Origin of the sequence: Paraburkholderia sp. BR14312 (genome assembly GCF_040948675.1) — a bacterium.
In the GTDB taxonomy this organism is placed as follows: domain Bacteria; phylum Pseudomonadota; class Gammaproteobacteria; order Burkholderiales; family Burkholderiaceae; genus Paraburkholderia; species Paraburkholderia nodosa_A.
Genome location: NZ_JBFPKI010000001.1, coordinates 1,196,064 through 1,251,869 on the forward strand (window position 1 = coordinate 1,196,064; position 55,806 = coordinate 1,251,869).

Annotated in this window: 56 protein-coding genes (2 of these 56 running past the window's edge); 20 read left to right on the forward strand and 36 right to left on the reverse strand. The window is 63.8% G+C overall.

The window, feature by feature from the left end; all coding sequences use genetic code 11:
• The 3 genes from AB3X98_RS05390 to AB3X98_RS05400 all read right to left on the reverse strand — a co-directional run.
• Positions 1–378, reverse strand: the 5' end (the start) of a protein-coding gene (locus AB3X98_RS05390; RefSeq protein WP_368604410.1) for a 3-deoxy-D-arabino-heptulosonate 7-phosphate synthase. 1,071 nt of this gene lie to the left of the window's left edge; 378 of the gene's 1,449 nt are visible here — the first part of the coding sequence; its start codon is at positions 376–378; the stop codon falls past the left edge of the window.
• Between the two features lie 65 nt (positions 379–443).
• Positions 444–971, reverse strand: coding sequence for a DUF6496 domain-containing protein (locus AB3X98_RS05395; RefSeq protein ID WP_069266612.1), 528 nt, complete (start codon positions 969–971; stop codon positions 444–446).
• A gap of 66 nt (positions 972–1,037) precedes the next feature.
• Positions 1,038–1,949, reverse strand: a complete 912-nt coding sequence (locus AB3X98_RS05400) for a LysR substrate-binding domain-containing protein (RefSeq protein ID WP_368604409.1) — start codon at positions 1,947–1,949, stop codon at positions 1,038–1,040.
• Positions 1,950–2,070: 121 nt separating this feature from the next.
• Between AB3X98_RS05400 and AB3X98_RS05405 the strand changes: the two genes are divergently transcribed.
• Entirely contained in the window at positions 2,071–3,009 is a 939-nt protein-coding gene (locus AB3X98_RS05405; protein WP_368604408.1) for an alpha/beta hydrolase, read from the forward strand.
• Between the two features lie 7 nt (positions 3,010–3,016).
• On the opposite strand, the gene AB3X98_RS05410 is transcribed toward AB3X98_RS05405, so the two are convergent.
• The 6 genes from AB3X98_RS05410 to AB3X98_RS05435 all read right to left on the reverse strand — a co-directional run bounded on the left by AB3X98_RS05410 (position 3,017) and on the right by AB3X98_RS05435 (position 7,508).
• Complete coding sequence (locus AB3X98_RS05410; RefSeq protein WP_368604407.1) at positions 3,017–4,564, reverse strand: transporter substrate-binding domain-containing protein; 1,548 nt, start codon at positions 4,562–4,564, stop codon at positions 3,017–3,019.
• Between the two features lie 94 nt (positions 4,565–4,658).
• Entirely contained in the window at positions 4,659–5,039 is a 381-nt protein-coding gene (locus AB3X98_RS05415) for a hypothetical protein (protein ID WP_069266608.1), read from the reverse strand.
• 109 nt (positions 5,040–5,148) lie between these two features.
• Positions 5,149–5,550, reverse strand: coding sequence for a hypothetical protein (locus AB3X98_RS05420; protein ID WP_069266716.1), 402 nt, complete (start codon positions 5,548–5,550; stop codon positions 5,149–5,151).
• A gap of 117 nt (positions 5,551–5,667) precedes the next feature.
• A complete protein-coding gene (locus AB3X98_RS05425; protein ID WP_368604406.1) occupies positions 5,668–5,931 on the reverse strand; it encodes a pentapeptide MXKDX repeat protein in 264 nt (87 codons plus the stop codon).
• 105 nt (positions 5,932–6,036) lie between these two features.
• Entirely contained in the window at positions 6,037–6,813 is a 777-nt protein-coding gene (locus AB3X98_RS05430; protein WP_069266606.1) for a molybdopterin-dependent oxidoreductase, read from the reverse strand.
• Positions 6,814–6,869: 56 nt separating this feature from the next.
• Positions 6,870–7,508, reverse strand: coding sequence for a cytochrome b/b6 domain-containing protein (locus tag AB3X98_RS05435; protein WP_342948821.1), 639 nt, complete (start codon positions 7,506–7,508; stop codon positions 6,870–6,872).
• 420 nt (positions 7,509–7,928) lie between these two features.
• Here AB3X98_RS05435 and AB3X98_RS05440 point away from each other — a divergent pair, with 420 nt between their 5' ends.
• Together AB3X98_RS05440 and AB3X98_RS05445 are read left to right on the forward strand one after the other, a co-directional pair.
• A complete protein-coding gene (locus AB3X98_RS05440) occupies positions 7,929–8,474 on the forward strand; it encodes a sigma-70 family RNA polymerase sigma factor (protein WP_368604405.1) in 546 nt (181 codons plus the stop codon).
• On the forward strand, positions 8,471–9,112 hold the full coding sequence (locus tag AB3X98_RS05445; protein WP_069266603.1) for a DUF1109 domain-containing protein: 642 nt from the start codon (positions 8,471–8,473) through the stop codon (positions 9,110–9,112). Before AB3X98_RS05440 ends, AB3X98_RS05445 begins: the two co-directional genes overlap by 4 nt.
• A gap of 33 nt (positions 9,113–9,145) precedes the next feature.
• Here the strand turns inward: AB3X98_RS05445 and AB3X98_RS05450 are convergent, their stop codons facing one another.
• The 14 genes from AB3X98_RS05450 to AB3X98_RS05515 all read right to left on the reverse strand — a co-directional run bounded on the left by AB3X98_RS05450 (position 9,146) and on the right by AB3X98_RS05515 (position 23,879).
• Complete coding sequence (locus AB3X98_RS05450) at positions 9,146–10,453, reverse strand: chloride channel protein (protein WP_368604404.1); 1,308 nt, start codon at positions 10,451–10,453, stop codon at positions 9,146–9,148.
• 128 nt (positions 10,454–10,581) lie between these two features.
• Positions 10,582–11,328 carry a glucose 1-dehydrogenase gene (locus AB3X98_RS05455; protein ID WP_069266601.1) on the reverse strand — a complete coding sequence of 249 codons (747 nt, stop codon included), beginning with the start codon at positions 11,326–11,328 and terminating at the stop codon, positions 10,582–10,584.
• Positions 11,329–11,544: 216 nt separating this feature from the next.
• The gene (locus AB3X98_RS05460; protein WP_368604403.1) at positions 11,545–12,540 is read right to left on the reverse strand and encodes an aldo/keto reductase; all 996 of its coding nucleotides are present in this window, start codon (positions 12,538–12,540) and stop codon (positions 11,545–11,547) included.
• A gap of 218 nt (positions 12,541–12,758) precedes the next feature.
• Complete coding sequence (locus tag AB3X98_RS05465) at positions 12,759–13,571, reverse strand: hypothetical protein (protein WP_342948824.1); 813 nt, start codon at positions 13,569–13,571, stop codon at positions 12,759–12,761.
• A gap of 148 nt (positions 13,572–13,719) precedes the next feature.
• A complete protein-coding gene (locus AB3X98_RS05470) occupies positions 13,720–14,013 on the reverse strand; it encodes a gamma-butyrobetaine hydroxylase-like domain-containing protein (RefSeq protein WP_342948825.1) in 294 nt (97 codons plus the stop codon).
• Positions 14,010–15,005: a HEAT repeat domain-containing protein gene (locus AB3X98_RS05475; RefSeq protein WP_368604401.1), complete on the reverse strand. Its 996-nt coding sequence runs from the start codon at positions 15,003–15,005 to the stop codon at positions 14,010–14,012. The genes AB3X98_RS05470 and AB3X98_RS05475 overlap by 4 nt, the downstream gene beginning before the upstream one ends.
• A 34-nt stretch (positions 15,006–15,039) precedes the next feature.
• Entirely contained in the window at positions 15,040–15,810 is a 771-nt protein-coding gene (locus tag AB3X98_RS05480; protein WP_368604476.1) for an ABC transporter ATP-binding protein, read from the reverse strand.
• 44 nt (positions 15,811–15,854) lie between these two features.
• Positions 15,855–16,715, reverse strand: a complete 861-nt coding sequence (locus tag AB3X98_RS05485) for an ABC transporter permease (protein WP_069266596.1) — start codon at positions 16,713–16,715, stop codon at positions 15,855–15,857.
• A gap of 49 nt (positions 16,716–16,764) precedes the next feature.
• Entirely contained in the window at positions 16,765–18,192 is a 1,428-nt protein-coding gene (locus AB3X98_RS05490; protein WP_368604400.1) for an ABC transporter substrate-binding protein, read from the reverse strand.
• A gap of 46 nt (positions 18,193–18,238) precedes the next feature.
• Complete coding sequence (locus AB3X98_RS05495; protein ID WP_069266595.1) at positions 18,239–18,484, reverse strand: ferredoxin family protein; 246 nt, start codon at positions 18,482–18,484, stop codon at positions 18,239–18,241.
• A gap of 11 nt (positions 18,485–18,495) precedes the next feature.
• On the reverse strand, positions 18,496–20,235 hold the full coding sequence (locus AB3X98_RS05500) for a fumarate reductase/succinate dehydrogenase flavoprotein subunit (protein ID WP_368604399.1): 1,740 nt from the start codon (positions 20,233–20,235) through the stop codon (positions 18,496–18,498).
• Complete coding sequence (locus AB3X98_RS05505; protein WP_069266593.1) at positions 20,232–21,002, reverse strand: GntR family transcriptional regulator; 771 nt, start codon at positions 21,000–21,002, stop codon at positions 20,232–20,234. The genes AB3X98_RS05500 and AB3X98_RS05505 overlap by 4 nt, the downstream gene beginning before the upstream one ends.
• Before the next feature lie 246 nt (positions 21,003–21,248).
• Complete coding sequence (dctA, locus tag AB3X98_RS05510) at positions 21,249–22,607, reverse strand: C4-dicarboxylate transporter DctA (RefSeq protein WP_368604398.1); 1,359 nt, start codon at positions 22,605–22,607, stop codon at positions 21,249–21,251.
• Between the two features lie 105 nt (positions 22,608–22,712).
• A complete protein-coding gene (locus AB3X98_RS05515) occupies positions 22,713–23,879 on the reverse strand; it encodes a mandelate racemase/muconate lactonizing enzyme family protein (RefSeq protein ID WP_368604397.1) in 1,167 nt (388 codons plus the stop codon).
• Between the two features lie 138 nt (positions 23,880–24,017).
• On the opposite strand from AB3X98_RS05515, the gene AB3X98_RS05520 reads away from it, so the two are divergent.
• Together AB3X98_RS05520 and AB3X98_RS05525 are read left to right on the forward strand one after the other, a co-directional pair.
• Positions 24,018–24,947 carry a LysR substrate-binding domain-containing protein gene (locus AB3X98_RS05520; protein WP_069266591.1) on the forward strand — a complete coding sequence of 310 codons (930 nt, stop codon included), beginning with the start codon at positions 24,018–24,020 and terminating at the stop codon, positions 24,945–24,947.
• 134 nt (positions 24,948–25,081) lie between these two features.
• The gene (locus tag AB3X98_RS05525) at positions 25,082–25,984 is read left to right on the forward strand and encodes an NAD(P)-dependent oxidoreductase (protein WP_028207963.1); all 903 of its coding nucleotides are present in this window, start codon (positions 25,082–25,084) and stop codon (positions 25,982–25,984) included.
• A gap of 71 nt (positions 25,985–26,055) precedes the next feature.
• Here the strand turns inward: AB3X98_RS05525 and AB3X98_RS05530 are convergent, their stop codons facing one another.
• The 4 genes from AB3X98_RS05530 to AB3X98_RS05545 all read right to left on the reverse strand — a co-directional run bounded on the left by AB3X98_RS05530 (position 26,056) and on the right by AB3X98_RS05545 (position 30,312).
• The gene (locus tag AB3X98_RS05530) at positions 26,056–27,297 is read right to left on the reverse strand and encodes a cystathionine gamma-synthase family protein (RefSeq protein WP_069266590.1); all 1,242 of its coding nucleotides are present in this window, start codon (positions 27,295–27,297) and stop codon (positions 26,056–26,058) included.
• Positions 27,298–27,393: 96 nt separating this feature from the next.
• Positions 27,394–28,380: a GNAT family N-acetyltransferase gene (locus AB3X98_RS05535; RefSeq protein ID WP_069266589.1), complete on the reverse strand. Its 987-nt coding sequence runs from the start codon at positions 28,378–28,380 to the stop codon at positions 27,394–27,396.
• 111 nt (positions 28,381–28,491) lie between these two features.
• Positions 28,492–29,763 carry a cardiolipin synthase gene (cls, locus tag AB3X98_RS05540; RefSeq protein ID WP_069266588.1) on the reverse strand — a complete coding sequence of 424 codons (1,272 nt, stop codon included), beginning with the start codon at positions 29,761–29,763 and terminating at the stop codon, positions 28,492–28,494.
• Positions 29,764–29,835: 72 nt separating this feature from the next.
• The gene (locus tag AB3X98_RS05545) at positions 29,836–30,312 is read right to left on the reverse strand and encodes a MarR family winged helix-turn-helix transcriptional regulator (RefSeq protein WP_368604396.1); all 477 of its coding nucleotides are present in this window, start codon (positions 30,310–30,312) and stop codon (positions 29,836–29,838) included.
• A 95-nt stretch (positions 30,313–30,407) separates the two neighbouring features.
• On the opposite strand from AB3X98_RS05545, the gene AB3X98_RS05550 reads away from it, so the two are divergent.
• Positions 30,408–30,776, forward strand: coding sequence for an antibiotic biosynthesis monooxygenase (locus AB3X98_RS05550; RefSeq protein ID WP_368604395.1), 369 nt, complete (start codon positions 30,408–30,410; stop codon positions 30,774–30,776).
• Positions 30,777–30,879: 103 nt separating this feature from the next.
• Here AB3X98_RS05550 and AB3X98_RS05555 read toward each other — a convergent pair whose 3' ends face one another.
• The 3 genes from AB3X98_RS05555 to AB3X98_RS05565 all read right to left on the reverse strand — a co-directional run bounded on the left by AB3X98_RS05555 (position 30,880) and on the right by AB3X98_RS05565 (position 33,387).
• On the reverse strand, positions 30,880–31,221 hold the full coding sequence (locus tag AB3X98_RS05555; RefSeq protein WP_069266586.1) for an RcnB family protein: 342 nt from the start codon (positions 31,219–31,221) through the stop codon (positions 30,880–30,882).
• A gap of 65 nt (positions 31,222–31,286) precedes the next feature.
• On the reverse strand, positions 31,287–31,493 hold the full coding sequence (locus AB3X98_RS05560) for a hypothetical protein (RefSeq protein WP_069266585.1): 207 nt from the start codon (positions 31,491–31,493) through the stop codon (positions 31,287–31,289).
• Between the two features lie 352 nt (positions 31,494–31,845).
• Positions 31,846–33,387: a methyl-accepting chemotaxis protein gene (locus tag AB3X98_RS05565; RefSeq protein WP_368604394.1), complete on the reverse strand. Its 1,542-nt coding sequence runs from the start codon at positions 33,385–33,387 to the stop codon at positions 31,846–31,848.
• 520 nt (positions 33,388–33,907) lie between these two features.
• Between AB3X98_RS05565 and AB3X98_RS05570 the strand changes: the two genes are divergently transcribed.
• On the forward strand, positions 33,908–34,363 hold the full coding sequence (locus tag AB3X98_RS05570) for an MEKHLA domain-containing protein (protein ID WP_368604393.1): 456 nt from the start codon (positions 33,908–33,910) through the stop codon (positions 34,361–34,363).
• Positions 34,364–34,391: 28 nt separating this feature from the next.
• Here AB3X98_RS05570 and AB3X98_RS05575 read toward each other — a convergent pair whose 3' ends face one another.
• On the reverse strand, positions 34,392–35,033 hold the full coding sequence (locus AB3X98_RS05575) for a TetR/AcrR family transcriptional regulator (protein WP_069266582.1): 642 nt from the start codon (positions 35,031–35,033) through the stop codon (positions 34,392–34,394).
• A 308-nt stretch (positions 35,034–35,341) separates the two neighbouring features.
• Between AB3X98_RS05575 and AB3X98_RS05580 the strand changes: the two genes are divergently transcribed.
• From AB3X98_RS05580 to AB3X98_RS05600, 5 genes are all read left to right on the forward strand, one after another.
• The gene (locus tag AB3X98_RS05580; protein WP_368604392.1) at positions 35,342–36,550 is read left to right on the forward strand and encodes an efflux RND transporter periplasmic adaptor subunit; all 1,209 of its coding nucleotides are present in this window, start codon (positions 35,342–35,344) and stop codon (positions 36,548–36,550) included.
• A gap of 9 nt (positions 36,551–36,559) precedes the next feature.
• On the forward strand, positions 36,560–39,790 hold the full coding sequence (locus AB3X98_RS05585) for an efflux RND transporter permease subunit (protein ID WP_368604391.1): 3,231 nt from the start codon (positions 36,560–36,562) through the stop codon (positions 39,788–39,790).
• Positions 39,787–41,241 (forward strand): efflux transporter outer membrane subunit, encoded by a 1,455-nt coding sequence (locus AB3X98_RS05590; RefSeq protein WP_368604390.1) that lies wholly within the window; start codon positions 39,787–39,789, stop codon positions 41,239–41,241. The genes AB3X98_RS05585 and AB3X98_RS05590 overlap by 4 nt, the downstream gene beginning before the upstream one ends.
• A gap of 127 nt (positions 41,242–41,368) precedes the next feature.
• A complete protein-coding gene (locus AB3X98_RS05595) occupies positions 41,369–42,691 on the forward strand; it encodes a leucine-rich repeat-containing protein kinase family protein (RefSeq protein ID WP_368604389.1) in 1,323 nt (440 codons plus the stop codon).
• Positions 42,692–42,883: 192 nt separating this feature from the next.
• Complete coding sequence (locus AB3X98_RS05600; protein WP_083245409.1) at positions 42,884–43,873, forward strand: D-alanyl-D-alanine carboxypeptidase family protein; 990 nt, start codon at positions 42,884–42,886, stop codon at positions 43,871–43,873.
• Here the strand turns inward: AB3X98_RS05600 and AB3X98_RS05605 are convergent.
• Positions 43,870–44,658: a helix-turn-helix transcriptional regulator gene (locus AB3X98_RS05605; RefSeq protein ID WP_368604388.1), complete on the reverse strand. Its 789-nt coding sequence runs from the start codon at positions 44,656–44,658 to the stop codon at positions 43,870–43,872. The two genes, AB3X98_RS05600 and AB3X98_RS05605, sit on opposite strands and share 4 nt — an antisense overlap.
• A 112-nt stretch (positions 44,659–44,770) precedes the next feature.
• Here AB3X98_RS05605 and AB3X98_RS05610 point away from each other — a divergent pair, with 112 nt between their 5' ends.
• Positions 44,771–45,850, forward strand: coding sequence for a medium chain dehydrogenase/reductase family protein (locus AB3X98_RS05610; RefSeq protein WP_368604387.1), 1,080 nt, complete (start codon positions 44,771–44,773; stop codon positions 45,848–45,850).
• A gap of 7 nt (positions 45,851–45,857) precedes the next feature.
• Here the strand turns inward: AB3X98_RS05610 and AB3X98_RS05615 are convergent, their stop codons facing one another.
• Entirely contained in the window at positions 45,858–47,024 is a 1,167-nt protein-coding gene (locus AB3X98_RS05615) for a radical SAM protein (protein WP_342948842.1), read from the reverse strand.
• A gap of 204 nt (positions 47,025–47,228) precedes the next feature.
• Between AB3X98_RS05615 and AB3X98_RS05620 the strand changes: the two genes are divergently transcribed.
• On the forward strand, positions 47,229–47,714 hold the full coding sequence (locus AB3X98_RS05620; protein WP_256094883.1) for a VOC family protein: 486 nt from the start codon (positions 47,229–47,231) through the stop codon (positions 47,712–47,714).
• Between the two features lie 45 nt (positions 47,715–47,759).
• On the opposite strand, the gene AB3X98_RS05625 is transcribed toward AB3X98_RS05620, so the two are convergent.
• Complete coding sequence (locus AB3X98_RS05625; RefSeq protein ID WP_368604386.1) at positions 47,760–48,656, reverse strand: substrate-binding domain-containing protein; 897 nt, start codon at positions 48,654–48,656, stop codon at positions 47,760–47,762.
• A 350-nt stretch (positions 48,657–49,006) separates the two neighbouring features.
• On the opposite strand from AB3X98_RS05625, the gene AB3X98_RS05630 reads away from it, so the two are divergent.
• Positions 49,007–49,195, forward strand: a complete 189-nt coding sequence (locus AB3X98_RS05630) for a hypothetical protein (protein WP_254317186.1) — start codon at positions 49,007–49,009, stop codon at positions 49,193–49,195.
• Between the two features lie 124 nt (positions 49,196–49,319).
• The gene (locus AB3X98_RS05635) at positions 49,320–49,496 is read left to right on the forward strand and encodes a hypothetical protein (protein WP_368604385.1); all 177 of its coding nucleotides are present in this window, start codon (positions 49,320–49,322) and stop codon (positions 49,494–49,496) included.
• Between the two features lie 160 nt (positions 49,497–49,656).
• Here AB3X98_RS05635 and AB3X98_RS05640 read toward each other — a convergent pair whose 3' ends face one another.
• Together AB3X98_RS05640 and AB3X98_RS05645 are read right to left on the reverse strand one after the other, a co-directional pair.
• A complete protein-coding gene (locus AB3X98_RS05640; RefSeq protein WP_069266573.1) occupies positions 49,657–49,965 on the reverse strand; it encodes a hypothetical protein in 309 nt (102 codons plus the stop codon).
• An 88-nt stretch (positions 49,966–50,053) separates the two neighbouring features.
• Positions 50,054–50,926 carry a GNAT family N-acetyltransferase gene (locus AB3X98_RS05645; RefSeq protein ID WP_069266572.1) on the reverse strand — a complete coding sequence of 291 codons (873 nt, stop codon included), beginning with the start codon at positions 50,924–50,926 and terminating at the stop codon, positions 50,054–50,056.
• Between the two features lie 239 nt (positions 50,927–51,165).
• Between AB3X98_RS05645 and AB3X98_RS05650 the strand changes: the two genes are divergently transcribed.
• The 4 genes from AB3X98_RS05650 to AB3X98_RS05665 form a co-directional block, all read left to right on the forward strand.
• Positions 51,166–52,656 (forward strand): aldehyde dehydrogenase, encoded by a 1,491-nt coding sequence (locus AB3X98_RS05650; protein WP_368604384.1) that lies wholly within the window; start codon positions 51,166–51,168, stop codon positions 52,654–52,656.
• Positions 52,657–52,906: 250 nt separating this feature from the next.
• Positions 52,907–53,575, forward strand: coding sequence for a haloacid dehalogenase type II (locus tag AB3X98_RS05655; RefSeq protein ID WP_069266570.1), 669 nt, complete (start codon positions 52,907–52,909; stop codon positions 53,573–53,575).
• 25 nt (positions 53,576–53,600) lie between these two features.
• A complete protein-coding gene (locus tag AB3X98_RS05660; RefSeq protein ID WP_368604383.1) occupies positions 53,601–54,875 on the forward strand; it encodes an NAD(P)/FAD-dependent oxidoreductase in 1,275 nt (424 codons plus the stop codon).
• A 70-nt stretch (positions 54,876–54,945) separates the two neighbouring features.
• Positions 54,946–55,806: the 5' portion of an ABC transporter substrate-binding protein gene (locus AB3X98_RS05665; protein WP_069266568.1), read on the forward strand. It continues 756 nt past the right edge of the window; only the first 861 of its 1,617 coding nucleotides appear in the window; it begins with the start codon at positions 54,946–54,948; its stop codon lies beyond the right edge, outside the window.

A 55,806-nucleotide genomic window follows, 5' to 3' on the forward strand; every position in this document is an offset into this window, starting at 1 on the left:
TGGATGCGCGATCGCATTGACCGCAGCATGGATCTGCCGGCGGTCCTGATCGGCCTGGGCGGAAAGCGACGCAAATTCGCGTACGCGGGGCGCGCGGTGCCGCAGCACCATCGCCTGAAATGCCCGGTCTCCGGAATCGGCGTGCATCGCCTCCGTGATCATGGCCGCGAGCGCGTCGATGAAACGCGGCTTCAGCGTCGCGTCGGGTGCTCCGCCATGTGCGATGGCTTCACGCGCCTGTTCGATGACGCGTGCGAGAGCCGTCGCCGGATTGGCGTGACGAAGCGGCAGCGCCGAAGCCGCGGGCTCTTGCGGCAAGCGATAGCGGCGTGGGACGTCGCGAAGGATCTGTTCGAGCAGCAGAGCGGGTGAGGACATCGGCGATTGTGCAGCACGCGCGTGCGGGGCGATGAGGAAGATAGTCTCATAACCCCGCGCTACCGCTAGTGGCGGGTGTGCTGCGCCCGCGCGGCGCGTGTCTTCGCCGCCTTTTTTGCCGCGGCGGAACGGCCCGCTGCGCCCTTCGTCTGCGCAGCCTTTTTCGCGGCCGCCGACCGGCTGGCCGCGGGGCGGCGCGCCGCCGCGGTCTTCGCCTGTTTCGACGCGGCTTGTGGCGATGCGCCCTCCCGGCTCTCGCCCTTGAGCACTTGCGTCGTCGTGCGCGAGCGTTTGGCCTTCGATTCCGTGCTCGCGCGGCCCGTTTTCTCGCCGCGGCCCGCCGCGCTATCCTTTGCGGCCTTCTTGCGCGTCGCCTCGCTGGTTTTGCCTGGCGCCGGCGGTTTCAGGTCCACACCGGCGCGCCGCGCCTTCGAGAGGCCGATCGCGACAGCCTGCTTCGCGGAACGCACGCCATGCTTGCCTTCGCGCACGCGATCGAACTCCTCCTTCACGAACTCGCCGGCCTGGGTACTGGCAGATTTGCCTGCGCGCTTGTCTGCGCGCGCACGCTCGATCGTTTTCTTCTCGGGCATTTTGGCTCTCCTTAATGAGTGACCCACTTATCGCAGCAAGCACCGTTCCGCACAGGCGCAAAGCCATCAGGCCGCAACGAAAGCCGGCCGCGGAGCAGCCGCGAGGATTTCGGCAACGAAGTCGAGAAACACGCGAGTCTTGTTCGGCAGCCGCCTGCCCGATGGATGCACGCCGTGGACGGGCAACGGCGGCGGCGCGAAATCTTCCAGCACGCTGACGACCTCGCCGCTCGCCATCTCCGCTGCGAAGAGCCAGGCCGGCGCCTGAACCAGGCCCATATGGGCCAGAACGGCAGCGCGAATCTGCTCCGCGTCGCCGGTGCGGAAATTGCCGGACGGAACCTGCAGGCCCGGCCCTTCGACGTTGCCGAAACGCCATGCCCGCGGCTCGTGCAGGGGCGCGAAAACCACACAGGCATGCCGTTCGATCTCTTGTGGCCGCTCCGGGCGCCCATGCTTTTCGAGGTATTGCGGTGTCGCGACGACAACGACCGGACTCGAGGCCAGATGCCTCGAAATCATTGAGGAATCGGCAAGCGGTCCGCTTTTGACCGAAAGATCGAAACCTTCCTCGACGAGATTGACGACTCGCTCCGTTGCGGAAAGGTCCACGTGCACCTGCGGATAGCGGGAGAAAAACACCGGCAGGTGCGGCACGACATACAGCCGGCCAAAGACCGGTGGCACGGTGACGCGGATCAGCCCGCTCGGAGACAGCTGGCCGTGCCCGACGGAGGACTCGAGATCGGCGAAGTCGCCAATGATGCGCAAGCCCGCTTCATAGACCGTTTGACCGGTCTCGGTGAGTGTCATGCTGCGCGACGTGCGCCGCACCAGTTGCGCGCCGAGGTGACGCTCGAGCGACGCGATCTGCTTGCTGACCGCAGGTTGACCCACGCCGATGTCGCGGGCCGCCGCGGCGAAACTCCCGCTTTCGACGATGCGGATGAAAAGTTTGAGCGCGTCGAGCCGGTCCATTTTCCCTTCCCCAAAACTTCCTGACTGGAATGGATTCTATTCCATCTGACCGTCTTCCATGCCCTGAGTGGAATCGATATCGTCATGCCCATCGACAACGCATTCACGCAACGAAGGAGCCATGATGAGCATCGGACAACGCACAAACCTGACCGAAGTGCGGCACAGCCTGAGCGAAGACGACCGCGAGGCGGCGAGGGCCTCGATCGAGCGCACGCAGCGGCTTTTCGACGAATTCGAAGGAACGATGCGCGAGGCGTACGACGCCATGACCGCGCAGACGCCGGTCGCGGACGGCGTCGGCATGGAGAGCATCGCGAACGCGGACGCAACAGGGTGGTGGATTCGGCCGCGCGCCGCGCCTGCCCATCGCGCGATCCTGTTCCTGCACGGCGGGGCCTTTGTGCTCGGCTCTGCATCGGGCTATCGCGGTTTCGCAAGCCAGATCGCGGTGCGCGCCGGTGTCGATACCTTCGTGCTCGACTATCCGCTTGCGCCCGAGCATCCGTTTCCCGCGGCGCACGATGCCGTGCTCGCCGCGCTGCGATGGCTGGCGAACGGCGGCATACGCGAAGTCTCGCTGGTCGGCGACTCCGCGGGCGGCGCCCTTGCACTGGCGGCTCTGGGTGTGGAGGAACCGCGCACGTTGAACATTGCGAGCGTGGCCGCTTTCTCGCCGTGGGTCGATCTGGCGTTGACAGGGCCGTCGTTCAAGAGCGATGCGACCCGGGATGCCGTTCTGACGCGGCCGGTGCTCGCCAATGCCGCCGCAGCGTATCTTGGGGCTGGCGATCCCACGGATGGACGCGCGTCGCCACTGCATGCCATTCCCGGGCGCCTGCCGCCCATCGCGCTCCAGGTGGGCACGGACGAGTTGCTATTCGACGACGCGCGACGTTACGCGGCGGCTGCAGCGGAGCAGGGCGCAACGGTGCGACTGGAAATCTACGAAGGACTGCACCACGTGTTCCAGCGATCCACGCACGAGCTGTCGAGTGCGCGGTATGCGCTGGATGAAGTCGCGAGATTCATCTCGCGGTGCTGGACGCCTGACGCGTAAGTCTGCCTCAGCCCTGCTTGCGCGCCTGCCCGATGGCGCGTTCGCGTGCCGCCTGCGCTTGTTGTACGAGCCGGTAGGCGGCGTAGTACTTGTAGATATTGCGCACGTAAGTGGTCGTCTCGATCCCGATCTTCTCGCCGACCACGATCTCGACGTTGTTGAACCACTTGTCGGGCGAGAGCCCTCGGGCGGCCGCCTCCTTGCGCATCTTCGCGATCCTGGCCGGACCCGCGTTGTAGCTCGCAAACGCGAACAGGGCGCGGTCCGAGTCGGAAAAGTGCGCATCCGGGAAGTAGCGGGACATCAGGAGGTCCAGGTATTTCGCGCCGGCGTGGATGTTCGATTCTGTCACGCGGATGTCACCGACGGCCAGCTCCTTGCCGGTCGCCGGCATGAGCTGCATGATGCCGATCGCGCCAACGTGGCTGCGGGCGCTCTGGTCGAGCTGCGATTCCTGGAACCCTTGCGCGGCAAGCATCAATGGATCGAAGCGATATTGCGCGCCGTACTTCTCGAAGAGACCGACCGTTTGCGTGAAGCGCTTCAGTTCGGCGTCCTCCGTATTGCTGGTGATCTGCTTGACGCGCTGCAGTTCCTGCTGCAGACGCACTTCCGCCACGCTCTGCTGTTTCACGTAGCCAACGTAGAAGTCGGTGATGGCCTGCTGGAGTTTCGGACTCTGCTTGCGGATCGCCCAGCCGATATAGCCGGCGTCACGCACGGCCATGTCGTCATGCACCACGATGCCCGGCAGCACCTGCGCCCAGAATTTCGCCTTCCAGTCGTCGACGACGAGAATCTGGACCAGCCCGACATTGAGCATCTCCATGGCGTCCTCGTCCTCGAGCGCATCGGGCAGCAATACCAGCTTTATCGGCGGTTTGCCTTCTTTTTTGAAGCGCGCGTTCAGGGCGGTCAGACTCTCGAAGTAGCTGCTGCTCGCACGCACGTGCACGGTCTTGCCGCTCAGGTCGTCGAGTTTGGTGAGCGCGGGCGACTTCGGACCGGTGACGACCAGCTCGCGAACCGGCTTGCGGTCGCGCGGCGCGACGAAGTCGACCTGCTTGAGCCGCGTTTCGGTGACGGTCAGATTGCCGGCGGCAATGTCCCCTTTCCCGGCCAGCAGAGCGGGAAGGAGCTGGTCGCGCGTCGTCGGGATGATCACGAGCGTCAAGGGACGCTTGCCGAGGCTGCTCCGGTACGTCTTGTTCAGGTAACGCTCGAAGTCGCGCATGAGCCCGGCGGTCAGCCCTCGCTCATGACCGAGCTCGTTGAAGTAGAGGGTCCTGCTGTATGGCACCAGCACGCGGATCAGCCTGCGGTCGAGCATGGCATCGAAATCGCCGAACTTCGGCTGAATGGCGAGGTTGAGCCGGCGCGTGGCGGTGGGGGTGGGGGCCGCAGGGGGCGATGGCGCACTGGCTGGTGCAGCCGTCGCGGCCTGTGGCGCCGCGGCTTGCGCAGGCGTTCCCTGGGCAGCGAGGCAGCCTGTCGGCCGGTTGGCAATACTCGTCCCGAAAGCCAGGATGATCAGCAACGTATGAACAATGCGCATGGTGCCAGGGCCGAGTGTGACGCGCCCTCCCATCATGTCACAACCGCACGATCTGGCTATGGGCCCATGGTCCTATAGCGAAAACGAACAGCCGCTACTTTGGCGATGTCATGACGTCACAGCCGCCGTGCGTGCCAGCGCCTTTCAGGGTGAGCGTAAGCCGGCTGCCCCGGTTCGCCGTGATGATCTGCCCATAGCTCACCGTGGGAATGAACTGGATATCCGGCGCGACCGCTACAGGGGGATTCCTTGCGCCGTCGACGGTCAAGTCGAGTTCCACGGTGACCGTGTCGATTGCGACGCCCATATCCTGCTTGCGCTCGGCCTGTTCCTTCCTGAAATTGCACAGGCCCGTGAGGACCTGCTCGAGGGCGGTCGGAATATCGACCGGCTTGCCCGGTGGGATGGGCGGCGTGTTGCAGCCGACGATCGTGAATGGCAAAGCGCAAAGGACCACGTATCGGCAGGCGCGCATTGGGTTCCCCTTCGATGAGCCAAAGGACGGCTTTGTCGAAGGGTGCCATGCGTGGATGCGCAGTCAATCGGACCTATGGCCTATGCGGAAGCCCGCTTCGCCTCGTGAATCATCCGGTCAGGCGCGTCCATAGCGTTCGTATGCGGCGCGCGCGCTCGTCAAACAGATACGACGCTGCGAGCGCGATCAGGCCAGCGACGACCCCCGTCGCAATGTGTTCGAGAACATGAATGCGATAGTGGCTCGTGTGTGCGTAGGCATCGCCGATGATGGTCAGGCAGCCTACCAGCAGCGCGTTGCCATAGCGATTCGCGTACCACTTCGTTGCTGGCGTGAAGGTGAGAAGCACCGCCAGCGCGCCGGTGAACAGTCCTGTTTTGAATGCAATGGTCCAATGGGGCAGGCTCATGATGTTGCCCCAGCTCCCCGGCATGCAGGTCATGCATGCGCTGGTTGGCTGCCAGAAGCGCTGAATGAACAATTTCAGGCGGCGTTGCCATTCGCTTCCCATCACGTACTCCCAGTGCAGGGTGTGCGGCCCCGCGGAAATCGTGCATCGCTTGCGCATTGTGCTGGGGCGCACGCGATGCGCTCCTGGCAAGCGACGCCGGGAGCGCGTTACGACGGTTCAGTGCGCCATGGCGCCCGACGCCGGATGATCCATGCCCATGGCGTCGGGCTTCATCGGCTTTTTCATCTGATCATGGCTCATCGCGCCGCCTTTGCTCATTGTATCGTGCGCCATGGTGCCTTTGCCCATGGCGTCCTTCTGCATCGAGTCCTTCGACATGGCGTCGTTCGACATCGCGCCGCTTGCCTGCGCGAATGCTCCCGCGCTCATGCTCAACAGGGCGGCCGAGATGGCGATGGCTGCGAATCGGATCGTGTTCATTTGCATTGCTCCTTGCTGGGTGGAAAAAAACGTTGCCCCTTTTGCGGGCGGAAGTGAAACAGAACCGTCGCATGAAGTGGCGTATCAGGCGGCGGCCGGAAGACGTCACGAACCGCCGAACCAGTTGTAGCCCTGGTCGACCCAGTAGCCGCCTGGATACGTATTCGTGACGAAAATCTCGACGATGTGCTTGGGGTTCTTGTAGCCGAGCTTCGTCGGCATGCGCAGCTTCATCGGATAGCCATATTTCGCCGGCAGGCGCTCGCCGTCGTAGTCGAAAGCGAGCAAGGTTTGCGGATGCAGCGCCGTGGCCATGTCGATGCTTTCGTAGTAGTTGTCGGCGCAGCGAAAGCCCACGTATTGCGCGGTGAGATCCGCATCGACCCGGCGCAGGAAATGCGCGAATGGCGTGCCGCCCCAGCGGCCTATCGCGCTCCAGCCTTCGACACAGATGTGCCGTGTGATCTGCTCGGCGTGCGGCAGCGCGTACAACTCGGGCAGCGTCCAGACGCGCTGGCCCTTGACGAGCCCGCTGAGCCTGAGCCGATAGTCGTCGCCATCGACCACAGGCGCTTCGCTTTCGCTATAGAACGCGTTGAAGGGGAAGGGGCGCGTGATCTGGGCTTCGCTGTACGTGGGTGCGAGCCCGGTCGGGTCGAACAGCCATGCCTGCACGCGATCGTTGAGCCGGGAAACGGCGGTGAGGAACGTGTTGACCGAGGCGTCGTCGGTAATCGTGCAGCCTGTCAGCAGCGAGAGGCCGCCGAGCGTGAGCATGCGCTTGCCGAACAGGCGCCGTGACGGCATGTCGAGTTCGCGCCGTGCATCGGCAAGAATCGCTGCGCGGTCGATTGCGATGATCTTGCGGTCGGTCGTGTTCATCTGGAATCCTTATCGATATCGAAGGACGATGATTCAAACAGGATTGGGCGGCGCGTTCAGCGTCCGCGCAGCATGGTGAGCAGCGAGCGCGGCACGAGCGCGACCATCGTCACGTGAACGAGCACGAACGCCGCAAGCACGGACATCGCGCAAAAGTGCACGACGCGCGCGCGGTCGTATCCGCCCATCGACTCGCGCAGCAGCGGAAACTGCACCGACTTCCAGATCGCAAGGCCCGACAGCACGAGGACGACGAGATCGGCGATCGCAATCAGGTAGGCGAGTTTCTGCACGGCGTTGTACTGGCTTAGGTCAGCGTGAGAAAGTCGGCCCATGAGCGCGGCGCGCAGATCGTGCAGCACGGCGCGCGGGCTCAGCGGGAAGAACTTCGTGCGCCAGCGGCCGGTGGCGAGATTCATGGCGAGATAGACGAGGCCGTTGAAAAACAGCAGCCACATTGCCGCGAAATGCCATTGCAGTGCGCCGCCGAGCCAGCCGCCGAGCGTGATCGAGGTGGGAATGACGAAGCCCGCGAACACGGGAGACGCATCGTAAATGCGCCAGCCGGAGAACATCATGACGAGCGCCGCAAGCGCGTTGAGCCAATGCGTGACGCGCAGCCAGAGCGGCTGGATGGCGCGTGGGCGGCGCACGCTGGCTTCGAGTGCGGGCGATTCACCGATCGACGTGTGCATGGCGATTCCTCGTTAGCGCAGAGTTGACAGTGAATTCGCTGTGGCGCGCGCGCCGGTTACAGCGCGTCGGGAAAAAATCGCGAGACCGGGGGGCGGCTAAAAATAAGTCGCCGAGGCTGTAACCCAACTGGCGCGGCGAACGAACTACCCGCAACGGGCGCACGCGCTCGCGCCAAGCGAAAGAGGCACAAGGTGGGTTTGACTAGCACATGGGCGACGATGACGGAAGGGGCGACGCCCGGCGCGCGCGCCGGGGCAGCGCATGCCGTTGCGGGGAGCGAAGCGTTCGGCTACGCTCACGCGAACGGGTGCGAATATGGCGGTGCTCGTAATAATTTTGAAAGCTCTCCTTCGCAAGACCAGGCGAGCGCCATGCCCGCAAGCCCGCTAACCTACCGTCGCGATCATCCAGGACGACCTTTGCACACCGCGGATACCCGTCTCAAAGCGCTTTTCGTCAGCGGCCTGGAAGGCGACGCGCAAGCGTATCGCGACTTCCTCGAGGAACTCACGCGCCATTTGCGCGGCTACCTGCGCCGGCGCATCCCGCAGTTGCGCGACGACGTCGAGGACCTCGTACAGGAGATCCTGCTGGCGGTCCACAACGCGCGTCACACATGGCGCCCCGACGAACCGCTCACGGCCTGGGTGCACGCGATCGCCCGCTACAAGCTGATGGACTTTTTCCGCTCGCGCGCACGCCGCGACGTGCTCAACGATCCGCTCGAAGATCACACCGATCTCTTCGCCGCGCCCGACGACGAACCCGCGCAGGCGCGCCGAGATATCGGCAAGCTGCTCGAGCAATTGCCCGACAAGCAGCGCCTGCCTATCGTCCACGTGAAGCTCGAAGGGCTTTCGGTCGTGGAGACGGCGAAGCTCACGGGGCTCTCCGAATCGGCGGTCAAGGTGGGCATTCATCGCGGTTTGAAGGCGCTTGCCACGCGCATCAGGGGAGCGCGATGAAAACCGACGATCTGATCAACCTGCTCGCCGCCGGCGATGCGCGCGTGGACCGCAAAGCTGTGCTGCGCCGCTTCGCGCGGGCGCTGGCGCTCGGTTTTGCGGGCTCGGTCGTGCTGATGAGCGTGGTGTTCGGCGTGCGGCACGATCTCATGAGTGTCATGCACACGCCGATCTTCTGGGCGAAGCTCGCGTTCCCGTTGTGTGTCGCGGCCGCCGCCGCGCTCGCGGTCAGCCGCCTCGGGCGGCCGGGCCGGCGCGGCGGCTACGCGTGGGCGCTGGTCGCGCTGCCGTTCGTCGCCGTGCTGGCGGGCGCGTGGCTCGCACTGGGCGACGCGGCGCCCGCGCAACGCATACCGCTCGTGATGGGCCTCACATGGCGCACGTGCCCGTTCAATATCGTGCTGCTTTCGGTGCCGACGTTTGTGGCCGTCTTCTGGGCCGTGCGCGGTCTCGCGCCCACCCGCCTGCGCGCAGCGGGCGCGGCAGCCGGGCTCTTTGCGAGCGCGCTCGCGACCATTGCGTATTGCCTCCATTGCCCGGAGATGAGCCCGGCGTTCTGGAGCGTCTGGTATGTGATCGGCATGTTGCTGCCCGCCGGCATTGGCGCGTGGCTGGGGCCGCGGTTGCTGCGCTGGTAACGGCGCGTGAGGATCGACGCGCGTGAGTGCGCGTCACTGCTTCAGGAAGCGTTGCGCCAGGGCTTCGTACAGTGGCGGCGCGAACAGCTTCGAGACCTGGCTCGACACGAGCGCCGTTGCCATCAACGAGATCACGAGCGCGTGCCCGTCGATCATTTCGATGACGATGACGAACGCCGTGATCGGGCTCTGCGTGACGGCGGCCAGATAGCCGACCATGCCGAGCGCGATCAGCATTGGCAGCTGCATCTGCGCGAACACCATGTGCAGTGCATTGCCGATGCCGGCGCCGATCGCCAGCGACGGCGCAAAAAGGCCGCCCGGCGTGCCCGGCAGGTACGAGCCCACCATCGAGGCCATTTTCAGCACGGGATAGGCGACGCCGAGCTGTGAATGACCCTCGAGCATGCCGCGCGCTTGCGCATAGCCGCTGCCGAACAGATTGCCGCCGCTCGCCACGCCAATCACGGCGATGAATAAACCGCACACGGCGCCGAACGTCACGGGCCGTTCCTTTCGGAGAGCGAACAAACGGGCCGGCATCCATCGTTCGGTGTTGAGCAGCAGCCAGCAGAACACGCCGCCTGCGAGGCCGGTGATCACGCCGACGAGGATGACGGCGACCGCGAGCAGATCGGGCATATGACTGCCGATGGCGATCGTGCCGAAATAGACATAGTTGCCTTGCAGCGCGAGTGAGACGACGCCGGAAAAGATGATCGCCGTGATGATCACGCCGCTGGTTTTCGCCTCGAAGCTGCGCGTGAGTTCCTCGATGGCGAAGACCACGCCCGCGAGCGGTGCATTAAATGCGGCAGAAAGGCCCGCGGCGGACCCAGCGAGCGCGAGCTTGTATTCGAGGCCGACGCCGTACATGCTGCGCAGTCGCGCCGGGTAGAAACGCCGGAGGCTGTACATGAGCGCCGCGCCCACGTGGATGGTCGGCCCTTCGCGGCCAATCGTGAATCCGCCGACAATGGCGAGAAACGACAGGGCGATCTTGCCGATCAGGATGCGCAGCGTGAGCAGGCGCGGGCCGAATTTGCGCACGTCGTGCAGCGTTGCGATGACTTGCGGGATGCCGCTGCCCTCCGAACCCGGAAACCAGCGGCGCGTGGCCCATACGCAGAACGCACCGATGGCCGGCGTGATGACGAGTGGCAGCCACCGGTTGTGGCCTGTCATCTGCACAAAGAGCGAGTAACCGAAGTCGACGAGCCGCGCGTACATGACCGCGACCAGTCCCGTCGCGATGGCGCCGAGCCAGAACACGCCGAAATACAGCCAACGCCGCCGGCTGCGCAGAATCGTGCGGCTGTCTACAAGGTCGGAAACTCGCATGAGGCGGCTTGGCCAAACTCCTCTTTCCGAAGCGTTGCCGGTCGTGCCGCCACCCGGGCGGCACGACCGATCTTCAGGAGATTAGCACGCACGCGTTTTTTCGCGCCAGCCAGTTTCACCCACCTGCCTTAGCGCAGGCCCCCGCTGGCGACGATATGCTCGCCGGTCAACCATTTGGCGTCGTCCGATGCGAGGAACACGACGGCCGAGGCGATATCGTCCGGCTGACCGATGCGTCCGAGCGGCGTCTGGCTGACCGTCTGGCTTTCGAAATCCGATCCGATGACGCCGATCGCGTGTGCGCCTTCTGTCTCGATGATGCCGGGATTGATCGCATTCACGCGGATCTTGCGCGGTCCCAGTTCGCGTGCCAGCACGCCCGTGATCGCATCCACCGCGCCCTTCGTGCCGCTATAGACAGCCGTTCCCGGTGGCGTGACCGTCGTCACGACCGAACTCACGTTCACGATGCTCGCACCCTCGCCAAGATGCTTCACGGCCGCCTGCGTGGTGAGCAGCACGCCGAGCACGTTGATGTCGAACTGCTTGCGGTATTGCGCCTCCGTGAACTCTTCGATTGGCGCGAACTCGTAGACGCCCGAGTTGTTGACAAGGATGTCGAGGCGACCGTAAGTTTCGACGGCCGTGCTGATGATGCCTTGTGCGTCGGACGCCTTCGACACGTCGCCGCCGACGGAAACCGCCTTGCCGCCCGCGGCCGTAATCGCGCTCACGACCGCATCGGCGCCCGCCTTGCTGCTCGCGTAGTTCACGACCACCGAAGCGCCTTCGGCCGCGAGGGCCTTGGCGATCGCAGCGCCAATGCCTTTCGACGCGCCCGTGACGACTGCCACCTTGCCTGCAAGTTTGCCCATCATGTTCTCCTTACCGTATGTCGCAGCATCGAATGGAACCGGCGTCCTGGCTTGAATGAAGCCATCGGCCGGCGACTATTGCGAATCTAAAGGTCCGCGCCGCCGCGATAAAGCGGCCTGGCGCGAATTGACTGGCAGGATCAGCCGAACAATCGGGGCGGAGCAAAATCGGGTAAGCGGGCGCAGAAATTCCTGCGGCCTCGACCGCAAGGGCTTTTACCAGCGCTGGTGGACGTGCGGCGCTATATAGTGTTCGTAAACGTCCCGCACGCGTTGCATCGCCGCGTCGGAGAGCGGCGCGAGGTTTGCCGCCGAGACGTTCGACGCCGCCTGGGCCGCGTTCTTGCTGCCCGGAATGATGACGGAGACAGCGTCTTCCATGAGTATCCAGCGCAGGGCGAGCTGTGCCATCGAGGCGTCCACGGGTACCAGGCCGCGCAGTTCATCGACCGCCTTCAAGGCGACGTCGTACGGCACGCCCGAGAACGTTTCGCCTACGTCGAATGCCTCGCCATGACGATTGAACGCACGGTGGTCGTCTGCCGCAAAAACGGAATCCGCGGACAATTTGCCGGTGAGCATGCCGCTCGCGAGCGGCACTCGCGCGATGACCGCAACATTCTTCTTTAGCGCCTCGCGGAAAAACAGGGCGGCAGGCCGTTGGCGGAACATGTTGTAGATGATCTGCACCGAGACCACATTGGGATATTCGATCGCCTTCAGCGCTTCCTCCACCTTTTCGACCGAAACGCCGTAAAAGCGGATTTTGCCGGCGGCGACGAAGCTGTCCATCGCGTCGAATACCTCGGGGCGGTAGTAGACCTCCGTCGGCGGGCAGTGCAATTGCACGAGGTCGAGCGTGTCGACACCCAGGTTCGAAAGACTCCGGTCGATGAAGCCTTCGAGTTCGCGCTGGTTCAGATAGCCGCTGGTCACATGCGGATCGAGCCGGCGTCCGAGTTTCGTCGCCACGATCGGGCACTGGCCGCCGCGTTCGCGCAGCACGTCCCGGATAATGCGCTCCGAGCGGCCGTCGCCGTAGACGTCGGCGGTGTCGATGAACGTGACGCCGTTATCGAGCGCGGCGTTCAGCGCGGCTCTGGCGTCGTCTTCGCCGACGCTTCCCCACGAGCCGCCGATTGCCCATGCACCAAAGCCGATCTCGGACACGTTCCAGCCGGTCCGCCCAAATTTTCTCTTCGAAAGCGTCATTTGCGTGCTCCTCCTGTGGTTCGCGCAGTTGTCTGGCAGGCCTTTCAACGGCCTCTGCGCCCGTAGTGTAGCTGGCTGTCAGGAGCAGGTATCCAAGGCGCTGGAACTCAGGGCCACAATCGTGGGAAACCGCGTGTTCACCGCATCGATCGATTCTCAACGGTCCGAATAATCGAGGGGCGGGGCCGACGATCGCGCGCGCCGTCACTGCCTCGACTTCAAATCGGTTTTTCGATCGCTGCCTGGCCGTGCGGCGTCAGCGTTTGTTGCCCGTCCTTGTCGAAGCCGCTATAGGTCCAGTCCAGTTTGCCGGAAGTGGTGGCGACCGAGCGGGTCAGGCCGATGCCGTACTGAGTCAGATACGTTCGACGCGTCTTGTTCTGGACGATACCGTCCTTCGTCTGTTCGCAGTCCAGGTCGATCGCTTTGCCGGTGAACGCCGCATTGAACTGGGAAGCCGGATAGTAGCGGCTCGTGTGACAGGTCCACGTGAGCGCCCGGAAGTTGACGATCTGAACCGTCGTGCCGAACTTGAACGTCGTGGTATAGGTTTCGTCTTCCTGCGGCGCGTTGAACGCGAACTGATTGTTGTCGGCGTCGTGCGCGACGAAGGGGATGAACGCCGCCGTCTGCGCGTAGTTCGCCGTTTCCTCTTTCAGGCTGTAAATGTTGAGGTAAGAGAGGCTGAACGTTGCGGCGGCGGGCACACCATTCGCCGAGCTTTCATACACCTGCTGGACCATGCCCGTATCTTGTGCGTTGATCAGCACAGTCTTGAAGTCGCGCTCGATCCCCACCGTGCCAACATGGCCCGTTACCTTGCCGAGCACCGTCAAGACCTTGAAGGGCAGCACGTGCGTGCCCGGTGCCGGCATTTTCTCGCGAACGCTCGTGGGCAAGGAATCCACGGCAAAGTGCGCCGCGAGATAGCCGGGCTTGTCGTTGGCCATATCCTTGACCGGCACGAACTGAACACAACCTGACAATAGCGCAGCGGATGTGAAGGAAGTGCCGACGAGCAGGCGGGTCATTCTGTTTCGCATCTTTTTCTTCGATTCTTTGTCAACGGATCGGGCGCCCGTCAAACGAGCACGGCATGGCATGCTTATCGGCGCGATGCGAGCGTTCTTTAATCGAAGATCGAAGCGAGGCGGGTGGCTGCCAGCTTCAGGGCGCAAGCTAGCGGTCTTCGCCGCGCCCAAGCTGCTCGAGGTAGGTCCATGGATAGATGCCGCGTGCATGGCCGTCGCTGAACGCGAGCTGCACGCCGTAGCCCATCGGCTCGATGCCGATCAGCATCACATCCGCAGCGGCCGCGGGCGCGGCGCCGTCGAGCCGCACGCGCCGGCAGGCTGCGCACGGGCACGCCGCGCGCAGCCGGGCGTGCTTCACACGTTGTGTCTCGCCTGCCGGCCAGCGGAGCGTGAGCGCTCGCGCGACGGCGTCGTTGCGAACCTCGAGCGGCGTTTTCATGGCGCTGCGCCCGCGATCTGGCCGATAGCGATGCGCACGGCCTTGCGCACCTCGGGATCGCGGTCCTGCAGCGCGCTTTGCAGCGCGGGCAAAGACTCGCGCGTGCCCAGTTCGCCGAGCGTGAGCGCCGCTTCCTTGCGCAAGTTGCTGATCGAATGCGTGAGCAGCGTGGCGACGGCGGTGGCCGCTTGCGCATCGCGTAGCTGTCCGAGTGCGCGGGCCGCGCGCAGCCGGACCTGCCAGTAGGCGTCACCGAGCGCTTCGACAAGCGGTGCGAGTGCCGTTGCGGCACGCAGCTTGCCGAGCGTCGTCGCGGCTTCTTCGCGCACCTGCCAGGCGTCGTCGCGCAACGCCGTGAGCAGCGCGTCGAGCGTGGCCTGATCGTCCGGCGATGCGAAGCCGAGCGCGCCAACGGCGGCGCGGCGGACGTCGGGGTGCGCGTCGCCGGCGCCGAGCGCGGCGAGCGCCTTCAGCGCGCGTTCCTCCTTCAGCCAGCCGAGCACGGCGACGGCCTCGAGCCGCACGTCGGCCTCAGTGTCCGCAAGCGCATGCAGCGCGGGCTCGAAGGCATCCGCAAAGCGGAGTTCGCGCAGGCCGCGCAGCGCCGCGCGGCGCACGAACGGTTCGGGCCGCGCGGCCCACCGGCGCAGCACGTGGCCCGACGACTGCGCCTTCAATTCCGAAAGACTTTGCGCCGCGGCTTCGCGCACGTCGTCGTCGGTGTCGAGCAATGCTGCGCAGAGCGCTTCGACGACGTCGTCGTCTTCCCACGCGGCCAGCACGGCGGCGGCTTCGCGGCGCACGTCTGGAGCGGGATCGTCGCGCAGCGTGGCCACGAACGCGGGCAGCAGCGCTTCATCTTCGAGATCGGCGAGTTCGAAGAGCGCGATGCGGCGCACGGCGGGATCGGCGTCGGCGAGGCGCGCGAGCAGGGCGCTCGCTTCGGCGCTCGGGTGCTGCGGGTTCGGCAAGGTGGGAGCGGAAACGGTCATGGGAAGGGCAGTGATCTGGTGGGCGCTTGAGGGACTACGCCGCTTCGCGCAGCAACGCGAGGCAGCGGCGCTTGATGTCGATGAAGCCGGCTTCGGTCGTGCTCTCGTCGCTGCGCGGCCGCGCGAGCGGCACTGTGATATCGGCGACGAGGCGCGCGGGTCGTTGCGAGAGCATCAGGATGCGGTCGCCGAGAAACAGCGCTTCGTCGATGTCGTGCGTGACGAACACGACGGTCGTGCGTATCTGCGTCCAGATGTCGAGCAAAAGCGTTTGCATCATGCGGCGCGTTTGGGCGTCGAGTGCGCCGAAGGGCTCGTCCATCAACAAAATGCGCGGACGGTTGATCAGCACGCGCGCGATTTCCACACGCTGCTGCATGCCGCCCGACAGCTGCGCGGGATAGTGCGACTCGAATCCCGCGAGCCCCACCAGCGCGAGCAGTTCGGCCGCTTCGCGCCGACGCTCACTGGCGCCAACGCCCTTCATCTTCAGGCCGAAGGCCACGTTGTCGATCACACGCTTCCAGGGAAACAGCGTGTGCTGCTGGAATACGAGGCCGCGCTCCGGATGCGGGCGCTCGACCGCGAGACCGTCGACGGCGATTTCGCCCTGCGTGGACGGGACGTGCCCCGCGATGGCGCCGAGCAGCGTGGACTTTCCGCAGCCGGACGGCCCAAGCACGCACACGAACTCGCCGGGTGCGATCTCGACGTTCAGTGAGTCGAGCGCGGCGAAGCGCGCGTGCGGCGGCCCGACCTCCACGGTCAGCGAACGCACGTTGATGTGCCCCGCCGCGTGGGACACCGGCGCCCTGGCGCGGGCTTCAGGATGGACGGCGGCAGGCGTGTTCACTGGCGCGCTCCCCGCAGGCGGTACCACGGCGTCAGTGCGGTGCCGATGCGTTTGACGAGGAGGCTGCTGCCCATGCCGAGCACGCCGATCAGGGCCATGCCGACCACGATATCCGCGTAGTTCTGAAGCGTATAGGATTCCCAGGTGAAATAGCCTATGCCGTACTGCCCGGCGATCATTTCCGCGGTTACGAGGCAGAACCATGCGGTGCCCATGCCGATGGAAAGACCCGTGAAGATCGCAGGCGCGGCACCCGGCAACACCACTTCTGTATAGAGCGACAGCGAGCCGGTACCGAGACCCCGCGCGGTGGCGACGAGGCGGGGGTCGACGGCCTCCACGCCGTGGATCGTGTTCAGCAGGATCGGGAACAGCGCACCGATGAACGTGATGAACATCATGCTCAGTTCCGAAGAGGGAAACATCAGGATCGCGAGCGGAATCCACGCGACCGCCGGGATTGGCCGCAGCACTTCGAGCGGCGGCAGGAGCACATCTTCGAGTGCGCGATAGCGGCCGATCGCGAGTCCGAGCCCGACGCCGACCAGGGCCGCCGCGCAGAAGCCGGCCAGCACGCGCGTCAGACTCGCGGCGAGATGCATCGGCAGCTTCGGCGAATGGAGCAGCGCCCATAGCGCGGGAATGGCGTCGGCGGGCGAAGGGACATTCGCGAACGTGACGATGCCAAGCGAGAGCCGGAAATGAACGGCCAACTGCCAGGCAGCCACGAACAGCACGATCGAGCCGGCGCGCCATGCGCGGCGGCGTATCGGTGCGCTGCGCGCTGCGGCTGCAGTCAGTGCCGGTTCCCGGACGGCCTGGCGTTGCCGGGCTGCGAGGTCAAGCGTGGCAGACATGCGGACTCCTCATAAATGGCAAGTGAGCGGGCGGACAGAGCGCGACGCGTTAGCGCGAAGCGAGGGCCTGCTGGGCGCCCGTTTTTGCAGCGGCATAGTCGACGACCGCGCCCGACGTGTGCTGTGCATAGGCATCCGCGCCTGTCTTCTGCAGGAACGCGGTGACGTCGCCATGCGCGTCGCGTACGTACCAGGCGTCGGAAGCGAAGAGCTTCTGTCCGCTGTCGTGGTCCTGCACGTAGACCGCGCGCACCTTGCTGCCGGACTGTTCGAGTTTCGCGAGCGCTGCGAACCCTTCCGCCGCGTTCGCATAGTTGCGCACGTGTGCCTCGTTGGCGACCCACACCTGTGTGACCGCGAGGAAATCACGAATGGGCTTGCCGGTCAGCGCGTCGTTCGCGGCGAGCGGCTGCCGAGCGTAGTTTTTCAGCGCGGCGTCATAGTCGAGTGCCGACTCCTTGAACGCCTCGCGGATGTAGCGGTCGTCGATGAAGGTGTTCGCATCGAGATTGACATCCGTTTTCTTGAGCAGCTTCAGCGTGTCGATGGCAGTCGCCACGGCCTGGCGGTACTCCGGCTTCCAGGTGAGATCGCGCGTTTGCAGGCCGAGCGGTCCATGATAGAGATAGTCGACGGGCGCCTCGATGCCCGTCACCTTCTCGATCAGCAAACTATATTTTTCGGGATCTTCCGCAATCAGGCGGTTCGCTTCGATTGCCGCGCGCAGATAGGCGACCACCACTTCCGGGTACTTCTGCGCATAAGCGGCATCGACGAGCGCGCCGTGAAAGGTGGGCGCACGGCTTTGGGCGCCGTCGTAGATCTTGCGAGCGATGCCGCGGTACGGGAACAGGTCGGCGAACGGCACGAAGTCGGCGTGGGCGTCGATCTTGCCCGCCTTGAGGGCGCTCCCTGCCACTTCCGGCGCTTGCGTGATGATGTTCACGTCGGTATCCGGGTTCCAGCCTTGCGCTTTGATTGCGCGCAGCAGCATGCCGTGCGACGTCGAGGCGAACGGTACCGAGATCGTCTTGCCCTTGAGGTCGGCAATCGAATGCAGCGGCGAGTTGACGGGCACGACGATGCCGTTGCCGCTGCCATCGGTGCTGCCTTCGAGCACGGTGATGAAGAGGCTCTTTCGGCCCGCTTTCTGGAACGCCGCGCCATTGAGCGAACCCGGGAAATCCGCCATGGCGCCGAAGTCGAGCTTGCCGGCCACCATTTCGTTCGTGAGCGGCGCGCCGGAAGTGAAGTCCTTCCACTGCACGTCGTAGGTGACGTTCGCGTATTTGCCGGTGTGGGGCAGATACTTGTCGAGCAAGTGCAATTCGCGGATCAGGAGGCCACCCGTCGCGCAGTTGATAGTGGTGTCCTGGGTGCCGATCGCGACGCGAATCGTCTCGGCGTGTACGGTGATCGCGGCGCTCAGCAGTAGCGGGGCGGCGAAAAGGCGAAGAATCCGTTGGCGTGTTTTCATGATCTGTTTGGCGAGCAATACGGGTACCGTCGTGGGGTGACAGCGGTTAGCGCAACAGGTACGGAATGTCGACCTTGACTGCGCCGGTCGGGCAGTCGCGTTCGCAGGGCATGCAATACCAGCATTCGTCGAATTGCATATAGGCCTTACCCTTGCTCACATCGATTGCGAGCAGGTCGAGCGGGCACACATCCACGCAAACCGTGCAGCCTTTGTCGGCGATGCAGCGGTCTTCGTCGATCGTGACGGGCGCACTGCTGCGCTGGAAGATTTCGTGCGGCGTATAGGACATATTCGGATTCCCTAGTGTTCGGCGACGAGTTCCGCGGATTCGCGAATGCGTAGCTGATCGTAAGCGCCTCGATCCGCTTGCGCGAGCGGGATGATGTACGGCTCGACCGCGCGCTTTTCGCTCGTCATGCTGCCGGAAGCGTCCTTGCGCAGGTGCGTATGGCAGAACCAATCGGCGTCGTTGCGCTGCGGGTAATCGACCCGGTGGTGATACAGGCCCCAGCGGCTTTCGGTGCGGAACAGTGAGGCGCGCGCCGCCATTTCCGCGCAGTCGCGAATGGCGCGCACCTCGGCGGCGCGCATCAATTCGTGCGCATTGTTGGCCTTGATCGCTTCGATGTCTTCGGCGATCTCGTCGAAGCGCTGCAGGCCGATCTCCATCTTGCGCGTGACCTTGGGCGGCTGAAGATAGTCGTTCACCATGCGGCGCAGCTTGTATTCGACCTGGGCCGGTGCGAGTCCGTTTTCGCGTTCGAGCGGCGCGTAGATCCGTGCGCGTTCAGCGGCGATCTGGGCTTCGTCGAGGCTCGCATGCTCGCGGCCCTCCACGTATTCGGCCGCGTTGGCGCCCGCGAACCAGCCGTAGGTGAATGCGCCTAGCATGTAGTTGTGGGGCACGGCCGCCATGTCGCCTGCTGCATAGAGTCCGGGTACGGTCGTCTCCGCGCGCGCATTCACATAGACACCCGACGCGCTATGCCCGCTGCAAAAGCCGATCTCGGAAATATGCATCTCGACCATCTGGTGACGGTAGTCCGTGCCGCGGCCCGCGTGGAACCGGCCGCGGCTCGGGCGCTCGTTGGTGTGCAGGATCTGCTCGATGGTCTGGATCGTTTCCTCGGCAAGATGGTCGAGCTTCAGGAACACGGGGCCGTTTCCGCTCTGCAGCTCCTGGTAGAACTCCCACATCATCTGGCCGCTCCAGTAGTCGCATTCGATGAAGCGCTCGCCCTTGCCGTTCGCGGTGAAGCCGCCGAGCGGCCCGGTGACATATGCACAAGCCGGTCCGTTGTAGTCCTTAATAAGTGGATTGATTTGAAAGCATTCCAGATTCGCGAGGGCAGCGCCCGCGTGGTACGCCATGGCGTAGCCGTCACCCGCGTTGGTCGGATTCTCGTAAGTGCCCATCAGGTAGCCGGAGGAGGGCAGACCGAGGCGCCCCGCCGCGCCGCAGCACAGGATCACGGCTTTCGCGCGCACTACGTGGAACTGCGCCGTGCGGCAGTCGAAGCCGAGCACGCCGCTTACGCGGCCCTGCGAATCGGTCATGAGCCGCGTGGCGACGATGCGGTTCGTGATCTCGATGCGCGCCCGTTTGAGCTGCCGGTAGAGGATCTTTTTCACGTCGTGTCCTTCGGGCATGGGCAATACGTAAGCGCCCATGTGATGGACCTTCTTCACGGCATAGTCGCCGTTGCCGTCTTTTTCGAACTTCACGCCCCAGCGGTCGAGCTGCTCGATGGTCGTGAAGCTGTGTCGCGCATACGCATAGACGGCCTCCTGGTCGATAATGCCATCGTTGGCGACGGTGATTTCGCGCGTGTACTGCTCGGGTGTGGCGTGGCCGGGAATGATGGCGTTGTTCAAGCCGTCCATGCCCATCGAGATTGCGCCGCTGCGCTTGACATTGGCTTTTTCAAGCAGCAGCACCTTGAGCGCCGGGTTGCGTTCCTTGGCCTTGATTGCAGCCATTGGGCCGGCCGTGCCGCCGCCGACGACCACGATGTCGTATTCGAGCACTTCGGTATTCATAGCGCTTTCCTTCCCCTTGCACGGGTTTTTTGGCGGTCGACGCGCAGCCGGTACTGGAAGGCGTCGCCGCGGAAATACAGGTATTCGTAGTCGATGGGATTGCCGGATGCGTCGTGCGTCAGGCGTTCGATCCGCAGAACGGGGCTGCCGTCTTCCACGCGCAGGGCGCGGGCGATGTCGTCATCGGCGAGAATCGCGTCGATTGACACATCGGCATGACCGAGCGGCACGCCGCAGTCGTTCTCGAGAATCAGGAAAATGTCGCGCGTGGCGAGGTCGGCGTTGGCGAGCCGCTTGCCGAGCGCTTCCGGCACCCACGTGAGTTCTAGCGAAACCGGTTCGCGGTTGAGCATGCGCACGCGATGGATTTCCGCGACCGGCGCGCCTTCCAGAAGATTGAGCCGTTGCGCGACGTGGCGATCGGCCTTGATGATCCTGAAGCTGCGCAACTGGTTGACAATTTCGTAGCCCATCGACGACATCGCTTCCGCGAAGCCTTGCAGCGAGGTTACGTTCTGGAATGCCTTGGGCCTGGAGACGAACGTGCCCTTGCCGTGCAGCCTGAAGACCAGGCCTTCCTTTTGCAGATCGCCTAGCGCCTGGCGCACGGTGATGCGGCTGACGCCGAACAGGGCGCATAGCTCGTGTTCGGAGGGCATCTGGCTGTGCGGCGCATAGGTGCCGTTCAGGATGCGCTCTCGGAGCGTGTCCTTGATCTGGACGTAGAGCGGCTGGGGGGATAGCGCCACCAGATTTGTTCGGGGCATGGTTCGCTTGTCATAACAAGATGGATCTGCAGTCTAGTCAGGGTTCCATCTGCGACAAACTAACGAATTCTGATATGTATTTCTTTGGTGTCTGGTTTGGGTTTGCTTTGTTGTGGTTTTTTGGTGCTATCGCGGAGGGGTTGTGGTTTTTGGCGCTTTGGCTTTTTCTTGTGTTCGCGTCGGTGAACCTTACAGGGGCAACCCAGGCATACCGACGCGAAAACAAGGCACCGCAAAGTACTCATTTCACAGATGGTTTTCTACCAGCCCCCTCGAGCCAGAAACCGGCTCGCCGCTGGGCAAAGACAAATCGCCAGCGCCCGACGCGTCCCCACCCCCAATCTCCCCATTCAAAACCGCCCGAGCCCGCGCAACATCCATCGCCCCTTCCCACCTGGCGACCACGATCGTGGCCACGCCATTCCCAATCAAATTGGTCACCGCCCGAGCTTCATTGAGAAACCGATCCACCCCCAACAGCAGCACCAGCCCGGAAACCGGAATCTTATGCATCGAAGCAAGCGTAGCAGCGAGCGCAACAAACCCCGCTCCGGCCACACCAGCAGAACCCTTCGAAGTCAGCAGCAAAACGCTCAGCACGACAAGTTGATCGAACAGCGTGAGATGAATGTTCATCGCCTGGGCCACGAAGAGGGCCGCCATCGTGAGATAGATCGCCGTGCCGTCCGCGTTGAACGTATAGCCGGTCGGCAACACCATGCCGACAACAGGCCGCGAACAGCCGAGGTTCTCCATCTTGACGAGCATCTGCGGCAGCACGGCCTCGGTCGACGCCGTGCCGAACGTGATCAGGATTTCGTCGCGGATATAGCGGAGATACTTCCACAGCGAAAATCCGCAAACGCGCATGACGAGCCCGAGCACCACCACGACGAAGACAATCGACGTCACGTACAGGCAAAGCATCAGCTCGCCAAACGACGCCAGCGTGCCGAGCCCGTACTTCGCGATGGTGAACGCCATGCCGCCAAACGCGCCCACGGGCGCGACATACATGACGATCCGCACGACGCCGAACATGCCCTGCAAGAACATGTCGAGCATATCGACGAGCGGTGCGGTACGCGGGCCGAGCTTCGCCAGCGCAATGGCGAACAGCACCGAGAAAAAGATGATCGGCAAAATTTCGCCGTTCGCAAACGCGCCGACGATGCTGTTCGGCACGATGCTCATGAGGAACCCGAGCGCCGTGTGGTCGTGGGCCGCGTGCGCGTAGCTGGCGATCGCCGAGCTGTCGAGGTGCGCCGGATCGATGTTCATGCCGCTGCCCGGCTTGATCACGTTCACGACGACGAGGCCTACGAGAAGCGCAATGGTCGACGCCACCTCGAAGTAGAGCAGCGCCTTCACGCCTACGCGGCCGGCTTCGTGCAGGTCGTTCATCCGGGCAATGCCCACGACGACCGAAGCGAAGATGATCGGCGCGAGCGCCATGCGGATCAGCTTGATGAAGAGGTCGCCAAGCGGTTTGAGATCGGCTCCGATATCCGGATAGAAGTGGCCGACGAGAATGCCCGCCAGGATACCGATCAAGACTTGTATGTAGAGCTTCGAAAGATACTTTTTGAGTTTCGAGGGCCGCATGTCTGTCTCCTGAGCATGGCGCCATGCAGGTAATTTCGGGCGACCGCCAACCGCCATGCGTGCAGCGGTTGTGTTTCCGGTCGCGCTCTTTTCTTCGCTTCGGCGTCAGGCCGCGATCTTCTGCATTTCCGCAAACAGATCGGCCTTGCCCTCGAAGCCGATGCCGGGCAGGTCGGGCATCGTGATGTAGCCGTTGTCGACCTTCACGCCATCGGGGAAGCCGCCATAAGGCTGGAACAGATCGGGATACGACTCGTTGCCGCCAAGCCCGAGGCCCGCCGCGATGTTGAGCGACATCTGATGGCCGCCGTGCGGAATGCAGCGGCTCGCGGACCAGCCGTGCTGATGCAGCATCTCCAGCGTGCGCAGATATTCGACGAGGCCGTAGCTCAACGCGCAGTCGAACTGCAGCCAGTCGCGGTCGGGACGCATGCCGCCGTAGCGGATGAGGTTGCGCGCGTCCTGCATCGAGAACAGATCCTCGCCGGTCGCCATCGGTTTGTCGTAGTAGTTGCGCAGCGTGGCCTGCAATTCGAAGTCGAGCGGATCGCCCGGCTCCTCGTACCAGAACAGATCGTATTGCGAGAGCGCTTTCGCGTACTGGATCGCGGTGTCCAGATCGAAACGGCCATTGGCGTCGACGGCAAGCTTCTGGCCGTCGCCCAGCACGCTCAGGATCGAATCGATGCGGCGCAGGTCCTCGTCGAGCGACGCGCCGCCAATCTTCTTCTTCACGACCGTGTAGCCGCGGTCGATATAGCTGCGCATTTCGTCTTTGAGCTTGTTGTGGTCCTGGCCTGGGTAGTAGTAGCCGCCCGCCGCATAGACGAAGATCTTGCGGTCGGGTTGGCCATTGCCGTAGCGCTCGGCGAGCAGCTGGAAGAGCGGCTTGCCTTCGATCTTCGCCACGGCGTCCCATACCGCCATGTCGATCGTGCCGATCGCCACCGAGCGCTCGCCATGGCCGCCCGGCTTTTCGTTGGTGAACATCGTCGCCCAGATCTTGTGCGGGTCGAGGTTGTCGCCCGCGTCGTTCGCGAGCGAGGCGGGATCGGCTTCGAGAATGCGCGGGATGAAGCGCTCGCGCATCAGCGTGCCCTGGCCATAGCGGCCATTCGAGTTGAAGCCATAGCCGATGACGGGCTTGCCGTCGCGGATCACGTCGGTGACCACGGCGACGAGGCTGAGCGTCATCTTGCTGAAGTCGATATAGGCGTTGCGGATCGAGGAACTGATCGGCACGGTTTTTTCGCGGATTTCAACGATTCTCACGGGTGTCTCCTGGTGGCACGGCCAGCATGCGCGGTCGTTCTCGCGGTCGTTCGCGATTCGCTGGCTGTGGGAGACGCTAGGTTATGCGCCCGGATCGGCTCTATGATTCACTTGTTTTCACATCTTTATTAACTCACGGTGAAGAATGACCTGACCTCCTACCTGGCGTTTTTCGTTCTGCTCGGGCGTTACGGAAACCTTTCAAGCGTTGCGCGCGACATGGACATCACGCCGCCGGCGGCGACCAAACGGCTCGCGCAGCTCGAGGCGCGCCTGGGCGTGCGCCTGGTCAACCGGACCACCCGCAGCGTGAGCCTGACCGCCGAAGGCGAGACCTTTCTGCACTACGCGACGCGCATTCTTGCCGAAGTGCAGGAAATGGAAGATGTCGTGTCGTCGAGCCGCTCCGTCACGCGCGGCTTGCTGCGTGTGAACGCGACGCTCGGCTTCGGGCGCACGACGATCGCACCGCTCGTTTCGGAGTTCGCGCGGCGGCATCCGCATGTCGAAGTGCAGCTCGATGTCACCGACCGGCCGATCGACCTCGTCGAAAGCGGCGTGGATCTGGCGATCCGTTTTGGCGAGCTGCCCGACAAGCGGCTCATTGCGCGGCGCATCATGACGAACCGCCGCTTGCTGTGCGCCTCGCCGCGCTATCTGGAGACGCAGGGCACGCCCGCAACGCTGGGCGATCTCGCCAACCATCAATGCATCGTGCATCGACAGAACGACAACGCCTACGGCATATGGCGGCTCGAGCGCGATGGCGAGGCGCATGCGGTGAAGGTGCACGGCATGCTGTCGAGCAACGACGGCGATATCGTGCTCGGCTGGGCGCTCGACGGGCACGGCATTCTGCTGCGCTCGGAGTGGGACCTGGCGAAGTATCTGGAAAGCGGCCGGCTGCGCGTCGTGCTGCCCGAGTTCGTGCAGCCGCTGGCCGATTTGTTCGTGTACTACCCGAACAAGCGCAATCAGTCGGCGCGTGCGCGTGCGTTCATCGATTTTCTGGCGGAGCGGTTCAACCGGCAGCCTGCGGTGGCCGCGCCCGCGCAATCGGGCGCATAACGATTTTGTCTGCGTCCCCCGCAGACAATCCATCCGGCTGGAAAGGTAGCGGTGGTCATTACAGCCGGCCGATGTTTGCGGTAACGTGCGCGTTTGCAGAGGCGGGAACGACGCCACGAAAAGGAGAGAGACAGATGACAAAGCGAGTGATAGTGACCGGCGGTAGCGGCCTTGCCGGCAAATGGGTGGTCGAGAACCTGGTCGCGCACGGCTACGAAGTGTTGAATCTGGACCGTGTGCCCATGCCGAAGCGCACGGCGCGCACGCTGATCACGGACATCACCGACGCGGGCCAGGTTTTCAACGCGATCGCCTCGACCACGGCGCCAGTGGAATTCGCCGACGACCTGGAGCCGAAACCCATCGACGCGATCGTTCACTTCGCGGCGATTCCTCGCATCATGTTGACGACCGATAACGAGGTCTACCGCATCAATGTGATGGGGACTTACAACATTCTCGACGCCGCTGCGAAACTAGGGGTCCGCAAGGTGATCCTCGCCTCGAGCGAGACGACTTACGGTGTGGTGTTCGCCCACCGGCATCGCGATCCCGCGTACTTTCCGCTGGACGAGAACTATCCGGTGGACCCGATGGACAGCTACGCCACCTCGAAAGTGGTCAACGAAGTGACCGCGAAGGCATTCCAGGCGCGCACCGGGTCGGACATCTACTGTTTTCGCATCGGCAACGTGCTCGATCCCGAGGATTACGCGAAGTTCTCCACGTGGCTCAAGGATCCCGCGCTGCGCAAGCGTATTGCGTGGAGCTACATCGACGGGCGAGATCTCGCCAACGCGTGCCGGCTCGCCATCGAAACGGACGGCCTCGGCTTCGAGATCATGAACGTCGCGGCGGACGACGTGTCGTCCGACTTGCCGACCCAGACGTTGCTGGATCGCTACTATCCGGGCGTGCCGGTCAAGAAGGCCCTCGGCGAGTTCGAGACGCTGCTCAGCAACGAGAAGCTCAAACGCTTGCTTGGCTGGCAGCAGCAGCACTACTGGCGCGACGAGGCAAAACGCTTCAATCCGTAAGCGGCATCAGCGTCGAAAACGCGCAGGGCCAGCGAGTGCTGGCCCTGTTCACGACATCGACGCTCCCGGCGTTATGCTGCCAGCTTGAGCGCTTGCGAGAAGTCTGCAATCAGGTCGTCGATATCTTCGATGCCCGCCGAAAGCCGCAGCATGCCGTCGGAGATGCCCATCGCCTTGCGCGTTTCTGCGCCGGCTTCGAAAAAGATCGTCGGCGCGACGGGGATGATGAGCGTGCGCGTGTCGCCGAGGCCGGTCGCCTTGATCGGCAGTTCGAGCGCGTTGACGACGTCGATCATGCGTTCCGCGTTGAGCAGTTCGAACGAGAGCAGCCATGACGCGCCCTTGAAAAGCGCATGGGCAACCTCGTATTGCGGATGGCTCTTCAAGCCCGGATAGAACACCTTGCCGATGGCTTCGTGGCCTTCGAGAAACTGTGCGAGCGCGAGCGCATTGTCGCTGCTTTGCTTCACGCGCAGGGCGAGCGTTTCCGCGCCCATGGCGATGGCGTGCGCCTGCTCGGACGACAATGACGCGCCCATGTCTCGCAGGCCCTTCTTGCGGATCTGCAGGAGCCCCTGATCTTTCGGTGCCGAACGCCGATAGTCGTCGGCGATGTTCGGATACGTGCTCCAGTCGAACAGGCCCGTATCGGTCACCGCGCCGCCGAGCGCGGCGCCATGGCCCGCGATGGTCTTCGTCAACGAATTGATGACGAGGCTCGCGCCGACCGCCTTCGGCTGGAACAAGGCGGGCGAGGTAATCGTGTTGTCGACGACGTAGACGATGCCGCGCTCGCGGCACAGCTCGCCGATGCCTTGCAGGTCGGGAATCTGCGTGCCCGGATTCGCGATGGTTTCGACGAACACCATGCGCGTATTCGGCTGGATGGCGTTCTTCACGTTTTCGGCGTCGCTGGCGTCGACGGTCGTGACTTCCACGCCGAGCGTGCGCAACGTGCCGAACAGGCTGTTGGTGTTGCCGAACACATAGCGGCTCGACACGAGATGATCGCCCGCACGCAGCAGCGTGAGGAAGGTCGCCGTGATCGCGGCCATGCCGGTGCTGAAACAGACTGTGCCGGTGCCGCCTTCCAGGCTCGTGATCTTGCGCTCGAGAGCCGCCGTCGTGGGAGTGCCTTGCCGCGCGTAGTTGAAACCCCCTTTCTTCGTGCCCTGAAATACGCCGATCAGGTCCTCGACGCGCTCGAAACCGTATTGCACGGACGTATGAATCGGCTGGCGCACGCCGCCGTGCTCGGTGCCCGCGATCCTGTCGCCGTGAACGATGCCAGTGGTGAAGCCTTGCTTGCTCATTCTCACTCCGTTTCTCAAGTCGATTGCGTTTGGCACATTATCGCCTGTAACGCGTGTTGCCGGCAGGTGGGACGCACCGAACCAATCGGTCGGGCGCTAACGCAGTTCGGACTCCGACGGTTCCAGCACGCTGCGCAGCTTGCCGAGCAGCCAGTTGACCAACGCGTTGTTGTGCCGGTAGTGATTCCAGGTGGGAATCTGGCGGGCGCCGAGGATGCGTTTGAACTCATAGGACGTCGCGCCCAGCTCGATTTCCTCGAAACCTTCGCGAATGCCGAATTCGACCGTGCGAATGAACATGGCGAAGTACAAGCCGTACTCCTGGCTCCTGGCGTAGTCGAGCCCGATATAGCGGTTGACGAGGTGCCTTCCCTTGCCGATCAACTGGGTGAAGCCAATCAACTCGTCGTCCAGAAAGTACAGCAGATAATGGCTAAGGCTGCGGGTATTGGCGAAGTACTCCGGCGTGAGCTTCTCGAACTTCAACTCGGCTTTCTGCCAGGTGTTCAGATACAACTCATACACTCTGGCGACGAGGTGATCGGGCAGACCCGCGCATTCTTCATAGCGCAGTGCGGCGGCCTTTTTCAGCTTACGCTTGAGCAGGTTCCTGCGGTCGCTCTTCATGGCCTGGTAGTAGTCCGGGCCGATCGACAGCACCGGCACGGGCAGGCCTTTTGCCGCCACGAAGCCGCGCAGCGGCAAGTCCTCGGTGAAACCCTTGTACGCGAGCAGGCTCCCTTTCTTCGCAAGCGCCGTGCTGATGGCCGCGAGCGTCTCCTGCGAGACTTCGCCCTGGATGCGGCCGGCATCGACGGTCGGATGCCCGATGCAGGCCAGCTTGAAGCGGATCCAGCTCAGGCTTTGCTTCAGCCAGCCGCTGGGAAGGAGGGTGTTGAGCCGGAAATCCATCACGAAGTAGGGCGCCACGGTAACGAGCGCGCTGTCCCGGTACACGGCGAAATAACCGAAGCTGAAATCATCCAGCCGGGCCGTCTGAAAGGCCTGGTAAAACTCCGCTCCCTCCGGCTCGTCGCGCAGAAACCCCTCGGGCGGATTGGCCAGATCCTCGATATGCAGCATGGATTGCGGTCCCTTTTTTCTGTTTGCTTTGTCGACAGCCCAATGTCGGGCACCGATTGTCGGCGATCTTCGCTTTCTTGTCGATTGGCGGCGCGGCGCTCGCGGCAGGCGTCACAACTGCGAATCGAGGAGGGCGGCTGCGTGTTCGAGCAGCTTTTCCCGTAACGACCGGCGGCGCCAGTCTTCGAGCGTGATGCGTTTGGCGAGGGCAGCGTCGGCATCGAAAATGGCCGTCTGCTGGCGCGCGAAATCGCGGTCGTAGATGTTGAGATTGGCCTCGTCGTTGAGCTTGAACGAGCGGCTGTCGAAGTTGGTCGAGCCGACCGATACCAGATATTCGTCGACGACGATCAGCTTGCAGTGGAACATCGTCGGCTGATACTCGTACATCTCCACGCCGGCCGCGAGCAGGTCGCCCCAGCACGCACGCGAGGCCTCGCGCACCGTGTGAGTATCGATGCGCTTGCCCGGCGTGATGATGCGCACCTTCACGCCGCGCTTCGCCGCCTCGACGATCGCGTTGATCGTCAGCTTGTCCGGCACGAAGTACGCCGTCGACAAATGGATGGAGCGCGCCGCGGCGGTGATCGCCATGAGGTACATCAACTCCATGTCGTCGCTGCCGCCCGAGGGCGAACTGCTGAACACGTGCGCGAGGCCGTTGCCCGCGGCGTCGATCGCGGGAAAGTACTGCGGGCCGTGCAGCACATTGCCCGTCGACTTGACCCAGTTGTCCATGAAGACCGCCTGCATCTGTCCGACCGCCGGGCCTTCAATGCGAAAGTGCGTATCGCGCCAGTGCTTTTCGTCCTGCGCATGGCCGGTCCATTCGTCGGCGATGCCTACGCCGCCCGTAAAACCGATGCGTCCGTCGATCACCAGCAACTTGCGGTGCGTGCGGTCGTTCATGCGGCCGAGGCCCGTCCAGTGCGGCTTGTGATACAGGACGAGCTGGACGCCCGCCTCGCGCAGCATGCGTTGATAACGCTTGTCCATTTTGGACGAGCCGACCCAGTCGAGCAGCACGTGCACGGCGATGCCCGCGCGCGCCTTGTCGGACAGCGCGCGGGCGACTTCTTCGCCAATCGCGCCGGACCAGTAAATGAAGGTCTCGAAGGTAATGGTGTGCTGCGCCGCGCGGATGCCGGCCAGCATCGACGGAAAGATCTCGTCGCCGTTCACGAGCACCTCGAAGCGATTGCCTCCCACGACGGGCGGCCCGAGCAGCAGCCCCATCGAGCGGATGAACTGCGGACTGTCGCTCGCGTAAAGCCGGTCGATCTTGTGCTCGATCTTCTTTTCGCCGCTCGTGAGGTTCGCGATCACCAGGATGACGACGAGCGTCACCGCGACCGTCACGACAATGAGGGCAATGGTCGACATGCGTGGGCCTCGCCTCGCGGATGGTAACGATGCCCTGCTGTAGCACATTGCATGCGCAAGCAGCGCTGTCGATCAATCCGGCTCGTCGGCTCCGGCCATTTGGTCCAGATTCGCCTGCAATTTCGTGATGACGCGGTGCAAGGTCTTGATTTCGCTGGCGGTCACGCCAGCGGAGAGCTGGTTGATCCAGGGGGCCTGAAGACGCATGGCCGCTTCGAAAGCTTGCCGGCCCTCGTCGGTCAAAACGACAAGCTGCGCGCGGCGGTGGTGAGGGTTGGCCTCGAAGCGGACCAGACCGTCGTTGGCCAGGTCATTCACGATTCGTTGCACGTTTTGCCGATTGGCCCCCAGATCGCGGGCAATCCAGGCCACCGGCTGCGGCCGTTGCGCGGCCCTGATGGCGCCGAGCATTTGCCAGCGTGCGCTCGTGAGGCCGAGGCCCTCGACCAGGCGGTCGCCCGAAGTGAGCAGTCCGCTATTGAGCCGGAAGAGATCGAGCATGATGCCCGACAGGAGTTCGCCGACCGGTGTTCTCGCGAGTTCGCGCATATGGCACCCTATTTCTAAGTTGACATCATCATGTCAATTTACTATATATTTGCGATGACCGGTTGACATCATGCTTTTAGACTCTGGAGTGCACCATGCTGCAATTGCGACCGCTTGATCCTTCTTTCCCGATCGAACGTCAACTTGCCGTTGACGCCGAGCCCGTTGTGCTCGTGAACGTTTTCACACTGGATCTGGCCGATGAGGCGAAGTTTCTGGAGGCCTGGCAGGAAGACGCTGCGCTCATGAAGCAGCAAGCCGGCTTTATTTCAACGCAACTCCACCGGGCGATCGGAGAGCAACCGGCTTATATGAATTACGCAGTGTGGGAATCCACGGCGCATTTTCGGGCGGCATTCTCTGCGCCGGCGTTCCGGTCGAGTCTGGCCGCTTATCCTTCCTCGGTGATCGCGTCGCCGCATATCTTCCAGAAAGTTGCCGTGCCGGGGATTTGCGAGAGTTAGTTGTTTTGCCGTCGTTGCGGCTCGATTTCAGTCGCTGCTGGTTGCCGGCCCTTGGCCGCGTTGCGGCGAAGAGCAGGCATATCGTGGAAAGACAACGGCATGATCAATGGCTGCCGGCGGTCAGAACCGTCGAGATCACGCCGGTCGCGCTGGCAACGAGCACGTAGTCGCCGGCTACGCCGACCCAGTGGTAGCCACGCGGGGGCGCTTTCAGGCCATGCTGATTCCAGTTTTCGACCACGAAAATCCGATCACGGTATTCAGGCGGCAGGCGGTCGCCACGATGCCAGTCGCGATGCGGAATCGCACCGACCGGACGGTTGGCTCGTTCGATCGACGTAGGCGGCGGGTTGCCAGGCCGGTGTTCGGGCTGCGATGCGAACGCGGTGCCTGTCGTGGCGAGCAGGGCGGCAATAATGAAGAGTGTCGTGACTTTCGCTTTCATGGTGAATGCTCCAAATAGCGTTCAAGAAAAGAGGAAGTGAGATGAATTTTACTTAGGAATGTTGATCACTCACTAACGGATTCACTTCCACCGGATTCGCTGGCGCGACGCTCCTCATCGGCGAAGCGGTTCGACGTGCGCTTCTTGACGAGAGATTCGCCATGCGGGACAGCGCTCGGCGCTGGCAAGCGGGCCATGGCCATGAACGGCGCCATCATGAGGAGGCCGGCGATCGCGAACGTGGCGTTGAGTCGGTTGATGTACGAGTTCATGGTTTTCTCCAGGGCAAGGAAGTAAAGGATGACTAAGTTATCGATGGATTGACTCGAGCTTCGAGGGAAGCCTCGGGAAGACTGCGTCCGAATCCAAAGCTTGCATCAAGTTTACATTTCGTAAGATTTGCTTTCAAGCAATGGGAGCGAAGTTTCAGTGCGGCGTATCGCCTCACAAAATTGGAGCGCGAACCCGGCGGCGGTGGTTGCCCGAGCCGCAAGGCGCGCCGCGGCCGGGCGTGCCAGTCAATTACGGCCAGTCTGCGTTGCACAGACCAGCCGGGGTTGCAGGCTCAGAGCGGGAGGACGCGGCGCTTATGTCCCCCAGGGCGCGCGCGGCAATCGCTCGAAGTCAGGCAATGGCGCCTTCCCTGAGCCTGAACGCGGACACGGTCTCGCGAAGCGCGTGTGCCTGCTCAGCCAGCGCATACGTCGCGGCCGAAGCCTCCTCCACGAGCGCCGCGTTCTGCTGCGTGACCTCGTCCATTTGCGTGACGGCGATGTTCACCTGCTCGATGCCCGTCGACTGTTCGCGCGACGCCGTCGAAATCTCCTGCACGGTGCCGGAAACCCGCTGCACGGCTTCGACGATCTCGTCGATGATGTGACCGGCGTCGGCCACCTGGAACGATCCGCTTTCGACGTGTACTTTCGACTGCTCGATGAGCGCCTTGATCTCGCGCGCCGCGCTCGCGCTGCGCTGCGCGAGCGTGCGAACCTCGCCCGCGACAACGGCGAAACCGCGGCCTTGCTCGCCCGCACGCGCCGCTTCGACGGCGGCGTTGAGCGCAAGGATGTTGGTCTGGAACGCGATGCCGTCGATCAAGCCGATGATCTCGCCGACCTTGCTCGAACTGTCCGCGATAGATTGCATCGTGCCGACCACGCCTCGCATCACCGTGCCGCCGCGCGCCGCGGTCTGCGCCGCCGTTCCCGCGAGCGAACTGACGTGCTCCGCGTTCTGCGCGTTCATGCGTACGATCGACGTCAGCTCCTCCATGCTCGCGGCCGTTTCTTCAAGCGATGCAGCCTGCTCTTCGGTGCGCGAGGAAAGATTCTGGTTACCCGAGGCAATCTGCGCGCTCGCCGTTGCCACGCCCTCGGCGTTGGCGCGAACTTCGCTCACCACGCGTGCGAGGCTCGTCTGCATTTTCGAAAGCGCCGTGAGCAGTTCCGCGGTCTCGTCGTCGCCATGTGCATGCAGATCGGTCGACAGGTCGCCGTCGGCGACCTCGCGCGCAAAGTCCACGGCACGGCCCAGCGGGCTCGTGACAGTACGGCTGAACAGCACGCCGCCCGCCAGCGCGAGCAGGAACGCGGCCACCATCAGCACGGCGCTCACGATGGTGGCGTGCGCGGCCTGCACCGCCGCCTGGGCGGCCACTTGCGCGTTGGTGGCGGCAATGATCTGTGCGGCGCGGTCGAGCAGTTGGGCGGGCGCGCGATCGACGCCGGCGACCACGGTATCGCCCGCAACAGGATCGGCGCCGGCCGCCTTGAACGCCTCGAAGCCCTTGCGGTACCCCTGGCCCATCGCCTCATGCGCCTCGGCGAACTGCGCGACGAGCGTGTGCGCTTCGCCTTCGGGCAGCTTCGTTTCGAGCCCGGCGGCGAGATCGTTCACGGTGCGCTCGCGCTTCTGAAACGCGCTCCAGTAACGATCGAGTTTTTGCGGGTCCTTGCCACGCAGGAGTGTGTCTTTCCACTCCTGCACCTGCAGCTTGAACTCGACGAGCGTGGCCGACACCATGCGCTCGTTCGCGGCGGCGTCCTGCACGGTGGTGCGGTAGGTATCGATCGCCTGGTTGAGCGTGTGGATGCCGTAGAACGCACCCGCCGACATGAGGGTGAGCGACGCGGCGAAGGCGAGGGGAATCTTGCGGCTGAGTTTCATGGGGTTCGAATGGCTAAAAATGCAAGGCGCATGACGCGCCGACTTCCCTATTACGGCTCAAGTCTGCTGTTCTTGAGTTTTTGCGGATTACGCCGTCTTTCGTCATACGTAAGCCGTTGCGAACACCATGCGCGTGCGGCGCGGCGAATTAGAGATCGGCCTCTCCTTCAAACGCTTCGAATCGAGCCTCGGCTGTCTGGCGTGACGAGATACCGTTGAGGCGAGGGACGGTGAAGCGACGGATGCAGCGACACCCAGCTTCTCGCACTTTCCAGCGCTTCGATCTGACCGGTCTGCGAATTGCGCCGATACACGAGGCCGCTTCGGCCACTGAGGTCGATGGCCTTTACCACTTCACCCGAAGCAAGCCGGATTCGGGTGCAAGTGCAGATAGACATCGTGGATGTCCGTAGTTGGCGCATCGAGACGGCCGATCGTGAGGCAGGGCGCGGGTTTTTACAAGCGGTTATAGAATTGCGCAACGCGCAAGCAACCCCTCGACTCGAAGGAGCCAGTCTGAATGTCGCCGAACACGGATACCGAATTATTTCGCCTTCTCGCGAACAGCTATCGCCGCCTGTTGGGCGTCGCGCTCGTGCCCGAAGGCATGGGCGACACAGAGGGCGCGGCCTGGCTCTACGAACGCGCGCCGTTCGGCTTGCTTGCGCACGGCACGCAGGCGGACCCCGTATTCATGTATGGCAATCGTCGCGCGCAAGCGATCTTCGGCTACGACTGGGACGAAATCACGGCGCTGCCTTCGCGTCTTTCCGCGCAGGCGCCCGAGCGTAGCGAGCGGCAGGCATTTCTCGATTCGGTGACGCGCGAAGGCTTCGTGAAAGACTATCGCGGCATCCGCATTACGAAGTCGGGGCAGCGCTTCTGGATCGAGCGCGCGACCGTATGGCAACTGATCGACGAAACGGGTGTGCTGCACGGGCAGGCTGCGATGATTCCGCATGTTGCGCCTTGCTGATGCGGGCTTGCGCTCGCGAATCCCGCCATCATTTTGCGTTCTGCGGACCCTTGCGGTTCGCTTGCGGCGCTGTCACGGCATAGCCCGCGAGAAATACATCGATTGCCCGGTTCACGACCTCCAGCAATTTCGCGCGCGAGGCCTTGACCTCATAGCCTAGCGTCGCGATTTCGACCAACTCGGCTTCGAGAAGCGCCAGTAGATGTCGCGCCGCGACGCCTGGATCGCACGGCCGGATTGTGCCCGCCTCGATCGCGCTCGCCAGAAAGTCACGCACGTGCATCAAGCCCCGTTTTGGACCCGATTCATACAAGGCTCGGCCCACGTTCGACCGGTCGACCTCCTGGTAGCACAGGCGGCGTGTTGCGAGAAAAGAGGGCTGCAGCACGGCCGTCAGGAAGTGGACCCCAAACGCGACGAGCGACTCGCCCAGCGGCATTTCGAGCGTCAGTTGACTGAACGCATGCCGGATTTCCCTTCCGGCGCGGCTCGTCATTGTTTCAGCAAATAACGCCTCTTTCGACTCGAAATAGCTATACAGCGTCGCCTTCGACGCGCCCGAACGAGCCGCGATTTGCGTCATCGACGCCTGCTCGAAGCCGACGTCCCGGAACACTGCCAGCGCGGCTTCGATGATGGATTGACGCTTTTCTTCGGTCTTCTTTCTCATCGGGTCTCCCTTCCTCACTTGTTCTCGGGCCTGGGACGCGAGCGTCCACGCCAATACCCTCGTCCGTCATGGAATGAAACATTCGTTGCCGGGTAAGGCGATTGACAGTCATCGATCGTTCCATTATAAACCATACCGTTCAGTTTAGTTATGTGACCGGGACATTAATTCAGGGTTCGAAGTTGATGCGCAACGGGGCATCAGCCTTTCCGGGCTGCAAGACTTCAACCGCTTAGTACTACGAGTCAATGGCTTTGCGCCTTGCCTTGTTCTGGCAGGGCGCGTCAACGCACGATTCGATGGAATATATGCCACAACAGATTCATGCAAGAGAGGGATGGAACAGGAAGGGCCAACGCCTCGGCGCGGCGCTTTTCTGCTCGACCGCCATATTGATCGCCGGCTGTCAACGTCACGACGCCGGGATACCCGCTAACCCCGCCAGCCAGAGCGTCGAAGTCGGCGTCAAGACGCTCGCGCCGCAGCGCATCGTGATGACGGCCGAGCTTTCGGGCCGCCTTTCGTCTCTCAAGGTCTCGGATGTGCGGCCGCAAATCGGCGGCATCGTGCAGAAGCGGTTCTTCGTCGAGGGTTCGGACGTGAAGGCGGGGCAGGTGCTCTACCAGATCGATCCGGCCACCTACCAGGCGACGTACGATCAGGCGCGCGGCACGCTCGCGAAGGCCGAGGCAACGCTCGCTTCCGCGAAGACGAAAGCCGATCGCTACGCCCAGCTCGTGAAGATCAACGCGGTCAGCGCACAGGACAACGACGATGCGATCGCGGCCGTTCGCGAGGACGAGGCCGATGTGATCGCGGATCGCGCATCGCTCGAGTCGGCGCGTATCAATCTCGGCTACACGCGGATCACGGCGCCCATTTCGGGCCGCATCGGCGCTTCGTCGGTGACCGAAGGCGCGCTCGTGACTTCAGAGCAGACCACGGCGCTCGCCACCATTCAGGCATACGACGAGATGTACCTCGACGTCACGCGTTCGAGCGCCGACTGGCTGCGCTTGCGCAAGGCGTTTGCCTCGGGGCGGCTCAAGCGTTCGGGCACGGGCGCGGCGGTGCAGCTCGTGATGGAGGACGGCACGCAGTACGCACACGCTGGCGTGCTGCAGTTTTCGGGCATCACCGTTGACGCGACAACGGGCTCGGTGACGGTGCGCATGGTCTTCCCGAACCCGGACGGCGAACTGCTGCCCGGCATGTTCGTGCGCGCGCAGCTCGACGAGGGCGAGAGCACGAACGCGCTGCTCGTTCCGCAACTCGCGGTCACGCGCGCTTCGGACGGCAGCGCGAGCGTATGGGTCGTCGATGCGACCGGACACGCGAAGCAGGTTGCGGTACACGCGGACAGTGCCTATGCAGACCAGTGGATCGTCACGAGCGGATTGCAAGCCGGCGATCGGGTGATCGTGAGCGGACTGCAAAAGGTGCAGGCCGGCGTGGCGGTTCACGTGGCCGCGGATTCGGCCACCGCAGCCGCGGCTGCGTCTGCTGCGAAGTCGTAAGGAGGGCGCATGGCAGGTTTCTTCATTCAGCGCCCGATCCTCGCGTGGGTCGTTGCGATCGTCATCATGTTGATCGGCGCTGCGGCGACCACCACGTTGCCGATCGAGCAATATCCGACCATCGCGCCGCCTTCGGTGCAGGTCACGGCAACCTATCCGGGCGCTTCCGCCGACACGGTCGCGAAGACCGTCACGCAGGTGATCGAGCAGAAGCTTTCCGGCATCGATAACCTGCTGTACATGTCGTCGACGAGCAGCGGCGCGGGGCAGGCGACCATCAACCTGACGTTCAGGCCCGGCACCAACCCGGACATCGCGCAGGTGCAGGTCCAGAACAAGGTGACCCAGGCCACCGCCTCGCTGCCGGAGACGGTGCAGGAGCAGGGCGTGCAAGTGGCGAAGGCGTCGAGCGACTTTCTGATGATCGTCGCGCTCTCGTCGCCGGGCGGCACGCTCGATTCGATCGACCTCGGCAATGTCATCGCCACGCAGATCGAGGACCCGCTTACCCAGATCAACGGTGTGGGCGACGTCACGCTCTTTGGCGCGCAGCACGCCATGCGGATCTGGCTCGATCCCGTGAAGCTGCGCAGCTTCGGCGTCACTGCGTCCGACGTGACGACAGCGGTCACCAATCAGAACGTGCAGCTTTCCGTCGGCGAACTCGGCGGCGCGCCTGCTACGGACTCCCAGGCGATCAATGCGACGATCTCGGCGTCGAGCCTGATGACGACTGCCGACCAGTTCGGCGACATTCTGCTGCGCGTGAACAGCGACGGCTCGAAGGTTCGCCTGAAGGACGTCGCGCGCGTCGAGGTGGGCGGCGATTCATACGATACGTCCTCGCGGCTCGACGGCAAGCCGGCGGCCGCGCTGGCCGTCAAGCTCTCGACGGGTGCGAACGCCATGGCGGTTGCGAAGGCCGTGCGCGCGAAGCTCGTAGAGCTGCAGCCGCAATTGCCCAAAGACGTGGCGATTGCGTATCCGTACGACTCCACGCCGTTCGTGAAGATATCGATCGAGGAGGTCATGAAGACGCTCTTCGAAGCGGTGATCCTCGTGTTCCTCGTGATGTATCTGTTCCTGCAGAACCTGCGTGCGACGCTGATTCCGACGATCGTCGTGCCGGTTGCGCTGCTCGGCACGCTGGGCGTGATGTCGGCGATCGGCTTCTCGATCAACGTGCTCTCGATGTTCGCGATGGTGCTCGCGATCGGCCTGCTGGTGGACGACGCGATCGTCGTCGTCGAGAACGTCGAGCGCATCATGGCCGAGGAAAAGCTCGACGCGAAGGCGGCCACGAAGAAAGCGATGAGCCAGATCACCGGCGCGCTCGTAGGCGTGACGACGGTGCTGACCGCCGTCTTCATCCCGATGGCCTTCTTTTCCGGCTCGACCGGCGCGATTTATCGCCAGTTCTCTGTCACTATCGTTTCGGCGATGGTGCTTTCGGTGCTGCTCGCCATGACGCTCACGCCCGCACTCTGCGCGAGCCTGCTGAACCCGTCGGCCGTCGAACATGCGCAGAGCCGCGGCTTGCTCGGCGCGTTCAATCGCTTCTTCACGAAGAGCAACGCGCGCTACAGCACCACGCTTGCGCGCGTGGTGGCCAGGCCCGCGCGCTGGATGCTCGGCTATGCACTCATTGCGGGCGTGGTCGGCATTCTGTACGTGACGCTGCCTTCGTCGTATCTTCCGGAGGAAGATCAGGGCTCGATCATGGTGTCGATTTCGGCGCCGGTCGGCACGCCTTCTTCGAAGACGCTTCAGACCGTGGCAGCCGTCGAGCAATACTTTCTGAAGCAGCCCGCGGTAACGCACGTGATGGCCGTGAACGGTTTCAGCTTCAACGGGCAAGGGCAGAACAATGCGCTGGCGTTCGTGCAGTTGAAGGACTGGAGCCAGCGCGGGTCGAACGATAGCGCGCAGGCGGTGATCAATCGCGCGAACGCGGTCTTCGCGGGCAATCGCGATGCGCAGATCTTCGTGATGAACGAGCCCGCGATTCATGGTCTCGGCACGCAAAGCGGCCTCGACTTCGAGATCGAGGACCGCGCGGGCCAGGGGCATGACAAGCTGCTGAAGGCGCGCAACCAGTTTCTTGCGCTGGCCGCGAAGGAACCGTCGCTCGCCATGACGCGCTCGGCCGGCCTCGAAGATACGCCGCAGCTCTACGTCGATATCGACCGCGAGAGGGCGAGTGCGTTCGGGCTGTCGATCGCCGATGTCGACACGACGATTTCCACCGCGTTCGGCTCCGCGTACGTGAACAACTACATCGATACCGGGCGGATCCAGAAGGTCTACGTGCAGGCGGACGCACCGTACCGGATGATGCCGGACGACATCGGGCAATGGTATGTGCGCGCGGATTCGTCGTCGTCGAGTACTTCGTCATCCTCGAGTTCGTCGTCGAGTTCGACTTCGGCTTCAACGTCTACAACGTCCACGACGTCCACGACGACGTCGGGCTACGACGGCCAGATGGTGCCGTTCTCCGCATTCGCCACCACGCGCTGGACGTTCGGGCCGCCGCAGATCGAGCGCTACAACCGCGAACTGGCGATGCAGATGAGCGCACAGCCCGCGCCCGGTGTGAGCACCGGCCAGGCAATGGCCGCGGTCGAAAATCTCGCGAGGCAGTTGCCCACCGGATTCGGCATCGAGTGGACGGGGCAGTCGTATCAGGAAGTGCTTGCCGGTTCGCAGGCCACGTATCTGTATGCGATTTCGCTGATCGTGGTGTTCCTGTGCCTCGCGGGGCTGTACGAGAGCTGGTCGGTGCCGCTCGCGGTCATTCTCGTGGTGCCGATCGGCGTGCTTGGCGCGTTGCTGGGCGCGCATTTGCGCGGGCTGTCGAACGACGTCTATTTCAAGGTCGGGCTGCTGACGACAATCGGCCTCGCAACGAAGAACGCGATTCTGATCGTCGAATTCGCGAAGGACCTCCAGGAGCAGGGCCGTGGGCTCGTCGAGGCCACGCTCGAGGCGGCGCACCAGCGCTTGCGGCCGATCCTGATGACATCGCTGGCGTTCGTGTTCGGCGTGCTGCCGCTCGTGATCAGCACCGGCGCGGGCTCGGCCGCGCGCCATGCGATCGGAACCGGCGTCGCCGGCGGGATGATCGCGGCGACGGCGCTCGCCATCTTCTTCGTGCCCGTGTTTTTCATCGTCGTGCGCCGGCTGTTCAAGGAGCATGGCGACGGCGAAGCCGTGCAGCACGCAAAGGACCAGGAATGAAATTGAAGCTTCTGTCCGTGCTCTGTGCGGCAGCATTGAGTGCGTGTTCTCTCGACCCGGTTTATCAACGGCCCGCTGCGCCGGTCGCCACCGCCTGGCCAACGGGCGCCGCGTACGCTACGGGTGCATCGGCGGCTACGCCCTCAACATCACCTGCGGCGCCGAACGCGGCCGACGTCGGCTGGCGCGATTACTTCAAGGACCCGCGCCTGCAGGAACTGATCGCGCTCGCACTCGACCACAACCGGGACCTGCGTGTCGCGGCGCTGCAGGTGGCCGAGTACGAGGCGCAGTACCGCATCACGCGCGCGGAGCTGGCGCCGACGATCGACGCCGGCGGCTCGCTCACGAACACGCGCACCGACGGCGCGGTGAGCCACTCGAATACCGTTTCCGTCGGCACGACGTCGTGGGAAATCGACTTTTTTGGGCGGATCCGCAGCCTCAAGCGCCAGGCGCTCGAGAACTATCTGTCGACGCAGGCCTCGCGCACGAGCACGCAGCTTTCGCTCGTGGCCGATGTCGCGACCGACTATCTGCAATTGCTCTCCGATGAGACCTTGCTGAAGGTTTCGACCGACACCGCCGCGGCCGACCAGAACACCTACGACCTCACGGTGAGCATGATGAAGATCGGCAGCGCGTCGCTTCAGGACGTGCGCGAGGCGCAGACGTCGCTTGCGAGCGCACGCGCGAGCGTGGCGTCATACACGCGCGCGGTCGCGCAGGACCGCAACAATCTGATCGCCGAAATCGGCTGTCCGTTGCCCGACGACTTCGCCACGGGGCCTACTCTGCTCGAGAGCGACGCGATGTTCGCGGACGTCGATGCGGGCATCCCGTCCGACTTGCTCGCGCGACGGCCCGATATCATCGAGGCGGAACATACGCTCAAGGCGGCGAACGCGAACATCGGCGCCGCGCGCGCGGCGTTCTTTCCCAAGATCGAGCTGACGGCGAGCGCCGGCACGGCTAGCACGAGCCTCTCGCAGTTGTTCAAGGCGAGCACGGGCGCGTGGACGTTCGCGCCGACGATCACGATGCCGATCTTCGATTACGGCAGCAACAAGGCGTCGCTCGACGTTGCGAAGATCGAGAAGGATATCGACGTGGCCGACTACGAAAAGGCGATTCAGACGGCGTTCAAGGAAGTGTCGAACGCACTGGCGGGGCGCGCGACCTATGTCGATCAGGTCGCGGCGGACCGCGACTACGTGAAATCGGCGCAGGATTACTACGACCTCGCGCAGGCGCGCTACAAGACCGGCACCGACAGCTTCCTGACCGTGCTCACCGCGCAGCGCACGCTCTATACGGCACAGGAGCAACTCGTCACCGACGAGCTGGCGAAGCTCTCGAATCAGGTCACGCTGTACAAGGTGCTGGGCGGTGGCTGGTCCGCGTCGAGCGTGCCTGAGCAGGCTGCCGCAAGCGACCCGGCGCATTCCTGAAGCATGCAGTCGGAAATGCGGCCCAGGATGCAGTCCAGGCGAGTCACCCGCTAGAATTGCGATGGTCGGCGCTGCGTTGTGCAGCGGCGCTTGCGATTTCCTTGCCATTACTCGATTCAATTCACGCGTGAAGACCGCTACTCTCGAACAACTGCGTGACGGGCAACTCGCCGGCGCACGACAGCTCAAGCTCGCTTGCGGGTTGACCGAATTTCCGCGCGAAATCTTCGATCTCGCCGACACCCTCGAGGTGCTCGACCTCTCGGGCAATGCGCTCACGTCGCTGCCGGACGACCTGCCGAGGCTGCGCCGTCTGCGCATACTGTTCGCTTCGAACAACCCGTTCACCGAGTTGCCGCCTGTACTCGGCGACTGCGAATCGCTGAGCATGATCGGCTTCAAGGCGAACCGCATCCGCCGCGTTACGGGGCGCGCGCTGCCGCCGCAATTGCGCTGGCTGATCCTGACCGATAACGACATCGACGCGCTGCCGCCCGAAATCGGCGAACGTCCGAATCTGCAGAAGCTGATGCTTGCCGGCAACCGGCTGCGCTCGTTGCCCGAGACGATGGCCGCGTGCAGCCGGCTCGAGTTGCTGCGGATTTCGGCGAACCGGCTCGACGCCTTGCCCGACTGGCTGTTGCGCCTGCCGCGCCTGGCGTGGCTCGCCTACGCCGGCAATCCGCTGAACGTGGTGCGCGAGCAGGTGGCGCTGGCCGATTCGCCGGTGCCCGATATCGACTGGCATACGCTCGCACTCGGACAAACGCTCGGCGAAGGCGCATCGGGCGTGACGCATCGCGCGACGCGTCTCCTGCGCGACGGGCATCCGGTGGAGGCGGTGGCCGTCAAGCTGTTCAAGGGCGCGGTGACGAGCGACGGTTTGCCGGAGCTCGAAATGGCCGCGTGCCTGCAAGCCGGGCCGCACCCGAACCTCATCCCGGTGCTCGGCAAGATCACGGGGCATCCGCTGGGCGAGCACGGCCTCGTGATGGAACTGATCCCTCCGTCGTTCGTCAATCTCGCCGGGCCGCCGAGCCTCGACTCGTGTACGCGGGACGTCTACGCAGCCGATGTTCTGTTCGACAGGCCGGTTGCGTTGCAGATCGCACGCGGGATCGCGTCGGCGGCGCGGCATCTGCATGGGCGCGGGATCATGCACGGCGATCTCTATGCGCACAACATCCTGCACGACGGCTCAGGGCACGTATTGCTCGGCGACTTCGGCGCGGCGTCCTTTCACGATATCGACGATCGCGCACAGTCCCAGGCGCTCGAGCGCATCGAGGTGCGTGCGTTCGGCTGTCTGCTGGAAGAACTCGCGCAACGTCTGGCCGCAGAGGCTAATGAACGCGACGCCGGCTTCGATGCGCTGATTGCAGACTGTTTCGCCGAGCAGGTCGACAGGCGGCCTTCGTTCGATGAGATCGTCGAACGGCTGTCTGCCTGACGCCATGAAACGGGCGGTTTCGCTGACGCCCGAGGAATTTTCGCAAGCCGCTAAATACTCGGCGTGAAGGGCAAGAATTCTGTCCTCTTTCCCACACTCATTCGTGCAACGAGCAACTACAGTTGAATCGTTGGGGATCAGTTGCACGTTGGACCCGCCATCGCCTGATTGCCGTCCCAGGGTGTGAACGCCATGAAAAAATTCCTCAGCGCGCTATTGCTCGCTTCGGCGCCGTTCGTCGCGTGGAGCGAGACGCCATTCCTCCATTCACACAGCGCGATCGTGTATGACGTCGCGCGCCACGAAGTCCTGCTCGAAAAGAACGCCGACGAGGCCCAGCCGATCGCGTCGCTCACCAAGCTGATGACGGCGATGGTCGTGCTGGACAGCGCCCAGCCGTTGGGTGACACGGTGACCGTCGACAACGACGACATCGATCGGCTCAAGCATACGGGGTCCCGCATCCCTATCGGTGCGTCGCTCGAGCGAGGAGAAATGCTGCGTCTTGCGCTCATGGCGTCGGAGAACCGCGCTGCATCCGCGCTTTCGCATGCGTTCCCGGGCGGCCAGGCGGCGTTCATCCGGCAGATGAATGAAAAGGCGCGCGCGCTGAATATGGCCAGTACGCACTTCGACGATCCAACCGGGCTCTCGCCCGAGAATCTCTCGACGGCGCGCGATGTCGTGAAGATGGCGGACGCCGCGGCGCGCTATCCGTTGATCAGCGAATACACGACGCTTCCCCGTTACGAAGAGGCGATCGGCACGAGGACGCGGTTCTATCACAACACCGACCCGATAGTGAGCTCAGCCGACTGGGACGTGCTGGTCGCAAAGACAGGCTATATCCGCGAGGCGGGGCGCTGCATCGTGGTCGATGCGAACATGCCGAACGGGCAGGTCATGATTGCGCTGCTCGGCTCGCGAACCTCGTGGGGACGCTCTGCCGATCTCGTCACGATACGGCGATGGCTGAACGGCGACGACACGCCGGTCGTGGAACCGCGCTATTACGCAAGCGCCCGTGCGCATCATCACTATTCGATGCTCGCGCGCTCGCACGGCGTCAGGGTGCGGCTCGCATCGTACCCGAGCGCCCCGACGTCCGGTGCGCACCGGCAGAGCGTCAAACACCATGCCGGCAAGCGGGCGCACCATACGCTGGTTGCCGCGCTAGGCTAGACGGCATTCGTGTCGACCGGCGTATAAATCGCGAGTTTCAGCGCCGGATCGTCGTTCGCCTGAAACGTTGCGTACTCGTAGCGCTGCGTACCGTGCTTCGCGTGCGCCAGGACCTTCTGGCCCGATGCGCCGCTGCGCACGTCGTGCGCACTCCACCACCTCACGAATTCCTCGCTGCCTGAACGCAGGCGCTCGACCAGTTCGACGAACGCCGGGTCGCCTGCATGGAGGTCGTGGCTCGTGCGAAACAGCGCGATCATGCGGCGCGCTTCATCGGGCCAGCCCGCGCCAAAGAGCCGCCGTGCCTCCGGTTCGATGAACATGTAGATCATGATGTTGCGATCTTCCGCAGCGAGGCGATCGAAGCCAAGCAGATCGGAGGCGGCCTCGTTGCACACGAGGATGTCCCAGCGCCGGCCCGTGACGTAAGCGGGCAGACCGAGACTGGCGACGATCCGCGCAAGGGTCGGCGGCACGCTCTCGCGGGCGAAGACGCGCGCCTCGCCGCGCTGCGCGAGCGCGCGCAAATGGGCGGCTTCGGCCTTGTCGAGTCGCAGTGCCTGGGCAAGTGCATCGAGCGTCGAAGCCGAAGGGCTGACCGCGCGCCCCTGCTCGAGCCGGACATACCAGTCGACGCCGATGCCCGCGAGTTCCGCGACTTCTTCACGCCGCAGGCCGGGCGTGCGGCGGCGCCGGCCGCCGTTAAGGCCGACGTCGTCGGGGCTCAGCTTCTTGCGCCGGGAGCGCAGAAAATCGCCGAATTGGGTTTGTGTCGTGGCGGTCATCGCGTTCGCTTCGTGCAGGGTGGGTGGGACTGCGCAATCCTGGGATCGCAGCGGGCCTTGTTGCCCATTCTAAGCCTGCCAGAATCGGCTCGTTCCCCCTTCTGGAAGCGCCATGAAAGCTGCCATTCTGAAAACCCTCAACGCGCCGCTCACGATCGAACAGATACCGGACCCCACCGCCGGCACTGGCGAGGTCGTCGTGGACGTCGTTGCGGCGCCGGTGTTGTCCTATGCGCAGGAAGTGTTCAGCGGAGAACGCCGCTATCCCATCGACCTGCCGATCGTGCCTGGTTGCGGCGCGATCGGCCGGGTCCGGACCGTCGGCCCGGATGCGACGAAACTGCAACCGGGCGACTGGGTGTTCTGCGATCCGACGGTGCGCGCCCGCGACGACGCGCTCATGCCCGACATCGTGCTGCAGGGCTGGAGCGCGCGGGGCGAGGGCGGCCAGAAATTGCAGCGCTATTTTCATGACGGCCCGTTCGCGGAACAGCTTAGGGTGCCGACCGAAAACGCGGTGCGTATCGGCGACATCGATCCGGCCGACGCTGCGCGATGGTGTGCGCTCAATACGCTGCTCGTGCCTTATGGCGGGCTGCTCGCGTCCGATCTGCGGGCGGGCGAGATCCTGCTCGTGAGCGGCGCGACCGGCAACTTCGGCAGCGCGTGCGTCGCGGTCGCGCTCGCCATGGGTGCGCGGTGCGTCGTAGCCCCCGGGCGCAACGTACAGGCGCTCGACAAACTGGCGCGCAACTTCGGCGAGCGCGTGCGGACCGTGGCGCTTTCCGGCGACGAAGCAACGGACCGTGAGCGCATGCAACAGGCGGCGCCTGGGCCGATCGACTGCGTGATGGACCTGATGCCGCCATCGGTTCCGGCGACGACGGTGCGCGCCGCGGTGATGGCGGTCCGCCCATACGGGCGCGTGGTCCTGATGGGCGGGGTCGGCATGCTCGGTGGCGCCGGGCTCGAACTGCCTTATCCTTGGATCATGCGCAATGACATCACGGTGCGGGGCAAATGGATGTACCCCACGCACGCCGTGACGCTCATGACAGGTTTGATTCACGGGAGGCTGCTCGATCTGCGCCATTTCGACGTGACGGCCTTTGCGCTCGACGATGCGAACGAGGCCGTCGCGCACGCGGCGGCGAACGGGGGCCCGTTCAACATGACGGTGATTTGCCCGTAGCCTCGATTCATGCGCCTTGCGGCGATGAACGGCGCGCGCCGCTCCGTCCTGCCAGTGCGCCAAGCGCCGTCCGAGGTAATTCTTCGGTGGCGAGAGCCCACAGCGAATACGCCACGCCGCGCTGGAACAACAAGCTGACAGCACTGCGAAGCTCGCCTCTGCCGAGCGCATAGACCGAGTCAGTGACGGCCTTGGCGCCGTGCATCAGCACGCTGGCATGGCGGTAGCACCCCATCATGCAGGCGTTGCACGGTTCGCGTTGATCGGGCAGGCGGTCGAGGTCGAACACAGAGCCCATGGGCTCATGCCACGGTTCGCAACGCCAGACATCGAGATTCCAGTCGATATAAAAATACTTGCTCCCGGCGATGCACGGAATGAGTTGCTGTTCGCCGCGCACGAACCGCGCGACTTCGTCCAGTGCAGCGCCCGGGTCCATCACGCGAAAGCGCTTTTTGAGGGCCTCGATGGCACTCAATGCTTCGAGCAGTTCGTCGCGGCTGAGGTCGACGAGCTTCGAATTTTCGTCGTAAACGAGCGATGTGGAACCGAATGCGTCGCGCCTTGGGTAGGAGAACACCACGGAATCGAAGCCAAGCTGATTGAGCGTCTCGGGAAGCGCTGCGTAACGGACCAGATGGCTCACCGTAACCGTTGCGCAAACCGGGATGCCGAAAGCATGCGCCTGGGTGATGCCCTCGCGGATGCGGGCCGCAAGGCCGGGCAGGCCGCGATTGTGCTCGTGCTCGCTCATGTCCGCGCTATCGATCGAGATCAGGAGACGCTTGAGGCCGGCGTCAGCCAGCTGCTTGATGTGGCGGGGAAGGAACCAGCCGTTCGTGATCACGCCGCACTGGATGCCGGCTTTCGTGGCCGAGCCTACGAGCGATTCGATTTGCGGGTGCACCAGAGGCTCTCCGCCCTGCAGCGTCATGTAGCGAATCTTGCGTCTGCGCAGCATCGGCATCGCACGCTCGAACGCATCGGGATCGAGATAGCGGCGCGGACCTGCCATTTTCTTCTCACGAGAAAAGCCGCAGAAGTCGCATGCAGCGTTGCAAACGTTCGTCACTGAGACGTCACAGACCGCAGGCAATGGATTGCGTGGCTCGTTTGCGTCGTTGCTTACATTTGGCAAACTGCGCCACTTGATAGTCCGCTCTGTCCTGTCCATGGTGCTGGTGCCCTCACGGTTTGCCGGCTCATTGCGCTCGAACCATCATAGGTTACGCCATGCACGCGCGCCGCATCGGGTACGATTCTTATTCAAAAATAACTCCAACAAATCTTGTTTGACCGGCTAGTACGAGTCGACTTCAATCCCCATACTTGAGGGTGTCTCGTCGGAATTTCGGTTCCGGGCGAGTTTGCGAATGCTATGCACTGGCTGCAGAAGGAGGGGGAAATGGTTGACACTTCAACCACCAGGCCGCGCGTCATCGGCTTCAATCACGTCGCGCTGGAAGTCGGCGACATCGAGGAAGCGCTGGCATTCTATGGCCGCATCTTCGACTTTCAGTTGCGCGGCAAGAGCAGGACGATGGCCTTCATCGATCTTGGCGATCAATTCATCGCGTTGCAGGCGGGGCGCAAACAGCCCGCCGACGACGGCCGCCATGTCGGCCTCGTTGTCGATGACAAGGAGGCGGCGCGCGCCGCACTCAAGGCGGCGGGCGTGAAGCCGCTCGACGGTCCATTTCTGGATTTTCGCGACCCCTGGGGCAATCGCATCGAGATCGTGGGCTATGACAACATCCAGTTCACGAAGGCGCCGAACGTCCTGCGCGGCATGGGCCTGACGCACTTGACCAAGAACGAAAGCGCGAAGAAAGAACTGGCCGAAAAAGGGATGGCAGCCAGTTGATGGCCGGCTTTCGGTGATGGCCGATCGGCCGGACGGCTGCTTCGCTCAATTCGGTTGAGGTTGCGGTTCTTGTGGCGCCAGTTGCGGTTGCGGTGGTGGTTGCAGCGGCAGTTGCGGCTGTGGCTGCGGCTGCAGCAGCGGCAGCGGAGGAGGTTGCGGTGCCGTGATCGGTTCGAGACCGCTGTGCGTGATCGCGGCCGCCGCTTCCGGCGAGGACAGAAAGCGGATCAGCGCTTCTGCGCCGAAAGGATTTCTCGCTGTGGTTGCAATGCCGCCGGAGTACACCGTGTAACGTTGTACTTCCGCGGGCAGACTGCCGACCACTATTATCCCCTTCACCGGCAACAGTTCCACGACCTGTTGCAAGCCGATCTCGGCGTCGCCGTTCGCGACGACAGTGGCGACCCGCTCGGCGGAGACCATGCGGCTCCTGCTTTTCACGCGCCCGTCGAGGCCCAGCCGCGGAAACAGTTCGTTGGCGATATAGACGCCGCTCGCGCTATCCGGATAGACAATCGACTTCGCTGCAAGCAGCGTGCGGCGCAAAGCGTCGACCGTGCTGATGTCCGGTTGCGGCGCGCCCTCGCGCACCGCGAGGCCGATTGGCGAGCGTGCGAAGTCCACCTTGCTGCCGGGCACCACGTTGCCCGCGCGAACCTGGTCGTCGAGCGCATTGCTGACCACGATCAGCACGTCGGCCCACTCGCCCCGCGCAAACCGCACGGGAATCGCATTCAGGGCGTTGCCTGTTGCAGCGCCCCAGACGGTGGCCAGCGTATAGCCGCTCTCGTCCTCGAATTGCGGGCCCAGATCACGATACGCTGGCGCAAACCAGCCCGACATCATGACTTTCACCTGGTCCGCCAGACACACGCCGGGGCCCAATAACGCGAACGCGATGCACAGCGCAAGTGTGCAAAACCTCAGCTTGTGGATAGTCACGGTTGCGCCCCATCTCGATCGGCTGATCCGGCACCACGGACATGTATCGCTCCCTATTTGCAACCGCAGCGTGCAGCGAAAGCATGCGATGAAAACGCGCTATGTAAGCGCGTCGTGGATACGACCTTTTGCATCGTTTATACAACACGTTCGTTTGCACACACACTGGTTTTCTTCGCCTCTGATAGTCTTTTCCCAGCGACAGTTCGGGCGGTTATCAAACTTGACGCGTGCGATCGTGAAATTGAAAACAGGGGGGCTTATCCATGTTGCATTGGCTTTCGAACTTGATTGCCCACAATGCCGCAACGCCGGAGAAGCAGGCTTAACGCGCGCTCAGTGAATTGCGCATGGCACTCTTCCAGGCCGAACAGCGGGTTCTCGATGCGCAATTGCAGGCCGAGTACTACCGCACGCGAATTGCGTTTTGCGAGGAGGTGCTGAAGGCCGGCATCGAACAGGTGTCGGACCTGCGCAAAGGGCAACGTGAAGCGGTTACTCACGACTTGCGTCCGAACCTGAAGCTCACGACTTCCTGAGAGTCGGGCGCGGCAGAAGAAACTCCGCCGGCATGATAGAAAGCGAGTGCGGCACCAAACTTGCTCAGCCGGTATGTAGGGAACCCTACTGTCGAACAACTAGACCCTACATCAGGAGACGATCATGGATACACGTGAATACAGCCACTCCCAGGAGATCGAACAGGACGACGCCGATCCGGAAAACGAACCTTATCTGCACCCGTATCGCTCGTTATTGCATGAGCCCACCGTCGTACTGGCTGGCAACCCAAGCGACCGCGCAGACGTCGCTACGTCGGCGATACTCGGGTACAACTGACTGACTGCAACGCGTTCGCTCGTCGATTGCCGGGTCAAATAGTCGGTATTCCGAATGATTTGATCCGGCGATTCAGCTTTGGCGACTAGCGGCCGATGTGCGCCCATCCGGGCGCAGCGCACCTTTCTTTCCGGTAGTCGGCAGGACAATCGGCGCACCGCTAGACGCGCGGTAGATCGTCGATGGATTTTTCGACGTTACCGTCCGGCACTTCCAGATCGATTCCATCGATTCCGTTGGGATGCGGCACCGGCTTGATCTTCGGACCGAGAAATCTCATGCCGCCGAGCGTAAATACCGAATACACCACGGCGCCCGAGCGGATGTCGTTGGTGACGGCCGCCACTTCGGAGATGGTGGGTGTCGAGAGCCAGTCGTGTGTCTGGGGGTCGATCAGCGCCCAGCGCACGTGTGTTACGCGGTCCGTTGAGGAACTGATGCGGACACCGTCGATACCATAGGTAGCCATAGCGTCACCCTCGAGGCGAGAATCCTCTAATGGTAATCCGTTCGCTGCCCGGGTGGTAGCACGCCGGATGCCGTCCATTCGACCGCGCTCACCACACCGCCTGGCTCGTGATTGCAAACTGCTTGAACTGGGTATCGACGCGCAAGGGCGCGCCGCGCTCCGTCTTCTCGATGTGGTCGACGAGCGGCAGCCCCACGCCTTCGAGCCAGTCGGAGAGTCCCAGATCGACGGGCGTGTCGATGCGCACGAACATGCCCGCGTTGGAGGCGAGCCAATGGCTGATCAGCGCCTTGGCGCGGCAGGCATCCGGCGAATCGGGGGCGATCACGGGGCCGATCACGTGCCCGTCGCCAAAGCGGCGAAAGAGGGCGAAGCCGATCAGGTCGCCGTCGCGGTCGAGCGCGATGCCGCTCGCCTGATCGAGCAGTTTCGGCAGCATGTCCGAGCGGTCGAGGCCGCTTGCGCGCGTCGCCAGTTCGATGAGCCGGGGCCGGTCGCTCGCGCCGATCGGGCGCAGCCGCTCGCCCGCGGGCAGCGAGACGAGCGGCGGCTGAAACGCCGCGCCCTGGTGCTGGTGAATGCGGCCGATGCGCGTAAAGCCGAGCCGCTCGACGAGCGGCCAGCCCGTGTCGCTCGCGTGGAGCAGCAGCGTGCGCGAGGCGAGCGCCTGCATCCAGTGCTCGATCATGGCCCGGCCAATGCCGCGGCGCTGATGACTGGGCTTGACGATCAGCATGCCGAGCGTCGCCGCGTTGGGACCGAACAACCACGAGAAAGCCGTGCCGACGAGCGAACCGCTTTCGTCCACGGCCACGATGCCTTCGCCGATGCGGGCAGCGAAACGCCAGTCTTCGGGGCGGTGCCGCCAGCGCACCGCCGTCGACAACGCATGCGCGGCGGCCAGATCGTCGGCGGTAAATGCGCGGTAGGTAATGACGCTGTTCAGGTTTGGGTCGGACACGCCGGCCTCCGGATTCTGTATACGCGTCCCGTGACTATCGCATCGCCCGCCGTGACTGACTAGGACGATCTTCCTGTTTGGGCGCGCGCCCCGCCAGCGCCCGTGATGCAATGCAAAACGCGGGGTTGGACGGTCAATAACGCGTCGATTCTGCTGATTGGGCTTTTTTGTCGGCGAAATATGCGGTGGCAGTGGACCTACGATATTTCCCATCGAGACCAAGTCGAGGGAACCCAGTCATGGACCAGTTCGATCCCGCCGCAGTCGCTGCCTCAGTGGCCGAAAAAGCCGGCCACTTCATCGGCGGAGAGTGGGTCGTCGAAGGCGCGGCGCGCATCGGGGTCGCGCGGCCATCGGACGGCGTCGTCTATGCCTCGGCGCCGCTTGGCGACGCGCAACGGGTGGACCACGCCGTCGACAACGCGAAGCGCGCGTTTCGCACGAGCGGCTGGCCACGCATGGCGCCGCGCGAGCGCTCCCGCATCCTGCGCCGCTTCGCCGACCTGATCGCCGCCGACACCGCCACGCTCGGGCCGCTCGAGGCGCTCGGCTCGACGCGCCCCGTGCGCGACGTGTGCGCGTGGGACGTGCCGTTCACGGCGGAAGGCATCCGTTTCTATGCCGAGTTCGCCGACAAGCTCGGCGGCGAGGTCGTGGCCACCGATCACGACCATCTGGGCATGACGATCGCCGAGCCTTATGGCGTGGTCGGCGCGATCGCGCCGTGGAATTTCCCGCTCGTGATGGCGTCGTGGAAGATCGGTCCGGCGCTCGCGGCGGGCAATGCCGTGGTGCTCAAGCCTTCGGAGATGACGCCGTTCTCGGTGCTGCGTCTGGCCGAACTCGCGATCGAGGCAGGCTTTCCCCCTGGCATCTTCAACGTGGTGCAAGGCGACGGCGCGACGACCGGCGACGCACTCGTGCGCCACCCGGACATCGCGAAAGTCACGTTCACGGGATCGACGCGCGCGGGCTCGGCGATCATGGCGGCGTGCGCGCAAAGCGGCACGAAGCCGGTCACGCTGGAATTGGGCGGCAAGAGCCCGCAAATCGTCTTCGCGGATGCGCCGAAGCTCGACGAGGTCGCGCGCCGCATCGCCGGCGCGATTGCCGTCAACGCGGGGCAGGTGTGCGTGGCCGGTTCGCGCCTGCTGGTCGAGCGCACCGTCGCGGACGAACTCGTGTCGCGCATCGAGCAGGCTATCGCTGAGTTGCGCGCCGGCGCGACGTGGGCTTCGGGCACGACGCTGCCGCCCATCATTTCGGAAACCCAGGCCGCGCGCATCGAAGGCATCGTCGAGCGCAGCGTGGCCGAAGGCGCCACGCTCTACTGCGGTGGCCGCCGCGCGGACGCGCCCGTGCCCGGCGCGTTCTACCTGCCCACCATCCTCACCGGCGTGACGGCGCAAACCGAGGCGGTGCGCGCCGAGATCTTCGGCCCGGTTCTCACGGTGCAGACCTTCGACACCGAGGAAGAGGCGCTCGCGCTCGCCTCGCATCCCGAATACGGCCTGGCGGCCGGCGTGCACACCGCGGACATCGGCCGCGCGCTGCGCCTCGTGCGCGCGCTGGAGGCGGGCACCGTGTGGGTCAACCGCTACGGCCGCAGCAACGATTTCATGATCCCGACGGGCGGATACAAACGCTCGGGCATGGGCAAGGATCTCGGGCGCCAGGGTTACGAAGCGCACCTGCGTTTCAAGAGCGTGCTGATCGATACGAGAACCTGACGCCATGCTGACTGCAAAGCTGACGAATCACGCACGAAAACGCACGGTCATTCGGCTATGGCCCGCGCGATGGCGCCACCGCAGAATCTGCTGCGGCGGCCCCTGCAAACGCGTCGTTTATACCGTGCAGGCCCCACGATTCGACGCCAACCCCAAATTTTGCGCTGTTTAAATTTTCCACAGGGACGCACTTCCACCTGTTTTCGCCACTGAGCCCCAAGCGGGTTCATCACACGAAAGGATTGCCATCATGATCGATTTCGAGCCGAAGTACATCACGTTCGACTGCTACGGCACGCTGACGAAGTTCCGCATGGCCGACACGGCGCGCGAGATGTATGGCGACCGCCTCAAGGGCGCCGACCTCGAGAAGTTCGTCGCGTTCTTCGCGGGCTATCGCCGCGACGAGGTGCTCGGCGCATGGAAGCCGTACCGCGACGTGGTCGTCAATTCGGTGCGCCGCGCCTGCAAGCGCATGAACGTCGAGTTCATCGAGGCCGAAGCGGAAAAGTTCTACACCGCCGTGCCGACCTGGGGCCCGCACCCGGACGTGCCGGAAGGCCTCTCGCGCCTCGCGAAGAAGTACAAGCTCGTGATTCTCTCGAACGCTTCGGACGACCAGATCCAGAGCAATGTCGACAAACTCGGCGCGCCGTTCCACCGCGTGTTCACGGCGCAGCAGGCGCAGTCGTACAAGCCGCGCATGCAGGGCTTCGAGTACATGTTCGATCAGCTGAACTGCAACCCCGGCGACGTGCTGCACGTTTCGTCGAGCCTGCGCTACGACCTCATGACGGCGCACGACATGGGCATCGAGCACAAGGCGTTCGTCAAGCGCGGCCACGAGCCGGGCACGCCGTACTACGAGTACTACGAAGTCGAGACGATCGGCGAACTCGCTTCGCAACTGGGTCTTTGAGAAACGCGCTAGCCGAGGCCGCCCGATGAAGCTCGACTCCTACTGGCTCGACACCGCCCCTGGCGGTCTGCTCGCAAGCGAGGGACCGGTGGAAGGCCGCGTGGACGTCGCGGTGGTGGGCGGCGGCTTCACGGGGCTTTCCGCGGCGCTCGCGTTCGGCCGCCGTGGCGCGAGCGTCGCGGTGCTGGACGCGGGGCGCATGGGTGGCGGCGCGTCGGGGCGCAACGGCGGCCAGTGCAATACCGGCGTGGCGCAGGACTATGCGGCGCTGCGCGGGCAACTGGGCGTCGAGCGCGCGCAGGGTTGCTACCGCGCTTACGCGGCGGCCGTCGACACGGTCGAGCGGCTCATTCGCGAAGAGGGCATCGACTGCGATTATCTCGCTTCGGGAAAGCTCAAGCTCGCGGCGAAACCGCATCACCTCGAACACCTCGAGCGAACGGCCGAACTGATTCGCCGCGAAGTCGATCCGGACATCGAGATCATCGGCCGCGAACAAATTCGCAGCGAGGTGGAATCGGACAGCTTCCATGGCGGACTGCTCCAGAAGCACGGCGGCCAGATGCATATGGGCCGCTTTGCGGTAGGGCTCGCGAATGCCGCTGTCCGGCGCGGCGCACAGCTCTACGAGCACGCCGCCGTGACGTCCATCGCGAAAGAGAGCGGCGGCTATCGCGTGGAGTCGGCACGCGGGACGTTGCGCGCGCAACAGGTATTGATCGCCACGGGTCCATCGCGCCATGGGCCGTTCGCGTGGTACCGGCGGCGGCTTGCGCCGGTCGGCTCGTTCATCGTCGTGACCGAACCGCTGCCGCCCGCGCAGCTCATGCGGCTCTTGCCCAACCGCCGCTCGTACACGACGAGCCGCCTCATGCACAACTATTTCCGCGTGACGCCGGATTCGCGCCTGCTGTTCGGCGGCCGGGCGCGCTTCACGGCGTCGGAGCAGCCGTCCGATGCCAGGAGCGGCCGCATCCTGCAGCGCACTCTCGCGCAGCTCTTTCCGACGCTCGCGAGCGTGCAGGTCGACTACTGCTGGGGCGGGCTCGTCGATATCACCGCGGACCGCCTGCCGCGCGCGGGTCAGCACGAAGGGGTGTGGTTCTCGATGGGCTACAGCGGTCACGGCACGCAGATGTCGACGCACATGGGCCAGGTGATGGCCGAGGTGATGAGCGGCAACCCGTGTGCGAATCCGTGGCGCGATTTCGCGTGGCCCGCCATTCCGGGCCACACGGGCAAGCCGTGGTTTTTGCCGCTCGTCGGCGCGTACTACCAGATCAAAGACGCTTTTTACTGACGCTGTTTTTCACAACACACAGCCTCGATACGTCGAGCTGCGGCCCCCCCATCAGACGCGGAGAAGTTTCATGAGCACCGACAAATCGCTTGAAGACATGGCTCACCCGGGCGTGCGGCTCGATGAACTGACGAAGCGCGGCGCCTCGCGCCGCGACCTCCTTCGCGCGATGGTCGCGGGGGGCATGATGTCGATGACGGGCGCGGGCCTGCTCGCCGCGAGCGGCGCCGCCTTCGCACAGGAGAAGCCGAAGCAGGGCGGCAAGATCCGCGTGGCGACGCAGTCGTCTTCTGCGTCGGACACGCTCGATCCCGCGAAGGAGTCGGTGTCCACCGACTATGTGCGCGCAAATATGCTGTACAACGGCCTGACCGAGTACGACTCGCACCTCGGCGCGCAAATGGCGCTCGCGCAGTCGCTCGAAACGAAGGACGCGACGGTGTGGGTCGTGAAGCTGCGCAGCGGCGTGCAGTTCCATGACGGCAAGACGCTCGCGCCCGCCGACGTGGTGTACTCGCTCATGCGCCACAAGGACGCCGCGGTGGGCTCGAAGGTGAAGACGCTCGCCGATCAGTTCCAGGACGTGAAGGCCACGGGCCCGAACGAAGTGACGATCACGCTCTCGGGCGCGAACGCCGACCTGCCCGTGATCCTCGCCGACTCGCATTTCATGATCATCAAGGACGGCACGAACGACTTCAAGACGGCCGTGGGCACCGGCCCGTTCAAGCTCAAGGAGTTCTCGCCGGGCGTGCGCACGGTGGTCGTGCGCAACGAGCGCTACTGGAAGCCGGGCCTGCCGCATCTGGACGAGATCGAACTGGTCGGCATCGGCGACGAGTCGGCGCGCGTGAACGCGCTGCTCTCGGGCGACGTGCAGCTCATCAACCAGGTGAGCCCGCGCTCGACCTCGCGCGTCAAGGGCACTCCG

Coding starts and splice junctions, on each gene's coding strand:
- AB3X98_RS05475 (WP_368604401.1), bottom strand. CDS start 15,005: ATGACCGTTTCCGCTCCCACCTTGCCGAACCCGCAGCACCCGAGCGCC.
- AB3X98_RS05565 (WP_368604394.1), bottom strand. CDS start 33,387: ATGAAACTCAGCCGCAAGATTCCCCTCGCCTTCGCCGCGTCGCTCACC.
- AB3X98_RS05470 (WP_342948825.1), bottom strand. CDS start 14,013: ATGAAAACGCCGCTCGAGGTTCGCAACGACGCCGTCGCGCGAGCGCTC.
- cls (WP_069266588.1), bottom strand. CDS start 29,763: ATGTCGACCATTGCCCTCATTGTCGTGACGGTCGCGGTGACGCTCGTC.
- AB3X98_RS05575 (WP_069266582.1), bottom strand. CDS start 35,033: ATGAGAAAGAAGACCGAAGAAAAGCGTCAATCCATCATCGAAGCCGCG.
- AB3X98_RS05570 (WP_368604393.1), top strand. CDS start 33,908: ATGTCGCCGAACACGGATACCGAATTATTTCGCCTTCTCGCGAACAGC.
- AB3X98_RS05545 (WP_368604396.1), bottom strand. CDS start 30,312: ATGCGCGAACTCGCGAGAACACCGGTCGGCGAACTCCTGTCGGGCATC.
- AB3X98_RS05445 (WP_069266603.1), top strand. CDS start 8,471: ATGAAAACCGACGATCTGATCAACCTGCTCGCCGCCGGCGATGCGCGC.
- AB3X98_RS05460 (WP_368604403.1), bottom strand. CDS start 12,540: ATGACGCTTTCGAAGAGAAAATTTGGGCGGACCGGCTGGAACGTGTCC.
- AB3X98_RS05525 (WP_028207963.1), top strand. CDS start 25,082: ATGACAAAGCGAGTGATAGTGACCGGCGGTAGCGGCCTTGCCGGCAAA.
- AB3X98_RS05580 (WP_368604392.1), top strand. CDS start 35,342: ATGCCACAACAGATTCATGCAAGAGAGGGATGGAACAGGAAGGGCCAA.
- AB3X98_RS05420 (WP_069266716.1), bottom strand. CDS start 5,550: ATGGGAAGCGAATGGCAACGCCGCCTGAAATTGTTCATTCAGCGCTTC.
- AB3X98_RS05395 (WP_069266612.1), bottom strand. CDS start 971: ATGCCCGAGAAGAAAACGATCGAGCGTGCGCGCGCAGACAAGCGCGCA.
- AB3X98_RS05615 (WP_342948842.1), bottom strand. CDS start 47,024: ATGGACAGGACAGAGCGGACTATCAAGTGGCGCAGTTTGCCAAATGTA.
- AB3X98_RS05410 (WP_368604407.1), bottom strand. CDS start 4,564: ATGCGCATTGTTCATACGTTGCTGATCATCCTGGCTTTCGGGACGAGT.
- AB3X98_RS05630 (WP_254317186.1), top strand. CDS start 49,007: ATGGCACTCTTCCAGGCCGAACAGCGGGTTCTCGATGCGCAATTGCAG.
- AB3X98_RS05415 (WP_069266608.1), bottom strand. CDS start 5,039: ATGCGCGCCTGCCGATACGTGGTCCTTTGCGCTTTGCCATTCACGATC.
- AB3X98_RS05405 (WP_368604408.1), top strand. CDS start 2,071: ATGATGAGCATCGGACAACGCACAAACCTGACCGAAGTGCGGCACAGC.
- AB3X98_RS05455 (WP_069266601.1), bottom strand. CDS start 11,328: ATGGGCAAACTTGCAGGCAAGGTGGCAGTCGTCACGGGCGCGTCGAAA.
- AB3X98_RS05620 (WP_256094883.1), top strand. CDS start 47,229: ATGCACTGGCTGCAGAAGGAGGGGGAAATGGTTGACACTTCAACCACC.
- AB3X98_RS05430 (WP_069266606.1), bottom strand. CDS start 6,813: ATGAACACGACCGACCGCAAGATCATCGCAATCGACCGCGCAGCGATT.
- AB3X98_RS05650 (WP_368604384.1), top strand. CDS start 51,166: ATGGACCAGTTCGATCCCGCCGCAGTCGCTGCCTCAGTGGCCGAAAAA.
- AB3X98_RS05560 (WP_069266585.1), bottom strand. CDS start 31,493: ATGAACTCGTACATCAACCGACTCAACGCCACGTTCGCGATCGCCGGC.
- AB3X98_RS05635 (WP_368604385.1), top strand. CDS start 49,320: ATGGATACACGTGAATACAGCCACTCCCAGGAGATCGAACAGGACGAC.
- AB3X98_RS05400 (WP_368604409.1), bottom strand. CDS start 1,949: ATGGACCGGCTCGACGCGCTCAAACTTTTCATCCGCATCGTCGAAAGC.
- AB3X98_RS05490 (WP_368604400.1), bottom strand. CDS start 18,192: ATGAAAACACGCCAACGGATTCTTCGCCTTTTCGCCGCCCCGCTACTG.
- AB3X98_RS05590 (WP_368604390.1), top strand. CDS start 39,787: ATGAAATTGAAGCTTCTGTCCGTGCTCTGTGCGGCAGCATTGAGTGCG.
- AB3X98_RS05550 (WP_368604395.1), top strand. CDS start 30,408: ATGCTGCAATTGCGACCGCTTGATCCTTCTTTCCCGATCGAACGTCAA.
- AB3X98_RS05535 (WP_069266589.1), bottom strand. CDS start 28,380: ATGCTGCATATCGAGGATCTGGCCAATCCGCCCGAGGGGTTTCTGCGC.
- AB3X98_RS05655 (WP_069266570.1), top strand. CDS start 52,907: ATGATCGATTTCGAGCCGAAGTACATCACGTTCGACTGCTACGGCACG.
- AB3X98_RS05605 (WP_368604388.1), bottom strand. CDS start 44,658: ATGACCGCCACGACACAAACCCAATTCGGCGATTTTCTGCGCTCCCGG.
- AB3X98_RS05530 (WP_069266590.1), bottom strand. CDS start 27,297: ATGAGCAAGCAAGGCTTCACCACTGGCATCGTTCACGGCGACAGGATC.
- AB3X98_RS05485 (WP_069266596.1), bottom strand. CDS start 16,715: ATGTCTGCCACGCTTGACCTCGCAGCCCGGCAACGCCAGGCCGTCCGG.
- AB3X98_RS05505 (WP_069266593.1), bottom strand. CDS start 21,002: ATGCCCCGAACAAATCTGGTGGCGCTATCCCCCCAGCCGCTCTACGTC.
- AB3X98_RS05600 (WP_083245409.1), top strand. CDS start 42,884: ATGAAAAAATTCCTCAGCGCGCTATTGCTCGCTTCGGCGCCGTTCGTC.
- AB3X98_RS05450 (WP_368604404.1), bottom strand. CDS start 10,453: ATGCGAGTTTCCGACCTTGTAGACAGCCGCACGATTCTGCGCAGCCGG.
- AB3X98_RS05495 (WP_069266595.1), bottom strand. CDS start 18,484: ATGTCCTATACGCCGCACGAAATCTTCCAGCGCAGCAGTGCGCCCGTC.
- dctA (WP_368604398.1), bottom strand. CDS start 22,607: ATGCGGCCCTCGAAACTCAAAAAGTATCTTTCGAAGCTCTACATACAA.
- AB3X98_RS05555 (WP_069266586.1), bottom strand. CDS start 31,221: ATGAAAGCGAAAGTCACGACACTCTTCATTATTGCCGCCCTGCTCGCC.
- AB3X98_RS05425 (WP_368604406.1), bottom strand. CDS start 5,931: ATGAACACGATCCGATTCGCAGCCATCGCCATCTCGGCCGCCCTGTTG.
- AB3X98_RS05435 (WP_342948821.1), bottom strand. CDS start 7,508: ATGCACACGTCGATCGGTGAATCGCCCGCACTCGAAGCCAGCGTGCGC.
- AB3X98_RS05660 (WP_368604383.1), top strand. CDS start 53,601: ATGAAGCTCGACTCCTACTGGCTCGACACCGCCCCTGGCGGTCTGCTC.
- AB3X98_RS05610 (WP_368604387.1), top strand. CDS start 44,771: ATGAAAGCTGCCATTCTGAAAACCCTCAACGCGCCGCTCACGATCGAA.
- AB3X98_RS05640 (WP_069266573.1), bottom strand. CDS start 49,965: ATGGCTACCTATGGTATCGACGGTGTCCGCATCAGTTCCTCAACGGAC.
- AB3X98_RS05585 (WP_368604391.1), top strand. CDS start 36,560: ATGGCAGGTTTCTTCATTCAGCGCCCGATCCTCGCGTGGGTCGTTGCG.
- AB3X98_RS05465 (WP_342948824.1), bottom strand. CDS start 13,571: ATGACCCGCCTGCTCGTCGGCACTTCCTTCACATCCGCTGCGCTATTG.
- AB3X98_RS05500 (WP_368604399.1), bottom strand. CDS start 20,235: ATGAATACCGAAGTGCTCGAATACGACATCGTGGTCGTCGGCGGCGGC.